The sequence below is a fragment of the Nocardiopsis kunsanensis DSM 44524 genome (assembly GCF_000340965.1).
GTDB lineage: Bacteria > Actinomycetota > Actinomycetes > Streptosporangiales > Streptosporangiaceae > Nocardiopsis > Nocardiopsis kunsanensis.
Map to the genome: position 1 here is coordinate 1 of NZ_ANAY01000043.1, position 46,767 is coordinate 46,767.

37 protein-coding genes are annotated in these 46,767 nt (G+C 67.7%); 17 read left to right on the plus strand and 20 right to left on the minus strand.

Features of this window, described 5'->3' with window-relative positions; all coding sequences use genetic code 11:
* Positions 1-331: 331 nt before the first annotated feature.
* The 3 genes from D456_RS24730 to D456_RS0121100 all read right to left on the minus strand — a co-directional run bounded on the left by D456_RS24730 (position 332) and on the right by D456_RS0121100 (position 8,102).
* On the minus strand, positions 332-1,480 hold the full coding sequence (locus D456_RS24730) for an IS4 family transposase (RefSeq protein ID WP_017578161.1): 1,149 nt from the start codon (positions 1,478-1,480) through the stop codon (positions 332-334).
* A 105-nt stretch (positions 1,481-1,585) separates the two neighbouring features.
* A complete protein-coding gene (locus D456_RS26710) occupies positions 1,586-2,260 on the minus strand; it encodes a hypothetical protein (RefSeq protein WP_160166745.1) in 675 nt (224 codons plus the stop codon).
* A complete protein-coding gene (locus D456_RS0121100; protein WP_020480255.1) occupies positions 2,253-8,102 on the minus strand; it encodes a beta strand repeat-containing protein in 5,850 nt (1,949 codons plus the stop codon). Before D456_RS0121100 ends, D456_RS26710 begins: the two co-directional genes overlap by 8 nt.
* A gap of 284 nt (positions 8,103-8,386) precedes the next feature.
* Here D456_RS0121100 and D456_RS24735 point away from each other — a divergent pair, with 284 nt between their 5' ends.
* The 4 genes from D456_RS24735 to D456_RS26715 all read left to right on the plus strand — a co-directional run bounded on the left by D456_RS24735 (position 8,387) and on the right by D456_RS26715 (position 12,007).
* Positions 8,387-10,093: a hypothetical protein gene (locus D456_RS24735; RefSeq protein ID WP_152442642.1), complete on the plus strand. Its 1,707-nt coding sequence runs from the start codon at positions 8,387-8,389 to the stop codon at positions 10,091-10,093.
* Between the two features lie 433 nt (positions 10,094-10,526).
* Positions 10,527-10,706 carry a hypothetical protein gene (locus D456_RS27220; protein ID WP_017578163.1) on the plus strand — a complete coding sequence of 60 codons (180 nt, stop codon included), beginning with the start codon at positions 10,527-10,529 and terminating at the stop codon, positions 10,704-10,706.
* Positions 10,707-10,737: 31 nt separating this feature from the next.
* Positions 10,738-11,376 carry a hypothetical protein gene (locus D456_RS0121115; RefSeq protein ID WP_017578164.1) on the plus strand — a complete coding sequence of 213 codons (639 nt, stop codon included), beginning with the start codon at positions 10,738-10,740 and terminating at the stop codon, positions 11,374-11,376.
* Positions 11,377-11,425: 49 nt separating this feature from the next.
* Positions 11,426-12,007 (plus strand): hypothetical protein, encoded by a 582-nt coding sequence (locus D456_RS26715; protein WP_152442643.1) that lies wholly within the window; start codon positions 11,426-11,428, stop codon positions 12,005-12,007.
* 54 nt (positions 12,008-12,061) lie between these two features.
* Here D456_RS26715 and D456_RS27650 read toward each other — a convergent pair whose 3' ends face one another.
* The 4 genes from D456_RS27650 to D456_RS0121140 form a co-directional block, all read right to left on the minus strand.
* Positions 12,062-12,424, minus strand: coding sequence for a hypothetical protein (locus D456_RS27650; RefSeq protein WP_017578165.1), 363 nt, complete (start codon positions 12,422-12,424; stop codon positions 12,062-12,064).
* A gap of 924 nt (positions 12,425-13,348) precedes the next feature.
* Positions 13,349-14,860 (minus strand): PQQ-binding-like beta-propeller repeat protein, encoded by a 1,512-nt coding sequence (locus D456_RS0121130; protein ID WP_017578167.1) that lies wholly within the window; start codon positions 14,858-14,860, stop codon positions 13,349-13,351.
* Between the two features lie 128 nt (positions 14,861-14,988).
* Positions 14,989-15,609, minus strand: a complete 621-nt coding sequence (locus D456_RS0121135) for a YigZ family protein (protein WP_017578168.1) — start codon at positions 15,607-15,609, stop codon at positions 14,989-14,991.
* A gap of 116 nt (positions 15,610-15,725) precedes the next feature.
* Positions 15,726-17,318, minus strand: coding sequence for an SLC13 family permease (locus D456_RS0121140; RefSeq protein WP_017578169.1), 1,593 nt, complete (start codon positions 17,316-17,318; stop codon positions 15,726-15,728).
* A gap of 264 nt (positions 17,319-17,582) precedes the next feature.
* On the opposite strand from D456_RS0121140, the gene D456_RS0121145 reads away from it, so the two are divergent.
* Positions 17,583-18,197: a superoxide dismutase family protein gene (locus D456_RS0121145; protein WP_017578170.1), complete on the plus strand. Its 615-nt coding sequence runs from the start codon at positions 17,583-17,585 to the stop codon at positions 18,195-18,197.
* 81 nt (positions 18,198-18,278) lie between these two features.
* Here D456_RS0121145 and D456_RS0121150 read toward each other — a convergent pair whose 3' ends face one another.
* Both D456_RS0121150 and D456_RS0121155 read right to left on the minus strand, forming a co-directional pair.
* Positions 18,279-19,019: a YidC/Oxa1 family membrane protein insertase gene (locus D456_RS0121150; RefSeq protein WP_017578171.1), complete on the minus strand. Its 741-nt coding sequence runs from the start codon at positions 19,017-19,019 to the stop codon at positions 18,279-18,281.
* Positions 19,020-19,240: 221 nt separating this feature from the next.
* On the minus strand, positions 19,241-19,540 hold the full coding sequence (locus D456_RS0121155) for a DUF6412 domain-containing protein (RefSeq protein ID WP_017578172.1): 300 nt from the start codon (positions 19,538-19,540) through the stop codon (positions 19,241-19,243).
* A 233-nt stretch (positions 19,541-19,773) separates the two neighbouring features.
* Here D456_RS0121155 and D456_RS0121160 point away from each other — a divergent pair, with 233 nt between their 5' ends.
* Positions 19,774-20,088 (plus strand): hypothetical protein, encoded by a 315-nt coding sequence (locus tag D456_RS0121160; protein ID WP_026116090.1) that lies wholly within the window; start codon positions 19,774-19,776, stop codon positions 20,086-20,088.
* Positions 20,089-20,181: 93 nt separating this feature from the next.
* Here the strand turns inward: D456_RS0121160 and D456_RS0121165 are convergent, their stop codons facing one another.
* Entirely contained in the window at positions 20,182-21,783 is a 1,602-nt protein-coding gene (locus D456_RS0121165) for an N-acyl-D-amino-acid deacylase family protein (RefSeq protein ID WP_017578174.1), read from the minus strand.
* A gap of 140 nt (positions 21,784-21,923) precedes the next feature.
* On the opposite strand from D456_RS0121165, the gene D456_RS0121170 reads away from it, so the two are divergent.
* Both D456_RS0121170 and D456_RS0121175 read left to right on the plus strand, forming a co-directional pair.
* On the plus strand, positions 21,924-22,304 hold the full coding sequence (locus D456_RS0121170; RefSeq protein WP_017578175.1) for a RidA family protein: 381 nt from the start codon (positions 21,924-21,926) through the stop codon (positions 22,302-22,304).
* Positions 22,305-22,496: 192 nt separating this feature from the next.
* Positions 22,497-22,826: a hypothetical protein gene (locus D456_RS0121175; protein ID WP_017578176.1), complete on the plus strand. Its 330-nt coding sequence runs from the start codon at positions 22,497-22,499 to the stop codon at positions 22,824-22,826.
* 37 nt (positions 22,827-22,863) lie between these two features.
* Here D456_RS0121175 and D456_RS0121180 read toward each other — a convergent pair whose 3' ends face one another.
* The 3 genes from D456_RS0121180 to D456_RS0121190 form a co-directional block, all read right to left on the minus strand.
* Positions 22,864-23,469 (minus strand): TetR/AcrR family transcriptional regulator, encoded by a 606-nt coding sequence (locus tag D456_RS0121180; protein ID WP_040699835.1) that lies wholly within the window; start codon positions 23,467-23,469, stop codon positions 22,864-22,866.
* A gap of 189 nt (positions 23,470-23,658) precedes the next feature.
* On the minus strand, positions 23,659-24,108 hold the full coding sequence (locus D456_RS0121185) for a GNAT family N-acetyltransferase (protein WP_017578178.1): 450 nt from the start codon (positions 24,106-24,108) through the stop codon (positions 23,659-23,661).
* A gap of 315 nt (positions 24,109-24,423) precedes the next feature.
* On the minus strand, positions 24,424-25,710 hold the full coding sequence (locus D456_RS0121190; protein WP_017578179.1) for an ATP synthase F0 subunit B: 1,287 nt from the start codon (positions 25,708-25,710) through the stop codon (positions 24,424-24,426).
* A 406-nt stretch (positions 25,711-26,116) separates the two neighbouring features.
* On the opposite strand from D456_RS0121190, the gene D456_RS0121195 reads away from it, so the two are divergent.
* From D456_RS0121195 to D456_RS0121205, 3 genes are all read left to right on the plus strand, one after another.
* A complete protein-coding gene (locus D456_RS0121195; protein ID WP_017578180.1) occupies positions 26,117-26,665 on the plus strand; it encodes a gamma carbonic anhydrase family protein in 549 nt (182 codons plus the stop codon).
* A 203-nt stretch (positions 26,666-26,868) separates the two neighbouring features.
* Positions 26,869-27,108: a hypothetical protein gene (locus D456_RS0121200; protein WP_239643895.1), complete on the plus strand. Its 240-nt coding sequence runs from the start codon at positions 26,869-26,871 to the stop codon at positions 27,106-27,108.
* Positions 27,109-27,213: 105 nt separating this feature from the next.
* The gene (locus tag D456_RS0121205; protein WP_017578182.1) at positions 27,214-27,945 is read left to right on the plus strand and encodes a hypothetical protein; all 732 of its coding nucleotides are present in this window, start codon (positions 27,214-27,216) and stop codon (positions 27,943-27,945) included.
* Positions 27,946-28,042: 97 nt separating this feature from the next.
* On the opposite strand, the gene D456_RS0121210 is transcribed toward D456_RS0121205, so the two are convergent.
* The 4 genes from D456_RS0121210 to D456_RS0121225 are packed head-to-tail and all read right to left on the minus strand — an operon-like array spanning position 28,043 to position 32,435.
* Positions 28,043-29,284, minus strand: coding sequence for a sensor histidine kinase (locus D456_RS0121210; protein ID WP_017578183.1), 1,242 nt, complete (start codon positions 29,282-29,284; stop codon positions 28,043-28,045).
* Positions 29,281-30,519 carry a sensor histidine kinase gene (locus D456_RS0121215; RefSeq protein ID WP_017578184.1) on the minus strand — a complete coding sequence of 413 codons (1,239 nt, stop codon included), beginning with the start codon at positions 30,517-30,519 and terminating at the stop codon, positions 29,281-29,283. The genes D456_RS0121210 and D456_RS0121215 overlap by 4 nt, the downstream gene beginning before the upstream one ends.
* A gap of 31 nt (positions 30,520-30,550) precedes the next feature.
* Entirely contained in the window at positions 30,551-31,393 is an 843-nt protein-coding gene (locus D456_RS0121220; RefSeq protein ID WP_017578185.1) for an ABC transporter permease, read from the minus strand.
* Between the two features lie 43 nt (positions 31,394-31,436).
* Positions 31,437-32,435 (minus strand): ABC transporter ATP-binding protein, encoded by a 999-nt coding sequence (locus D456_RS0121225; protein ID WP_017578186.1) that lies wholly within the window; start codon positions 32,433-32,435, stop codon positions 31,437-31,439.
* A gap of 360 nt (positions 32,436-32,795) precedes the next feature.
* On the opposite strand from D456_RS0121225, the gene D456_RS0121230 reads away from it, so the two are divergent.
* Positions 32,796-33,671: a hypothetical protein gene (locus tag D456_RS0121230; protein ID WP_026116091.1), complete on the plus strand. Its 876-nt coding sequence runs from the start codon at positions 32,796-32,798 to the stop codon at positions 33,669-33,671.
* A gap of 111 nt (positions 33,672-33,782) precedes the next feature.
* Here D456_RS0121230 and D456_RS0121235 read toward each other — a convergent pair whose 3' ends face one another.
* Positions 33,783-36,002, minus strand: a complete 2,220-nt coding sequence (locus D456_RS0121235; RefSeq protein WP_017578188.1) for a (Fe-S)-binding protein — start codon at positions 36,000-36,002, stop codon at positions 33,783-33,785.
* Between the two features lie 595 nt (positions 36,003-36,597).
* Here D456_RS0121235 and dnaK point away from each other — a divergent pair.
* The 5 genes from dnaK to clpB all read left to right on the plus strand — a co-directional run bounded on the left by dnaK (position 36,598) and on the right by clpB (position 43,760).
* Complete coding sequence (gene dnaK, locus D456_RS0121240) at positions 36,598-38,451, plus strand: molecular chaperone DnaK (protein WP_017578189.1); 1,854 nt, start codon at positions 36,598-36,600, stop codon at positions 38,449-38,451.
* 37 nt (positions 38,452-38,488) lie between these two features.
* Complete coding sequence (gene grpE / locus D456_RS0121245; RefSeq protein ID WP_017578190.1) at positions 38,489-39,256, plus strand: nucleotide exchange factor GrpE; 768 nt, start codon at positions 38,489-38,491, stop codon at positions 39,254-39,256.
* 125 nt (positions 39,257-39,381) lie between these two features.
* Positions 39,382-40,551: a molecular chaperone DnaJ gene (dnaJ, locus tag D456_RS0121250; RefSeq protein WP_017578191.1), complete on the plus strand. Its 1,170-nt coding sequence runs from the start codon at positions 39,382-39,384 to the stop codon at positions 40,549-40,551.
* Positions 40,548-41,045, plus strand: coding sequence for a heat shock protein transcriptional repressor HspR (locus D456_RS0121255; protein WP_017578192.1), 498 nt, complete (start codon positions 40,548-40,550; stop codon positions 41,043-41,045). Before dnaJ ends, D456_RS0121255 begins: the two co-directional genes overlap by 4 nt.
* 96 nt (positions 41,046-41,141) lie before the next feature.
* Positions 41,142-43,760 carry an ATP-dependent chaperone ClpB gene (gene clpB / locus D456_RS0121260; protein WP_017578193.1) on the plus strand — a complete coding sequence of 873 codons (2,619 nt, stop codon included), beginning with the start codon at positions 41,142-41,144 and terminating at the stop codon, positions 43,758-43,760.
* 121 nt (positions 43,761-43,881) lie between these two features.
* On the opposite strand, the gene D456_RS0121265 is transcribed toward clpB, so the two are convergent.
* Positions 43,882-45,186, minus strand: coding sequence for an MFS transporter (locus D456_RS0121265; RefSeq protein ID WP_017578194.1), 1,305 nt, complete (start codon positions 45,184-45,186; stop codon positions 43,882-43,884).
* 354 nt (positions 45,187-45,540) lie between these two features.
* Positions 45,541-46,701 (minus strand): NB-ARC domain-containing protein, encoded by a 1,161-nt coding sequence (locus tag D456_RS0121270; RefSeq protein WP_017578195.1) that lies wholly within the window; start codon positions 46,699-46,701, stop codon positions 45,541-45,543.
* Positions 46,702-46,767: the final 66 nt, after the last annotated feature.

The window sequence follows — 46,767 nt, forward strand, 5'->3', positions numbered from 1 at the left end:
GATCGCTCGTGCCGTGCTCGTTCTTCAGCTCCGAGAAACAGGATGAAAAAGGCTCACTGGCACTGTCGTCGAAATTATCTCGCATGGCCTGGTGGCCAAGCTCCCCCGTGTATCAACACCGCGTCTTTAGTGTGTTCGGGCTGGTGGCAGCTTGAGACAGTGGATGATGATGGTGTGGACGAAGGCGGCCGTCGCCGGCTCGGTGTCCTTACGTGCCTTGAAACGGTGGTTGGCCCTACGCCGCTTGCGGGGCGCACTCCTTCCCGGTCTGGCCCGCACCCGAGACCGGGTGAGTTCAACGACCGCGCGTACCCGCATCCATGCCAGATCCTCAGCGGGAAAAAGCCGCGTCGGTCCAGGACACCGAGCGGCGAACCAAACTGGTAGCGGCCTTGAAACTGACCGCGTCCCCGGGTGGGAGCCCAGCATCGAGCACCACATGGTCGACCACGTCGCTGATGCCCTGGTACAGGCACATCAGTCCCCAGAACTCAGCGAGCACGCCTTCTGGCGAAGTCGAGCGGAAGACGACTTCCGTACCCCCGCGCAGGTCGGTCTTGACCTCGTCGTAGATCGTCTCGCACGTCCAGCGTTGCCGGTACAGCGCCGGAAAGTCCTCGATCGGGTAGCGCACATGGTCGAGCAGGCTGGTGATCAGCGTGATCGTCTCCCCGACGCTCTCCTGGCCGATACGGATGTCGGTGCTGGTCACCGAGTACTCGATGACCCGGACCGGGATCGAGCGTAGGCAGGGCTTGTTCAGATGGGCGATCCAGGACCCGTCGGGCAGGACGTGCTTGATTTTGAGCGGGAACTGGGCCCCGGCCCGCATGATGACCTGGGCACCGGTGGAGTGGATGTGCCCGAAGAGGTCGTAGCCGCAGAACCCGCGATCGCAGATGGCGACCTGCCCGGGGCCGAGTTGGTCGGTCCTCTTCAGGGCCAGGGCCTTCTCGGACTCGTTGTAGGCGCCAACGGTGGCCCCGATCAGGCGGCGGGTCGCGATCTCGCAGGCGGCGACGAACCGGGCCTGGGGCAAGGCCCCACCGGAGGGCCTGGTGAAATAGCCGCGGTTGGCGCCGGTGTCGGGCAGGTCGAGTGTGGCCCCGTCGATAGCGACCGGAGCCAGGCCCTGCCAGGTCGCACCTGTGCCGGGTTCGGCGACCGGCTCGATCGAGGAATGGAAGAGGTCTTCCATGACCTGCCAGCCAATGCGTTTGCGGGCCTTGGTGATCGAGGAGGAGTTGGCCACCTCGCTCATCCACTCGGTGGCAGGACCTCGCCAGGAGGCCACCCGCAGCGCATCGGTCATCTGTTTGAGGACCTCCACATAGCCCGATCCGCGCCACAGCCACATCGCGATCGTGAAGTAGACCATCACGTCCGCTGGTAGCTCGCGCCTGCGCTGCTCACGCACTTCGTGCGCCCGGACCAGTTCATCGACCGTCTCCGGCGGAAACGAACCGGTCAGGATTCCCATCGACACCCGATCACTCAACACCAGACCAGGTTAGACCCGCCCGAATACACTAAAGACGCGGTTTTGCAGCCAACCCGGCCGAGACCCAGATTCCGGAACCGTCCCTCAGTCGGGGAGTGGGCGACTCGGAGCCAACTCCTCAGGGTCGACTCCTTTTGAACGCAAGAAACGGTCTACCTTACGCGCCAATATCTCTACACGATCAATGCTTGACTCAATCCTGTAGTAAATATTCCTAAGCTTGCTTGCACTCCTTGTTGATTGAAATTTTTCAATCTCACGGATTTTTTCTTCACCTCGCAAGTTGAGCTTTAGTATAGTGAATCTGTTTATCTCGAACTCCTTTCTCTCGTGCCCCCCAAGAAACCCCAGGGCACCGGCTTCATCGTAGCGATCGAGAATTATATCACGACGCCTGGATTCATAATCGGACAGGACTTTCTCTGCCGCCAACACCATAGCTTGCGCATGTGGCAATTTCCCCGCCTTGGGGTCTTGAATTTTTCTAATTGCGATTATTGTTATCAAACTCCAAGCGACCCACAATGCCACTAAAAATGGCCTTGGTCCTTTCTCTTCCGGCCTAAATTCAACAGGCAAAAATGGCACCGCCCCGCTGTCGAGAGCATAAGTCACCGAAAACCAAAATGCAATGACCAGAAAAAATATCACCGCGCTCCATGGCGTGCGATAATAGAATGGCCGCAGCAGGGATGGATTGCCAGTTTTGCTCACACTGCCCCATGAAATAAAAGGCACCCCCTTAAAGAAATTAATCATCACTATTTTTTTCAATTTCCTCAGGAGTCTCGTCCGTTTCTTCTGTCAAGTCATCCCATCCAGCATCAAATGTATCTCGCATGGACTGATGCCCCAGTTCCGCTGTAAATCTCCATGGAACCTGCCCGAAGCCTGCTTCTGGAAGGAATCTTGTTCTCACGTACACGTGTTCACTCGCCCCCTTCGGTGCAGCTGTCAGGATCTGAGCAAGGCCATTCTGAAGTTGCCCTTCTCCCAGGAAGTCCGGTCCTTCTTCATCGCTTGCTAGCCACCGAATTCCATGAAGGCCCATTCCACCAATAACATTTGCCCCAGCCTTTCCCATTTCAAGAACGACGTCCTTCATCACCCCCTCCAGCAAGTCGTGGCTCTTCTCTCTGACCTTCTCCATGGCTTCAGTGTCGCCGGTTCTTCGGGCTTCGCGCCAGTCCGCCCACAACTGCTCCACCCTGTCGGGTGTTCGTTCCGTGGTCGACATCGTCGCCTCGCGCCGATCGGTCACCTCTCGTAGGTTCCCGTCCTGGCTCAACCGGATCTGGCCCTCAGCCGGCACACGGTTGTTGTCCGTGCTCACCTGGCCATTGGCGTCGATGCCCATGCCCCAGCTCTCGGCGACCCCGTTCTCGGACCCACCCTTGGGTTTGACCACGAGGCTCTCCACCGCACCGTCCTGGTGGATACGCGTGTCCTGGCGCCCCCGGGGGCCGTCCGCACCCGGCACCGTCCGGATGTCCACGTCCCCCTTCGCGCCCTCCTTGATCGTGGTCGTGGGCTCGCCCGGCCCCGGCCTGAGCGTGGTGAAGGGGACCCCGTTGCGGTTGACGTCCACCTGGTCCGAACCGCGGTTGACCCGGATCCGCCCGTCACCACCGACACGGACCTCGACATCACCCGCTCGGAACCACTGGCCGTCTGCGACGGGCTGAGCGCGATTGCCGCCATCGCCGGAGCGGTTGCCGGCCGGCTGCTCGAAGACGGTCTGCCCGTCCTCCTTGACCCGCACCGTGCCATCGGCGTCCCGTGTGACCTCGATACCGCTGTCGCCGCCTGGACGGATGGTCAGGTCCCGCCTGCCGTTATCCTGCCTGTTCCCGGACCGTTCCGCAGAACCGTCGGGGGTGCGTTCGAGGCGGAACGAATCGGTCTCCACCACCGTCCCGCCATCGTCGCCCCTGGTGACTGCCACACCTTGGTCGACCAGCTCGACCTTGGTGCCGTTGTCATCGCGAGTAGCACGGAAACTGTCGTGGCTGACCTCGCTCCGGTTACCGGCACTGTCCCGCCTCATGGTCGGGGCATCGACCGTGGCGCTGGACCCGCGCGGCCGATAGACCTGCTCGACCGTGCTGGTGTCCCCCTCCCGCGACAAGCTCGGGTGGGTCCCCCTCGCGTTGGGGTCGTTCACCCCGCCACCGGACTGGTTGATCGGCCCGTTGGCGTCGAAGCTGTGCTGGTTGCCGTCCTGGGTCATGTTCAGAACACCGCCGCCGCCGTGCACGACGTTGCTGTCCGGGTCGGAGGAGTTCTGGACGGTGGTCTGCCCGTCCCGCGCGCTCAGGTTCGCGCCGTTCCAGTCGGCCTCGGCCCCCTCCGGGCTCACTCGGACGCCGTCCCCGCCCTCGGGTCCGACAGTGACATTACCGTCGGCATGGTGCACAGGCTGGCCATCAGTCCTGTGATTGACCTGGATGCTCTCCGGATCCCCGCTACCGTCGAAGGTGACCCTCTGGCTGCGGGAGTCCCCGCCGGGCCGTACAACGCTCCCGCTCTCGCGGAGGTCGATACCGGCACCACTGTCGGGATTCTCGACCCGTGCGCCGTCCCGGTAAGGACTGAACTCGGTGCCCGTGGTCGAGTCGGAGACCACCGTTTCGTTCTTCGGGGAGGTCTGAAGGTTCAGTTCGGCGCCTTCACCCTGGACCCGGGCGCTCGTGTTGCCGTTGGCGTCCACAGCCGCCAGGCTGCCCTTGTCGCTGCCCAGCCCATAAGCCCCGTCACTGCGCGCCTGCGCGCTCCACGACGGACCGCCGTCGAGCGAGTCCGGTCCTCCGGAGACGGCACTGTTGCCATCTCCCACCCGGACCTGGTTCCCGTCACCGGTGTGCAGGTCGACGGATCCGCCGTCGTACACGCGCACCTCACCTCCGGAGGCGGAGTGGTTGACCGTCGAGCCGTCGGAGAACGGGGCAGAGCCGCTGCCCCCGCTGTGGTGCGCGGCCACCGAACCATCACCGGCGTCGGTCGTACGGGCGTTGTTGTACCCGTCGACGGTCGAGACCAGGTTCTGGTCCGAGACGGAAGATCCCTCCCGGGAGCTCTGGACATCGATACCGTCACTGGTCCGCCCGGAGACAGTGCCATCGCCATGGCTCACCACTTGATCGCCACCGGAGCCCATGGTGGTCGTTCCACCCTCCTGGGTGACCGTAAGACGGTTCCCCGCAGCATCAGCCGGAGAGCCGATCGAGCTACCGCCGTTACCGGTGGGTGTAACGCTCCAACCGTCGGCGGTACGCACTTCCCCTCGGTTCCCGGGACTGACACGGGTCCCGTCCGGAGCCGTGTGTGTGGGCGTCCCTGTGCGCGGTGACGGCAGGAGCGCGGGCACCGCGAGAGCCGAGGCGCTCTCCAGAGGAACACCGTCGGGATCGTAGGACCAGGTCCCGCCCTCGCCGTCGGGGATGTCCAAACTTCCGTCGGGGTTCCTGATGAAGTCGGGATGGTTCACGCTGCCGTCCGGTGCCACTCGCGTGCCTCCGGCCGTGACAAGGCCTTCGTTGTTCCGTGCCACCTGAGAACCGGTGCTCTCATGGGTCAGCGTGGTGCCGGTGCCGTCGACGACCGCAGATGTGCCGTTGGCATGCCCCTCGACAGCGCCCCTGTCGTCGGCCCGGAAGGAGGTGGGGTTGTCCGAGGCACTGTTGACGACCTCGACCTCGCCGTTACCGGCCCGGCCGGAGCCACCGCTCCCCGATACAGCTTCTACCTGCCCTTCTTGGGGACGCGTGGTGTGCTGCGTCCCCTCGAAGGAACGGGTCGTGGTCCCGTCCGTGCGGATCTCGGTGGTGCGTTGATTGGTCACGTCCCGGACGGTGGTGGGTCCGTCTCCGTTGGAGAGGTTCGCCGAATCACCGTCCCTGGAGGTCACGGTCGTGTTCTCGCCCCCGTTGGGACGGATCCTCGTGGGAGAACCGTCCGCCGCGGGCTGGTCGACCCGAACGTCCCCGCCACTCAGCTCCGTCCCTTCGGGGGTTCGGTGGGCCTCGACAATGTTTCCGTCACGCGTGGTGTGGATGAGAGAGCCGTCAGTGCCGTTGTACGAGGGACCCTGGCTACCGTCGGTGTTGGTCAGGTCGAAACCGCCGTCACCGTCACGACGGACCGTGATCTGACCCGCATCGTTGGAGACCTCCATCGTCTCCCGGTCAGCACGGACCCGAGGGTCACCACCGTCACCAGGGTTTGCGATGTTGGCCTGGCCCTGACGGGGCATCTCGGCGGAGAACCCGTCGGTGCTGTACCGAGGAACAGGGGAGTCCGGGTTGCTCCGGTCGAACCCGATCTCACCGAACTCGCCTCGGCTCGTGGTGCCGTCGGAGGTGACCTCACTCGTCGTGGTGGACACTTCGTCCACGACGACACGGTTCTCCCGACCATCGGTAACGCTGTTGTCCCCTTGCCCATCACCGATGGGTCGTCTGGTCGGCGGTCCGTCCGGGGTGACCACGCTGCTGCTGTTGCCGTCGCTGGTGACCTCGAACCCGGTACCGCTGTTGACGTCACCGGCGCTGAGGGTCGCATCCACCATGTTGCCGTCCGCGTCGAGGCGGCTGGTGGCGTTCGCACCCGATCCGGTGTCGGTGGACAGGCTCTGGGTGGGCTGGGTGCGCACCCCGGCCTCCGCGCCCTCGCTCTGGTCGTTCTGGCTCTGGTCGGTGGGAGCGTTTCCGTCGGAGGCGCGGTCGCCGGCGGACTGTTCCGTATTCTGGCTGCCAGAGTTCACCCCGTCCGTGTTCTGGGTATCGGGGTTCTGGGGCGGCCCCGCGTCTGGTCCCGTCTCCGTACCGGATCGATCGCCCGTGTCCGTGCCCGAAGACTCCTCACCGTTGAACGAGGATGTGTCGTCCCCACCGACCGGCTCGGTGCTCTCCGCTCCGACGGCCTCCGTGGATTCGGTGTGGGGCACCGACTCGGTGTTTTCCATACCGACCGAAGCCGTGGGCTCGGTACCGGACGTGGGCTCCGTGCCGGAGGAATCCGTGCTCTCTGTCCCGGACAGATCCCCGGTATTCGACTCGGTGGTGTTCACAGCCTCTGTCGTGCTCGGCGGGTTGTGCGAGCTCTCGCCCCCGCCCGCAACCGGATCGACGCCCTCCTGAGGAGAAGCCGTCGACGTGGTGGTCCCGCTGTCCCCGGACGAGGAGAAGTCGGTTGCCCCCACGTTGTCTCCACCGGACGCACTCGAAGATCCGGTGTCCCCCGAACCGAGGGGCTCGATCGTGGTGCTCGTGCCGTCCGTTCCCTCGACCGTGGCGGGCCCGTCCGAGGGGAAGCTCGATTCCACCCCGCCGACGCTGCCATCGGCAGGATCCACGTTGGTGACATCGGGTGAAGCGTCGTTGGCCCCGAGGGGGTTGCTGTTGACGGCGTCCGAGCCGAGCAGCGCCGAACCGTCGCTCTGGAAAGCGGCTTGGAAACCACCGTGGCTGTGTGCGGCACCGACTGCGCCTCCCGGGGCGCCGGTGGCGAAGCCTCCTACAACAGCGTTCACCCAGTCGACCTCACCCTTGTCGGTGTACTCGATGGTCGCGCCTGCCGCTGTGCTGAGAGTTCCTTCCCGGAGGCTGCTCGCAGCGACGTCCAATGCGAGGCTCTGCTTCGGGCTGTTGTTGAATGTGCCGTTGTTGATCGACTGCCGGATCTCGCGCCCCCGGTTGAGGGTGCTGCTGACGCTGGTTCCCAGCGGGCTGTTGCGGATGGAGTTGGCTGCACTGCGCAGACCGCCACTGATCGGGCCGCGGTTCGCAGTGAGGAATCTTCCACCCCGGCCCAGGGCCCCGCCGGCACGGACAAAGGCCGCACCGGGGACGACACCGAGAACATCCAAACCGAGAGTGGCGATGGATTGGATGTTGAACCCGAGTTTGTCCTGGCGGTGCAGACTCGTCGCGCTGACCAAGAGCGCAATGATGCCGAGGGCGATACCGAGACCGGGGATGAAGATGGCCGCGATACCGGCGACCACCATCAGGGCCGCATAGACGAGGGGGTTCTCCTCCGTCCACTCCACGACCTTGTTCCACAGGTCCCAGGCCTTGTCCCAGCCGTTGCGCATGAGCTCGTCGAGCGCGTTGACCGCGGTGTCGACGTCGCCGGACATGGTGGAGAGGACCGTGTTGAGCCGGGTGACGTAGGTCTCCCGGTCGTCGTCCCAGTCGTCCTTGTCCTCCAACGCCTCGTAGGCCGCCTGAGCCTCGGTCAGAACGCTGTAGCTGTCCCGCCGGGCGGTCTCCAACGCCTCGCCCCAGGCCTCGAAGGCGTCGGCGGCTCCTTGGAAGGTCTCCTTCGCGTCCTCCAACAGCCCCGGGAGCTTGCCGACGAGTTCCTGGAGCGCCTCGGCCACCTCACCTTCACCGATCTCCCCGGCCTTGACGGAGCGCAGGTCCACCGCTGCTTCCCCGCAAGCCTCCGCCAGTGTCGAGTACCTGTTCTTCAACAGGATCTGGGACACAGGCCCCCACGGAACGGGGTCCTGTTCACCGTTGGAGGTCGAACCTCCCTCGGGATCGTTGCAGTGGGGGACGAGGATGTCCCAACGCCCGCTTCTGGGGGAATCGGACACGGCTGTGCTCTTCCTGGTCTGGACATCTGCGGCGCCGGAGCCCTGAGTGGCCCGGCGCGCACGGGGGGCAATCGGCTGGGGGAGGGAGCCGAGGGGCAGCACCTTTTTACCCGAGGTGCACCATGGACGTCAGTCCGAGGTGTTACCGAACAAAGTCGATTGAGTGCCCATCTGTTATTGATGCACGGATCGTGGGCTATGTTCCTTAATCTTGGATGGCGGTCTCACGGGTGCGCTGTCACCTGCAGTCCACGAACCAACACTCACGAGTCCGGGGAGGGCCGGTGTCAGGACCAGGGACGACGAGGGCACTCACGCGCGGACGTGTCCGGCTCGGACCGTGGTTGGTGCTCCCGGCGCTACTGCTGTCCCTCTCCCCGGTGGCCCCGGCGCCACAGGCAGCGGCCGAACCGGTCCCGGTCGACCCTTACGAGGACTGCCCCGAGGTCATCTACTACACGGTGCCCGGGGGCGCTGGAGGCCTGTTCGAGATCGCCGAGAACGTTCTGGGCGAGCCCGAACGCGCGGCGGAGATCTATACGCACACCGAGGGGCGCACCCAGCCCGACGGCGGGATGCTCACGAGCGACCAGGAAGTGCGTCCGGGCTGGCACCTCATCATGCCGTGGGACGCGGCAGGGGAGAACGTCCTGAAAGGTCAGGACCCTCTCTGTGTCATCGAGGTGGACGAGGCCTTGGCTCAGGGACAGACGCCCCCGGAACCGGCCGAAGCTCCTCCGAGCCCGGAGCCGACACCTTCACCAGAGGCGAGCGACGGCCCCTCCGACGAGACTTCGGACGGCTCCTCCGGAGGACTCCTGGGCGGACGAGGCTCGAGTAACGCACCCGACATCGACCCCAAGATCCTGGGGATCGGCGCGGGGATCCTGCTCACCCTGACGATCTTCGCCCTGTTCTGGAAACCGATCTTCAAGGGCGTCGCATGGCCGTTCAAGAAGATCGCGGCCCTTCCCTGGCGGCGCCCGAGGCCCCCGCGGTTCGTCCGTTCTCTGCGCCGCCGGAAGCGGCGGGACGCGGCCGGGGACGTCATCGCCGCCGACCCCGGTGCGGAGAAACGGGCCAACATCGCCTACCTGGAGCTGCGGAGCGCCCCTGCAGAGGTCCCGGCGCGGCCGGTCGCCGTGTTCACGGCCGACCGGGAGATCACCGTCATGGTTTCTGCGGACGCCACTCCACCCGCGTCGTCGTGGGAGGTCGTCGAACCAACTCTCTGGCGGCACACGACGAGCCGTTCCGCGACCTCGGCGGTCAGGTTCGACACGACGTCGCGGACCGAGCTGGGCATGGTCAACCGCGGTCTCCTGTTGGGCATCGGGGTCGTCGAGGCGTTCGAACCGGAGGAGGGGCAGCAGCAGCTGCTCTTCGTGGACTTCACTGCTCTGCGCGGCGTCCTGGCCGTGAACGGCCATCGGGAGATGGCGCGCGAGACCGTACGGGTGGTGGCCGAGGCGCTGGGCCGCGCGGGTGTGCGCACCCGTGCACCCGGCAAACCCTTGGACCGGTTGTTCGGTGAGCAGAAGGCACCGGAGTCCGATGACGGGCCCATCCGTGCGTGGTCCGGCGAGGGGCGGCCCAAGTACGCATTGATCCTCGAACGTCCCTTGGAACGCAGTGAGGTCGAGACTCTGGGCCGTATCCCCCAGGACGTCATGGTGGTGGCGCTCGGCCGGGTCTCCGGTGCCCATTGGCAGTGGGAGGCCCATGAGGACGGAACGGTCTCTACTGGACCTTTGGGTGTGAACCCGGTACTGCGTCCGACGCAGGAACAGATGGCCGAACGTGCCGAGAAACTCGCGAAGAAGCGTGGCAAGAAGGCGAGGCCTCGCGAGGACGGACCGGTCACGGAACGGCGTGGGCGCCGTGAGCCGGATCCCCGGGCCCGCCAGAGGCGACCTGACGGAGACCGTGGTCGGCCGGATCCGCGCGACCGTGAGCGTCAGGGGCGGCAGCGTCGGCCCGCGCACCTCTGAACCGGGACCTTTCTCCCATCGGTCGGCCCGCGCTTCGAGTGTCCCCTCCGGCCGGGGCAGAACCACAGCCAGGTACTACAGTTGCGCTTCCGTTTTGCCCTGACCTGATGTTTCCTGGGGTTGCCTGACCAGGTTTGACCACGCTGATCTGGACGTTTGCCGCGCACACGAACGGCCACCGCCCGATGATCGTGTGTGAAGACAACAGGCAACGAGGCGGTGGCCGCAGCCACCAGCGTAGCGGCCCAGCGCTGGCCGCGCCTACTGAACGAGCTCACCGATACCGTCATCGACCCGTATCTGGCCTGGCCCGAGACCCGCGCCACCACCCGCGACGTCATCAGTACCCTACTCGCCCCGCTCACGGCCAAGAACTGCTGGAGCCTGGCCCAACAGGCCCTACCGGATCCAGCGCCTGCTGACCCGGGCCAGTATGGACGAGGAGCCCCTGGCTGCGGCCTTGCGCGGCTACGTCATCGGCCGCCTGCTGCACGAGCTGTTCAAGGTCGAGCACGGCGTGGAGCACGTGTTGGGCTGGTCGGTGTTCAGACGGGCTCACCAAGCCAGGGCCCAGCGTTGCCATTACCGCAGACAGGCAGCGCTGGAATCATGACAAACCGGAAGTGCAACTGTAGTACTGGGGCATGGGCATCGATGCCAATGGCCAGGTGAGCACGGACAACAACCGTGTGCCGAGTGAGGGCCAGATCCGGTTGAGCCAGGACGGGAACCTACGAGAGGTGACCGACCAGCGCGAGGCGACGATGTCGTCCACGGTTCGGGATCTCAATCCGGTGGAGCAGTTGTGGGCGGACTGGCGCGAAGCCCGAAGAACCGGCGACACCGAAGCCATGAACGACCTGAGGGCGCAGCGCCGAGAACTGTTGGAAGACATGGTAGATAATGCCGCTTTTGAGATGACCAAGGCTGGAGCTAATGTTCTTGGTGGGATCGGACTTGAAGGTATCCGATGGCTCTCCAGCGATGAAGAGGATCAAGAGTTTTTGCAGGAAGGGCAAATCCAAAACGGGTTTCTTCAAGTTTTGACAGCTGCCCCGAAGGGGGCGACTGAGCAAGTTTATGTCGGGTCGGATTTCGCTCCAGAAACAGGGGCAGGCCAAATCCCATGGCGGTACGCTTCAGAGTTGGGACACCAGTCCATGCGGGACACATTTGATGATGGGTGGAACGAATTCAACGAAGAAGACGAACCCTTGAGGAAATTGAAGGAAGTGCAAATGATTGACACCAAAAAAATACACGCCGACACCCCCTTGGAGTGACATGAGCCGGCGTAGTGGCACGACTTTACTGCGACCTTACTATTCACGAATGCCGTGGAATATAATCTTTTTTATGCTATTCGTGGGTGTTTGGTTTTCAGGGACTCATGCCATCAGTAGTGGAAACATGCCTGACTTCCTCCTGGATGCAGATTCAGCGCATGAGAACCCGAAACCATTCGTGGTGGTCGTGTGGCTCGCATGGACCTTGATTTCGATAGTCGGAATGAGAAAAATTCAAGACCCCAAGGCGAGGAGATTGCCACATGCGCAATTTATGGTACCAGCCGCGAGGAGCCTCGTCTCTGACTATGAAATGAGGCGCAAGCCTGTAATTTTAGATCGCTATGATAAAGCCGGAGAGATGGGATTCCTTGGCGGCCCTGGAGCGAAGGAATTCGATATTGAACGCTTCAGCATACTAAAGGTAAAGGAAAGAGCTGAAGAGCGAGTTCGAGAAATCGAAAAGTTCCAATCAGTAAGATCCAGCGGAAAGCTTAGGATTATATACTACGGCATTGAGTCGAACATTGACCGAGTCGAATTGTTGGGCATTCGGGTAGATCGTTATCTCAGAGGAAAGGGAACGGCCCCCGAGGAAGTCGCTCCGAGCATTCCCGTCTCCGATTGAGGCCTTCTCCCGTGAGTGCTGCTGCGTTTTCTCCTGGGCTCCAAGCGGTCAGCGTCAGAACCACAGCCAAGGTGCGGGTCGGTCCTCCCCTGTGTCCGGGGCGCGCCACAAGCGCACCGGATCGTAACGCTCCTCGTGGGCGACGTTGCCCGCGTCATCTAAGCGGCGGTCGGTGATCCTGTTGCCGAGAGCGTCGTAGCTCGTTTCGCTCAGCAGGTGATCCGTCCCGTCCCACTCATGCCACGGGCCCACCTGATCGTACGCGTGGTGCAGCATCCCCTGGAGGACGAGCTCACCGGAAGACTCCGATCCCCAGACCGGCCCCTCCTCACGACCATCGAGTACCGAGCGAACGCGGGTACGCCCTCCGTCCTCGGCCGTGGCGAGGAAACCCCAGTACGGCCGGTCACCGTCCACGAACCCTGTTCCGCCTCGTCCCAGTCGATGCGGCGGGAGGTGAGGCCGAACCCGGGTGTTTCCGAGGGGGTTTGGTCACTGAACACCGCCGTGTGAGTTCCGTTCCAGACACGCGGAGACGAATCAGGCTCTTCAGAGACCAGTCGGCCGTCGGCGTCCCACTGCCGGACACTCCCCGAGGGCCCCGGTCGTCGAAAGTTCATCTCACTTCGGAGGTTGCCTTCTCGGTCCCACCGGTAGTTACCGCCGAAGCAGATGTTCCCGTAGAGGTAAGCGCCGAATTCGCGCAGGACGCCGGTGCGCTCATCCACGATGTACTCGGCACCGTTCGTCGTTCCGTTGAGGACGGTCACGACGCCGAACCCCAGTGGAGGATCATAATCGACGCTGTTACCCGGTGAACGGCTCGCTCTCCGAATCCGCGGTGAACTCGTCAGGGAAAACCTGATCATCGAACCATGCCCAGCGCATCCTCAAAGGCGGCTTGACGTACGCCACCCCCGGGGGGCGGCATCCCGGGGCTCCGGATCCCGCCACTCCAGGGCAGAAGGTGCTCGAAACCGCAGGTGGCCACGGCCGAGATCCCGGCATTCCAGAAGCACTCCAGAAGCCTCCCGGTCACGGCGACGTAGTGGTCCAGGCCCAGCCTGTCCGCGGCCTCGAGCTCCACCAGGAGCGACCAGAAGAGAAAGTCGTCCTGCCGGTCCCTGTTTCTCGCACGGTCCTCGCCGTCGCGGATCTCGACGGAGAAGCCCCGGGTCTCCAGAAAATCGTCCTCGATTCGGCCCCAGAAAGAACCCCGAGACCCTCTTGACCAGCCTTTCCTTCGGCTCTCCCGCGACGAAGGTCTTGGCGCGCGGAGCGAACTCAGCACTCACGGGCGTTGGCCCTCCGGGCCGGTCGGCAGGACGAGTCCCCCGAGTCTCAGTCGTCCTCGGGGGACTCGTCCTCGGGGGACTCGTCCTCGGGGGATCCCGAGGCTTCCTCCTCGTCGGTGTCCTCGCCCGGAGGCGGGCCGTGGACGAAGCGCTGGCGGTCCTGGACGAGGATCGCGTGCCCGCTCTCGGTCACGGCCTCCACCCGCACGGAGAGTTCGTCGTCGACCACGTCCATGGTGACGGCGTCCAGCACCAGTTGGGAGCTGTCGGTGTCCCCGCCACGTTGGTCTCCGTAGACGTGACCGTCGTGGGCGAAGGCGGGGGAGATCGCGGTGTCGTCGTCCTCCAGGCCCCAGCGTTCCTTACCCTCGGCGAGGTCGACTGCGATGAAGGAGGCTCCTCCGCTGGCCTGCTGCAGCAGCAGGGTCCCGGTCTCCTCGTCGTAGAGGCTTCCGGTGGCGCCTGCGGTGGCGAAGGGTTCGGCGGCCGGGTTGGTGCCGGGCTCCTGGAGCGTCCACCGGGTCTCGCCGGTGTCGGGGTCGTGCGCCGACAGGACGGAGGGTGCCTCGGGTTGGGCCCAGCGCAACAGGAGCAGGCCCTCGTCGGGGGTGTCCTCGTCCCCGTCCTCTGCGCCGTCCTCGTCCTCGTCGGTGCCGTCGTCCTCGTCGGTCTCCTCGGCGTCCTCGTTCCCGGGGAGGTCGTACTTGCCGAGAATCTGCGGGACGGCGCCTGCGGCGGTATCGGGCAGGTCGAGTTCCTCGTCCCGGCCGGTGACCGACCACAGCTCCTCGCCGGCCTCTTCGGGCTCCAGGGTGTGGGCCTGCAAGGAGGAGTCACCGTCGCTCAGCAGTACCGTGTCGTCCCACGCGGCCACGGGAACGCCCAGAGGCGGTTCGGTGCCCTCGTCCTCGGAGGCCCCTCCGTCCTCGTCCCCGCTTCCCTCGTCGGAGTCCTCCGCGTCTTCCTCGGATTCCTCCTCGGCGGGCTCGAAGTCGTAGCTCCACAGCTCGTCGCCGTCGGTGTCGGAGACGGTGAAGGCCCCTCCGGGCTCCTCGGCGGACCACTCGTCGGGGTGGTCGACGATCCGCCCGTCCAGGTAGACCTCGTCGGCGTCCCCGGCGGACCACACCTTCTCGCCCTCGGGGTCGAGTACGAAGGGCACGTCGTCGGTGTCGGCCATGAGCAGGACGGGGTCGCCGTCGGAGTCGGAGGCGAAGCCGTTGAAGCCCGCCTCGCCCTCCCACAGGGCCTCCCCGGTCGCGGCGTCATGGAGGAGGTGCTGGTCCTCGCCGTCGGAGCTGATGAGGAAGGCGTCCTCGACGGGGCTGATGCGCACTCCCCCGTCGTCGAGCACGGGGTGCACGTCCGCGTCCTCACCGTGCAGGTGGCGCAGGATCTCCCCGTCCAGTCCGGGGGGTACCTGGCCCCGGAACTCGGTCGGTGGCGACGAGGGCTGCTCGTTCCCGTCCTGCGGCTCGGGTGGTTCGGGATCGCCCGTGCAGCCGGTGACCAACAGCACCGCGATGCCACAGGCGAGGGGCACGCGTGAGCTGCGCATGGTCCGTTACTCCCCATGAACGATGACGTATCACGGCAAATCCTAAGCCGGTTACCGGAGGACCGACACACGGCGGCCCCCACTCGTTACCGCCCCTTGATCGGGGGATCCCGTTCACAGCAGGGATTCTAGGGCTCGACCTCCACGACGGTGCTGCCCTTCACCTCGTGGTCGGCTCTGCCCCCGGTGATCTCGGCGAGCCACACCCCGAACCCCTCGAGTTCGTCCTCGGACAGCGCGATCTCGATACGTACGCGTGCTTCGTAGACCACGTCCCGGACGGTGTACGGGGAGTCGCGCAGGTCGCTCTCCAGGCGCCCGCCGAGCACGTAGTCGGCCAGGACCTCCACCACCAGTAGGGTACGCCGTTCCAGGACCCCGAACTCGTCGACGGCGGCCGACACGGAGTTCCCGTAGGCGCGGATGAGCCCGCCGGCCCCGAGTTTGATCCCGCCGAAGTAGCGCGTGACCACGGCGACGGTGTCGGTGAGCTCGCGGTGGCGCAGGACCTCGAGCATGGGCACACCCGCGGTACCGCCGGGCTCGCCGTCGTCGCTGGAGCGCTGTACGTTGCCTTCCTCGCCGAGCACGTAGGCCGTGCAGTTGTGTGCGGCGCTCCAGTGCTCCTTGCGCCGGTCGGCGATGAACGCGCGGGCGGCCTCCTCGCTGTCCACCCGTGCCAGGGCACAGATGAACCGGGACTTCTTGATCTCGGTCTCGTGTTCGCCGCCGCGTCTGATGGTTCGCATGTCGCCTGTTCAACGAGGGTCGTGGTTCCGGCCCACCAGTCTGCCGGATGCCCGCGGCGGCCCGTACCCCCGTGCGCTCCCGTTCCCCGCCCGGGAGCGGACGGGGAACGGGGTGTTCACAGGCCGAAGACCCAGAGCACGGTCGTGTACATGGTGGCGAGCACCAGCAAGAGGGACACGAGGTTGAGCAGGACCCCTCCCTTGACCATCTGTCCGATACGGATGTGGCCGGTACCGAACACGATCGCGTTCGGCGGGGTGGCGACCGGCAGCATGAAGGCCAGGCTCGCGGCGAGCGCGGCCGGCACGACCAGGGTCAGGACCGGCAGGTTCAGGCCCAGGGCCACACCCGCCATGACCGGAACGAAGATCGATGCTGTGGCCGTGTTGCTGGTCAGTTCGGTCAGCAACAGGACGATGCCGGTGACGAGGAGGATACACACCCAGCCGGGGACCTCGCCCAACCCTTCGACCCGCTCACCGATCCACAGGCTCGGGCCGCTGGAGCCGAACTGGGCCGACAGGCTCAACCCGCCGCCGAAGAGCAGGAGTACGCCCCACGGCAGTTTGACGGCCTGTTCCCAGTCGATGGCGCGCACACCGCGGCGTCCGTCGACGGGGACGATGAACAGGACGACGGCCGCTGCGATGGCGATCCCGCCGTCGGTGAAGTTGCCCAACCACGGCAGTGCACCGCCGATGCCCTCGGTCTCAGCCAGGAGCGGGATGAAGATCCAGGCCGCGGCCGTGCAGACGAACACCGCCAGGACGGTCCATTCGCCGCGCGACATGGGGCCGAGGTCGCGCAGTTCCTGACGGATGTGTGAGCGGGCCTCGCCGAGGTCCCGGGTCTCGGGCGGGTAGACGACCTTGGTCAGCAGGATCCAGCACAGGACGAGGAAGACGGCCGCGAGTGGTGCGCCCACGATCATCCACTGTCCGAAACCGATGGTGATGTCGTGTTCCTGTGACAGGTAACCGGCCATGAAGGCGTTGGGCGGTGTCCCGATGAGGGTGGAGACCGAGCCGATCGACGAGGCGTAAGCGATGCCCAGCATGAGTGCGGTCGCGAAGTCGGCGTCGGTGCGGCCGTCCCTGAGCTGGGTGACCAGACCGATGACGGCCAGGCCGATCGGCAGCATCATCATGGCGGTCGCCGTGTTGGAGACCCACATGGTGATGAAAGCGGTGGCGAGCATGAAGCCGCCGATGATGCTGACCGGCCCGGTGCCCACGGCGGCGACGATGGAGAGCGCGACCCGTTTGTGCAGGTTCCATCGCTGCATCGCCAGTGCGATCACGAACCCGCCCATGAACAGGAAGATGATGTCGTTGGCGTAGGGCGCGGTGACGTCGTCGATGGAGGTGCCCTCCAGGACGATGGGGAAGACCGCCAGGGGCAGGAGTGCGGTGGCCGGCAACGGCAGGGCCTCGGTCATCCACCACACGGCCATGACGACGGCGACCGCGGCGACGAGCGAGGCGTTGGCGGACAGATCACCGGTCGGCGCCATGGCCCCGTCGTCGCCCTCGACGGGCAACGGGATCTCGGGCATCGCCGCGAAGGCGGCCAGGCCGAGCACCGGGCCGAGCAGGAGACCGGCGGCCCGGCGCACGACGGTGCTGCGTTCGAGTTCGTTCTCGGCGGCCTCGGTGTGCGCCGGAGCGTCGTCGTTCTCAGACGTGGGGGAATCTGGTGTCTGGCTCACGTCTCACACCCTTCAATGTGACATCCGTTACATAATTCACCCTCGCTTGCATACCGAAACCCCACGCCGGAGTCGGATCCGGGCCGCCCCGCGAAAAGTGCCGAACGTGACCGGTAGCATCCGGAGCGTTGCACCCGAGGCCCCCACACCGGGCACGTGCACCCCCTCGGACCCCCGAGGCAGCCCTTCCGCGCCCACAGTTATCAGGTGAACACCTTGGGTAATATTGCGGACAACCGCCGAGAAGACACCGGGAGTCCCGCTATGCGCACGATCCAGGTCGCCACCGGCCTCGCCCTGACCGCACTGCTCGCCGCCGGGTGCTCGGAGGAAGGACCCGACACCAGCGGTGCCGCCGGCGACGAGGAGTCGGTCGCCGAGCCCACGAGCTCCCCCAGCGTGACCGCAGCGACCTTCTTCCCGCCCGGCGAGGGCGCCGGCGCAGTCACCTACGACGAGACGGCCGTCCCCGAGGGCGCCACCGCCGACGTACAGGTGAGCACCACGGAAGAGGAGAGCGAGGTCCGGTTCACCGCGACCGGGCTGGAAGCCGACCGCGACTTCGGCGCCCACGTACACACCCAGCCCTGCGGGGACGAACCCGACGACTCGGGCCCGCACTACCAGAACGAGGCCGACCCGGCCGCCGACGAGGACAATCCTTCGACCGATCCTGAGTACGCCAACCCCGACAACGAGGTGTGGCTGGACTTCACCACCGACGACAGCGGCAACGGCGACGCCACGGCGACCGTCCCGTGGCAGTTCCGCGAGGGTGAGGCGCAGTCCCTGGTGCTGCACGAGGAGCACACCGCCACCGAGGACGGCGAGGCGGGCCAGGCCGGCGACCGGTTGGGCTGTGTGACCGTGGAGTTCTGATCCACTGGCTCGGAACGGGCCGAGACGCAACCACGGATGCCCGGGACCGCGTGCCCCGGGCACCGTCGTGCCGGAAGGGGATCACGCCCCCGGTCCGGACCGCTCCGGGAGCAACCGGCGCAGCACGAGCCGTTCTCCCAGCGCCCAGGCGGTGGAGACCAACAGGTAGAGCCCGGCAGCCAGGGGCACGAACGCGGCGATCGCCACGGGCACGTAGGACATGTAGGTGAGGATCCCCGGCATCGCGGGCCGCCCCTGGCCGTCCGCGGTGGCGTCGGTCAGCGTCGCCGGGAGCACGACGTAGCTGCGCTGGGCCCATGCCACCAGGGCGAGGAAGGCGATGAGCAGTGCGAAGACCGGTTCCACCGGCATCCCCTGGGCGAGCGGGAGCAGGGAGGACCCGAGTTCGACCCCGCCGAAGGTGTGGGACAGGAGGGGACCTGCGTCCTCGGAAGCGCCCGTGAAGACGCCGTACAGGGCCAGGACCACGGGCATCTGTACGAGCGCGGGCAGGCAGCCGGCGAAGGGTGAGGTTCCGGCCTCGGAATAGACCTTGCGCTGTTCGGCGACCATCTTCTGTGGGTCGTCGCGGTGTCGGGCCCCGATACGTGCCAGTTCGGGGCCGATGCGGGCCCGCACCTTCTCGGCACGTACCTGGGCGATGCCGACAGGGAGCAGCAGCAGGCGCACCCCCATGGTGAGGAGTACGACGGACAGGCCCGCCGCGGCGGCGGGAACGAGGGGGACGAGCAGTGCGGTGAGCGCGGCCAGGGCCGAGGAGACCAGGTCCATGGCGGCCGCGATGGGAGCGAAGCTGTACAAGGGTGATGCCCTTCGTCCGGAACGGATGCGGTGCGCGATGTTCGGACCGCTCGCTCCCGTTCCTCGGGACGCGGGTTCCTCCTGGCCTGTGGCCGAGAACGCACTCTCCCGGGCCAGGTGCGTCCGAGCAGGCGTCCCCGAAGGAAGAGCCCGTCGGAGACCACCGCACGGGTCACCCGGTGAGCAACTGCCCATGAGGGTTCGGCAGGGCCGTACAGAGGTCAGCGAGCGGTCGCGGGGACCGCTCCTGGTGCTCTGGGACGTGGTTTGCCCGCGGCCGCGGGGTTGCACAACGTGACGACCTGCAGGCGTTCGGACCTGCGGAGCATCGCACGCACGGCGTCCGCGGCGGCCTCACCGGTGGTCCAGGGCACCAGGCCCCGCACCAGGTACAGGGCGAGGTAGGAGGCGGCGGCGACAGCCACCAGGGCGAGGCTTCCGGGGGCCAGTGCGGCGACCATGTCGAAGGGCAGGGCCCCCAGGGCCAGGAACTCCATGGCGAGGAGCAGGGTGTAGTACACGTGCCCCTCCTCCCGGGTGCTGCGGCCTTCGACGGGGCCGTGACGGCTTTCGGGGCAGATTTTAGGGGAGACGGGACGCGTTTCCAATGGCACGCTCCCGGAGAAATTGGGCGACACTCCGCCTGAGCTGCGCCTGTTCGCGGTACCCCTGTAGCTAAATGACACGGAGTAACCAACTCCGTGCGCGGCTGGGACCTCCGTGCCTGGACGGCCCGGCAGAAAAGGGGAACCCTGTGCCGATTCGCCCTGCGAACCTCGCCACCATGTCCGCCACCATCGCCGGCGCGATCTCGGGGATGTCGGACAAGGACGACAAGGACACGGTCCGCGTCGTCTTCGAATCAGGATACGAGCAGATCGTCGAGAACGGCGGCTGCCGCCCCCTCGAGACCGGTCAGGGCGGGGTCGTCACGATCGACGGCGACAGCAGTGTGCGGTTCGCCCTGTTCGCGGGGACGAGCTGCCAGACCAGCCGGGCCCTCGCCTCCGGACACGGCTCGGTGAGCTTCGGCGACCCGGTTCTGGCCGGCGCGGTCGTCATCGGCTGAGCACGGCGGCGGGTGCGGGACGCTCGTGGGTCGGGTCCGCTCGGGCCGACCCTCTCGCCGCACCGAGCAGGCGACGACGGTGGTCGCGACCGGTCACGGCCCGTTCCTGCGGACGGAACGCCCCGGGAGCCGGTCGGTACGTCGACCGTTGCGCACGGTGAACTCGCCGCTGAGCAGGACGTGTTCGATCCCCACCGGTGTGCGGCACGGGTCTTCGAAGGTGGCGCGTGCGGCGACCGTGTCCGGATCGAACACGACGAGATCGGCGACGGAACCGACCTGGACGACGCCCCGGTCGTCCAGACCGAGCCGTGCAGCGGGACGCGAGGTCAGGTGGCGTACGCACTCCTCCAGGGTGAGGACACCGAGTTCGCGCACGTAGTGGCCGAGATAGCGGGGGAAGGTCCCCCAACCGCGCGGGTGGGGGCGACCGCCCACGAGGATGCCGTCGCTGCCCCCGGTGTGTGCGCCGTGCCGCATGATCGTGCGGATGTTCTCCTCGTTACCGACCTCGAGCAGGCATCCGCTGCGCAGGCGGTCGGCCACGAGTAGGTCGGCGTAGAGCTCTGCGGGGCGGCGGCCGTGTTCGCGGGCCAGGTCGGCGATCGAGGATCCCACGGCCCAGGAGAGGTGGGGCGCGGTGACCCCGGTGACCACGATGCTCTCCCAGTCCAGGGGGATGCCGTGGTTGCCGTCGGTGCCCTCGTCCTCGATCTCGTGCAGGATGCGGGCACGGATGGCGGGATCACGCAGACGTTTCAGGATCAGTTCGGTGCCTCCGGCCTGTGCCCAGCTCGGCATCGGTGCAGCCAGGCAGGTGGCGCTGGGGCCGTAGGGGTAGCTGTCGAGGGTGACGTCGAGGCCGTACCGAACGGTGGCCTCGTCGATGGCGTCCAGGACTTCGGGGGCCCGCCCCTGGTTCCGGGGGAAGTTCACGTGGCAGTGGGCCAGGTGCAGGGACACCTGGGCGTTGCGGGCCACGTCCAGGCACTCCTGGTAAGCCTCCACGATCCGCGAGCCGTAGTTGCGGTGGTGCGGGCAGTAGTACCCGCCGACCTCACGCACGGGGGCCAGGAGCGCGACGATCTCGTCGTCGGTGGCGTACATGCCCGGTGTGTAGGTCAGACCGCTGGAGAGGCCCTGCGCGCCCTCGGACATGCCTCGGGCGACCATGTCGCGCATGCGGTCGAGTTCGGCACGGGTGGGAGGGCGGTCGGCGCTGCCGACCACGGCCGTGCGGACGTTGCCGTGCGGGACGAGGACGGCGGCGTTGACGGGGGCTCCCTCGTCGACCCGGTCGAGGTAGGCACCGATGCCGCGCCAGTCGCGTTCCAGGTCGGGTGTGCCGTTCCACCCAGCGAGGCATTCGAAGAGTTCGTCCGCGGTGGTGTCGGTGACGGGGGCGTACCCGAGTCCGTCCTGGCCGAGCACCTCCAGGGTGATCCCTTGCGCGACCTTGGCGCTGTGGTCGGGGTCGGCCAGGATCGCGAGGTCGGAATGGGCGTGCATGTCGATGAAACCGGGGGCGACGACGAGCCCGTCGATGTCGACGACGGTTCCGGTGGTGGTGTCGGTCCGGCCTGGTGCGGCGACGTGGGTGATCCGCCCGTTGCGCAGGACGAGGTCGGCGCGGCGGGCGGATGCGCCCGTACCGTCGACGACGAGCCCGCCGGTGAGCACGGTCTCGGACTGCACTGTTCCTCCGTTCGGGCACCGACACGCGGAGAGGTCGGTGTGGCCCAAGGTACGTGTGGAGCACAAAAATTGATAACTTTGTTTCCAGTAATGGTGCCCGGGCGAGCCGGTGCCGACCCCTCCGGAGAAGGAGTTTTCCCATGGCAGAGAAAGCGGTCCGTACCGACCGGGCCCCCGCCCCCGCGGGCGCCTACAGCCAGGGTGTCGTGGCCGGCGGTTTTCTGTTCACGTCCGGTCTCGGGCCCCAGGACCCCGTGGACGGGATCGTCGCTCCCAGCGTCGGAGAGCAGACCGCACAGGTCCTGGCCAATATCTCCGCCGTCCTGGCCGAACACGGCCTGACCCTCGACGACGTCGTCAGGGCGACCGTGCACCTGGAGAGCCTCAAGGCGGACTTCGCGGAGTTCGATGCCGTCTACGAGGAGCATTTCAGTGCCCCCTACCCGGTGCGCACCACGGTGGGCTCCGACCTGGCCGACATCCTCGTGGAGATCGACGTCGTCGCCAAGCTCCGCGCCTGAGCGTCGCGCCGAACGTTCCGAGGCCGTACCAGGGTTCTCTACCCCGGACCGGCCTCTCCCACGCGAATCAGTCTTTTCGGGGGAACTCATCTTCCCCAGAAAGCCTGAAAATATCCAGAACAAAGCATGCGGCCTGGATGTCCAACCTTGTGTTCCCCCGTAACAACGAGCACAGCAGAAGAGGCACGACGCATGATCATCTGGACCGGCTGGGGCATCCTCGTCCCCGTCTTCATGGCCCTCGGAGCCGGTGGAGGCGGACTGCTCACCGAGGAACTCTTCGGTGTCGGCACCGGAGGCAACGGCGCACTGGTCGGGGCTCTACTCGCCGCCGTCGCAATCTTCCTGCTCGGCCGTAAACTCAACAAACCCGAGCAGGGGTATCACCCCAGGACCGGGGAACCCGTCGTGTACCGCAATCGGCACACGTTCTTCTTCGTCCCCATGCAGTACTGGTCGGCCATCATCCCCGTGATCGGCCTGATCGTCACCGTCGTCACCATGATCAAGGGAACCGCGTGACACCAGGTGCGTGAACCCGGGCAGCGGCGTGCACCGCTCAGGTCGCGTCGCTGTCCTCGAAGTCCTTCAAGCACAGCTCCAGCAGGTCCTGGACCCTCCGGGTGATGGTCTCCCGCTCCATCTCGCACAATGCCCCCGCACCCTCGACCAGACGCACGCGGGCGATGCCCAGCAGCACCGAGGACATGAGCAGCGCGTGCGCCCGCCGTTCCGGCCCGCCCAGGTAGACCGCGAGCGGTTCGATCATCGCCGAGGTGATACGCCCCTGGTACACCGAACGCAGGTCGGGGTCACCGGCCGAGTCGTCCAGGGCCCGTTGCAGCGCGGTGCCCTCGCCGTGCAGACGGCTGACGGTGTGCTCGGCCAGACGCCGGGTCAGTTGGTCGTGCGGACCTTCCTCGATGAGCCCCGGGTAGACGCCGTCCTCGCGCAGGAGTTCGGTGAGCAGCCCGCGTTTGGCCCCGAAGTAACGGTTGATGAGCGCGACGTTCACCCCTGCGTGCGCCGCGATCTTGCGTGAGGAGACCGAGCCGTACCCCTCGTTGGTGAAGAGCTCCTTGGCGCTGGCGAGGATCCGTGCACGCGTCGCCTCGCGGCCCCGGGCGGGGCCGGTTCCGCCCCCGGTCTCGTCCGGATGATCCATCTGCACCCCTCGGTGGCCGCGATCTGGCTTCCAGGTCTCCAGGTTGACACCAACAGACGGTGACCGCATACCGGAACCCGTCGAGAGATACCCATACGACAGCCCGCCGCGACTCAGTTGTGCTCTCCGGGGGCCGCCCGGCACGAGGGTTTGTACAGCGGGTCCGACGGCCCGCACACGACCGGTCCCTCAGAGGTAGCGCCGGAACCCTTCGGTGGAGTTGTCGAAACCGAGGGCCTGGTAGAAGGCACGAGCACCACCCCCGGAATCGTGGGAGAGCAGCTCGGCCTTGTAGCACCCGGCCCGGGTGGCGCGGTCGACGGCGTCCTCCATGAGGGCGCGGCCGATACCGACGCCGCGGGCCTCGGGGGCCACGACGAGGTTGTCGACGATCGCCCAGGGTTGTGCGTCGTGGGTGAGGTTGGCGACCACGACGAGGTCGAGGGTACCGATGATCTGGCCGCGCTCCTCGGCCACCAGAACGGTGCGGTCGGGGTCGTTCTCCATCCGGGTCCAGGCACGCACGGCCGCGGACGACATGCGCACCTGTGCGCCCTGCGTATCAGTGGTGTCGCCGAGTTCCCGGAGGAGACGCAGGATCGCTCCGAGGTCGGACCGGATGGCCGCACGAATCATCATGGCTGTCGGCATCGTAGCCGACAGCTGCGACAACAAGGACGGGACCCCACATCACCCCACAAATCACCGCACGCGCAGCGTTTCCTGTGTCCCGGGAGCACGCGGAACCTCGAGAAGCCACGCCCGGCCGCGCCCGTGCACCCCACGAGCCCCGCGCGGAAGGCCGACCTCTCCCCCGGGCCGCTCGACCGGGCACACCCGTGCCGAGGACCTTTCCGAGAGGCTCACCGGAGAATGGGCCGATCACACGCCGGGGTGGGGCCTCTTCGGACCCCACCCCGGCATCGGCCTCACGTCCCTGTGGGAAACCGACGGTTACTCCTTGCGGACCACGCGGACGCCCTCGCCGTCCGTCGGGGGCTGCGGGCCACCCGCCCGCTGATCCGCCGGGGGCGCGGCGGCCTGGGGTCCGGCCGGGGGCGCGGTCTGCGGTCCGGCCGCCTGACGCCCGCCCTCCGGCTGGCGGTAGATGCCGGTCACACCCGAGTCGCCTCTTTCCTGGGCCCCCTGGCCCTGCGGCTCACTGCCCTCCGGGTCCGGACCGTCGAAGCGTGCGCCCTGCGGCGGGCCCGAGGCAGCCTGCGGGCCCTTGGGGTCGCCCTGCTCGCCCTTGTCCTCCTCGGGCTTCTGGGCGGGCTTGATGCGCACAGTGGACTCGTCGGGCTCCTCCGGGACCGGAGACAGCTTCGCCGTGGGTTCCAGGCCCTCCTGCCCGTCCGCGGGCTTGCCGTCCTTCTCCTCAGGGACGGCGGCCTCGGCGGGCTTCTCGGACTCAGCGGACTTCTCGGTCTCGGCCGGCTCGCCGTCCTCCGCGGAGCCGGCGGACACGGCCTCCTCCGCGGGCTTGTCCCGGCCGTGCTCGGACTTCACGGGTTTACCGGACCCGGCCTTCTCTCCGCCCTTCCTGCCCGGGCCCTGCTCGGGCTCGGCCGCCTCGGGCTCCGGCGTGTCCTCACGGGACAGCCCCGTCTCCAGCGCGCCCGCCTGGTCCTCAGCGGCCACCAGGTCGGCCAGGGTGGAGTGCATGTCCTTGAGCCGCCGCAGCGCCTCGGCGTGCGTGGCCGTGAGGGTGGCGAGCCGGCGGTCGGCCGTGTCGTGGATCTTCTTCGCCCGCGCCTCGGCCTCGCTCAACCGGCGGTCGCCGTCCTGCTTGGCCTGGGAACGCAGCTGCTCGGCCTCCTTCTTCGCGCCGGAGACCATACCGTTGGCCTCCTCGCGCGCGGAGGAGACGATGCGCTCCGCGTGCTCCTCGGCCTCCTTGCGGTACTGGGAGACCTCGCCCTTGGCCTTCTTCTCGGCCTCCTCGATCTCGGACTCGACCCGGGAGCGGCGCTCCTTGGCCTCTTCCTCCGCGATACGCAGGATCTCCGCCATGCGCTCGCTGATCTGCTCGTGTTCCGGCTTGGTCTGAGCCTTCTCACGTGCGATCGCGAGGTCTCGCTTGTACTGCTCCAGTTCCTCGTCCATCCGCTGCAGACGCTCGCGGAGGTCCTTGAACTGGTTGTCCATCCGGACGTAGTAGTCGTCGACGTGCGCCTTGTCGTAGCCGCCCTTGCGCACCGTCGGGAACCTGTCTTGCTGCAGTCCGCCACCCGGCAACATATCGCTCATGTGCCCTTCATGTCCTAACACCGTTTCGACTGCACGTCGCAGAAGGTGAGAGTTGCCCCGTACCCAATTGTCCAGGGACCATCCGCGAGGTCCGGCTGTGGGAGCTCCGAAGCCGTAATGTCCCTGATGTCCCCGCGTCCCGCCGGCTCTGTGGGGGGCACAGGCCTCTTCCGGGGCGCCGCGTCATGAGAACCGTCCGCCACGACCAAGGTAGGCACGCTCTGCGACGCTGCGTCAATGTCCCCGAGGGGTACACCGGCGTGCGGCCCCTGGTCACCTTCTTACTAAGGTATGCGCGATCATCCCCGTACGGGGTCCGAGTGGTCAACTTCTCGTTCACCCCACACGTCACGGGAACGACAAAACGCGTCCGCACGACGCTGGAGAGGACCAGGCGATGGGCAAGGACACACATCCCCACCCCGGCGCGCACATCGGCGAGGCCGAGTTCGGCAACCCCGAGATCGACCCCACCGCCTGGGTCGCGCCCGGCGCGGTCGTCGTCGGGCGCGTGCGCCTGGGCGCCCACAGCAGTGTCTGGTACGGGTGCGTACTGCGCGCCGACAGCGAGGACATCGTCGTCGGCGAACGCGTCAACATCCAGGACCAGTGCGGGATGCATTCCGACCCCGGCGAGCCCGCGATCCTGCACGACGGTGTGAGCCTGGGCCACCAGGCAATGGTGCACGGCGCGGTCGTGGAGGAGGGCGCCCTCATCGGTATCGGTGCTACCGTCCTCGGCGGCGCCCGCGTGGGCAAGGGGGCCCTGGTGGCCGCCGGCGCCCTCGTCCCGCCCGGCAAGGTCGTTCCGCCCAACACCCTGTGGGCGGGCGTTCCCGGGAAGGCCGTGCGCGAGCTGAACGAGAACGACCACCTCGTCCTGGAGCACACTCCGACCCATTACGCCGAGCTCGCTCAGCGCCACCGAAGCGTCGCCTGGCGCTGAGGCACGGCCCGGAAGCACTGCCTCCGCAGCGCACTGGTCAACCCGGATGAGGGCCGGCACTGGTCCTCCCGGGTCATGTGCCGAGTGCCCCTGCGGCCTAACCTGGAGGCACCGTGCCCCATGGGTACGGCCCCTCGTCCGTGTCCCGCGCTCTCTGTCCTCGACTCGCGCTCGGCGCCGTCGTCCTCGGGAGGTGAGTGTCCGTGCGGCTCTCCGCCGACGCATACGCGCGTGCCTCCACGGTGCTGCACGACGGTGTCGCCCTGGACGAGATCGAGCTCTACGCCGAGGTTCTCGCGGCCGCCGCCCACACCGACCGCCCTCTCAGCCCGGACGAGCTCGACCGGGCCCTCGGGGTGGGCGAAGACGGCCCGGAACAGTCCTCCGAACATCCCCGACACGGTTTTCTGCCCTTCAACCGTCTTTTCACGAAATCGGCCTGATCCGGCCACCGCCGACCCGCTTGCCGCCACTCCGGACATGGGTATTGCCAATCCGGGACCACGGTCCCGACGAACGGCATCCATCCCCCTGTCAGGAGTCGACCCATGAACGCACGCTCCGACGAGTCGACCCGCCCGGCCGTCCGGCCCGGCGACCGCCCCCGGCACCGCAGTACCGGAGAGCACGACTCCGCCAAGCGCGTCACGTTCACCGTCGCCGCCGTGGCGACCTCCCTGCTCCTCCTGGTCACCGCCGCTGGACTGGGCTGGTTCCTGTTGTCCTCCGACGGCCCCGCCTCGGAACTCACCTCGGGCGTTGAAGAGGCCGAGGACCCCACGGCCGGTTCCGAACCCAGCGACGACTCCCCTGCCCCCGAGGGGGTCCTCTCCGACCCCGGTAGCGGTGTGGCCTACGAGCTGCCCGACGGCGGATGGGAACGTCTCGGTGACGACGAGGTGCCCCAGGGGTACTCCTCCTACGTGGTGCTCGGGTCGGTCGACGATCCCGACGCCTTCATCGTCACCGGGTCCCAACGGTTCGACGGGACGGAGTCCCTGGAGGAGACCGGTCTGCGTCTGGCCTCCGATGCCGTCGGCACGTTCGTCGGCGAAGGCGAGGTGCCCGAGGTCGCGCCCTCCGGCACTGAGGAGGTCGACGGCCACCCCGCGTTCGGCGCTTCGGTCGGTGCCCCCACGGGCGATGGGCCCTACGGCCGGCTCGTGGTGGTGGAGATGGACGCCTCCCACGGTGCGTTCGCCCTGGGGCTCAACACCGACGGCGGGGACGAGGCATCGGCCGACGTCGACACGGCGCTGGACTCCGTCGGCGTTCTCTGACGCCGGCGGACGTCGGGGGGCGTCGACGCCCCCGACGTCCGCCCCGGCCCGGCGTGCCCCACGGATCCGCCGGGCCGGGAATCATCGGCCGCCCGTCTCAGCCGGGCACGACCGCGCGCAGCAGGAACCCGCCGTCCCGGGTGGGGGAGGCCGACAGGCTCCCCCCGACCAGGAAGACGCGCTCACGCAGACCGGCCAGCCCGCTGCCGGGCGGTGCCCCCGTACCGGTGCCCGGGCAGGCACGGTCGTTGGCGACCTCCACGACCAGCGTGCCCGGACCGACCATGGTGTCGCGCGCCCACGTGAAGGTGATGCGGCACTCGGTCGCATCACTGTGGCGCAGCACGTTGGTCCCGCCCTCGCGCACCACCCACGCCGCCAACTCCGCGGCCTCGCGCGAGGGGGTGACCCGGTCGAGGCCGTCGACCAGGACACGGATCCCGCCGGCCGCCAGCACCCCGCGTACGTTCTCGGTCTCCTCGGCCAGGTCGACCTCTCGGTAACCGCGCACCGCCGAACGCACCTGGGCGAGCGATTCCCGGGCCAGGGCCCGCACCTCCGCGATCTCCACGGCCGCGCGTTCGGGGGCCCGTTCGGCCAGACGGGAGGCGAGTTCGGACTTGGTCGCCAACGCGGAGAGGCTGTGGCCGAGCAGGTCGTGCATGTCCCGGGCGAACCGGAGCCGCTCATCGGTGACCGCGAGCCGCGACCGCGCATCCTCTCCGTACACGACCTCGTGGACGGTCTGCCACAGCCAGAGCTCCATGAGCCAGCCGGCGATGACCACACCGCCGAAGAGCAGGGCGCCCACCCAGGCCACCGAGAAAGGCACGAGGTGGGGAGGGTCGGGGACGGTGAGGAGCCCGGCCCAGGGCAGGGCCGCCGCGAGCAGGACGGTCGGTACCGCCTGCCGTATCGGTACCAAGAACGCACACGTGGCGCCCCAGAGCGCGGTCATGTACATGGGCAGGCTCGGTGAGACGGTGATCGCGGTCATCACCACCAGGCAGCCCAGGGACCCCCAGTACCACCATGGAGAAGGGGTTTCTCTGCGTTCCAGCCTCGCCATGCACAGCGGGTACGTCGACACGGCCATCGGCAGGAGCAGTACGAAGGCCACGGACGTGCGCCACGGGGCCCCCGCCACGTGGAGGACCGAGTCCGGGATCCCGAGGAGGACGATGGTCACCTGGAGGACGACGACCGACCACACGGTCATGACACGCATGCTGCGCAGGCGGCGGTCGGCCGGGACCGCGCTCTCCCCGTCCCCTGCTCCCCCGTTCCCGTGCGGGGAGCCTGCGTTCCCGCCCTCGGCGCCTTCGCCGATCTCGTTCACGGAGCCTCCCCACTCACGACGGGCCGGTCCGGTCCTTCCGTGGACCAGGGGACGGTGGCCCGCAGCAGGAACCCGCCGTCCGGGGTGGGCTCGGCCGTCAACGACCCTCCGGACGCCACGAGCCGTTCGGCCAGCCCCGTCAGGCCACTGCCGTTGCGTTGGACACGGCCGCCCCGTGCACGGTCGTTGGCGACCTCCACGACGAGTGCATCGCCCCCTTCCCCTCCGACACGGCTGAAGGTGATGCGGCATTCTGCCGCGTCGCTGTGGCGCAGCACGTTGCTCCCGCCCTCACGCACCACCCGCGCCGCCGACACCGCCGTACCGGTGGGCAGGCCGCTCTCCGGGACCCCGCTGACCTCGGTGCGGGTTCCGTTGGCTGCCAACGCCGTACGCACGGCCTCGACCTCATCGGCCAGGTCGATCTCGCGGTATCCGCGCACCGCCGACCGCACCTGCTGCAACGATCGGCGTGCCAGCCCCTGGACCTGAGCCATCTCGTCCGCCGCGAGGGCCGGGTCGCGTTCCAGGACCTGTTCGGCGAGTTCGGACTTGACCACGAGCGCGGAGAGGCTGTGCCCGAGCAGGTCGTGCATGTCCCGGGAGAAACGCAACCGTTCCTCCGACACCGCCAGGCGGGCGCGGGCGCGCTGTTCGAGGAGTGCTTCGTTGGTCACGTCCCAGAGCCGGACGTAGATGAGTACCGCCCCCGCCAGGAACAACGACCACAGCACCGCGCCGGCCCACACGGACGCGAGAGCGATCGGGGTGACCTCCTGCAAGGCCTGTACCGAGAGTACGGCGCACAGCGCGATGCTCCCCGCGAGCAGGAACCACCCCCTCGAGCGGGGACCGATGAAGGCCGCGATGCCGACCCAACCGCCCAGGACGAAGATACCGAAGAGCGGGGTCATCGACATGGACACCACCACCGCCACCAGAGCCGTCGCGCCCCAGTAGGCCCACGGGGAGGCCTGGCGGGGCTGCCCCAGACGGACCCGCCCGAAGAGCATCCACAACAGCAGGAACGACGCGAGCAGGGCCGCCCCGACCAGCACCGCCGCGATCCAGCGGCGCTCGGGCGGGCCCGCCAGCATGCCCACCACCGTCGACATCACCAGTGGCAGGACCAGCACGCACGACGAGAGGACGATGACCACGCGCACGAAGTGGAGCTTGCGGACCTTGCGGCGTTCGGTGACGACCCCCGTGAGGTCGCGTCGGTCCCGTGCCACCCGTGTTCCTCCCGTCGCCGGCCTACGGGGTTCATCCCTGTCGGGGATCCCACCGGAAGAAGCGTGCCACGACCAGGCTCAGTACGGCGATCCAGCCCACGAGGACGGCCAGGGAGGGCAGGGCCGCGCCCCACAGTCCGAGCACGCTCTGCTCCGTGGCGCCCTCGGGACCACCGAAGACGTCGTAGCCGGAGTAGGCGGCCTGGACGAGTTCACCGGCGGGGAGAGCGGGCAGCAGACCCACGATCGTACGGGCGGTCTCGGGCAGGAACTCCAGGGGCAGGATGCCGCCGCTGGCGAACAGCAGGACCATCATCGGGACCATGGCGGCCATCTGTGCCATCTCGGCGTTGCGCACCAGCGGGGTGACGGCCACCCCCATGAGCGAGAAGACGATGCTGCCGAGCAGGATCGCGGTGACCAGCATGACCGGGTCACGTGGGAACCCTCCTTCCGGCATGGCCATGACCAGGCCGATGACGACGGCCGCCAGGAGCAGGGAGAAGGTGAACACGACCCCGATGACCCCGCCGAAGAGCGCCACACCCGGCACCCCGCTGACCCGCAGCCGTTTGAGGACCAGGGACTCGCGTCGGGCAGTGAACACGTTCGAGGCGTGGCCGAGGCCGATGATGAGGCTGATGACACCGGTCATGCTGAGCATCATCAGCTCGCCCACGCCCAGACCCGCGACGACGGGGTCGCTGGGGAACTGCATGGAGAGGAAGGCGAAGAACAGCGGCAGCGCCAGGTACATCCACGCCGTCTTGTAGCGCGCGAAGAGGGTGATCTCGGTTCGGGTCAGGCGCAGGGTCTGCTTGAGGGGGCTCACCCGGGGGCGGGTCGGTGGCGCGGGTGCGGTGGTCGCGGACATGGTGGCTCCTGTGGTCCGGTGGGCGATTCGGGTGCGGGTTCGGTCAGTCACTCATGAAATCGGCGGCGCCGTCGGCGACCTGGAGGAAGACGTCCTCGAGGGAGGCACCGCGCACCTGGAGGTTGCGCAGGAGCGTTCCGTGCTCCCCTGCCCAGGTGAGGAGGGCCGCGACGGTGTGGTGGGCGCGCTCCTCGACGTCACCGTCCTTGACGGTGTAGGTGGCCCGCAGTTGCCGGTCGCCGTTCTCGACCTCGAGTTCGGCGCCTTCGAGACGGGGCAGGTCGGAGGTGGGCACATCAGCGGGGAGTGTGAACCCGATGCGGTCGCCCCACCCGGCCAGGACCTGCTGGAGGGAGCCCTCCACCCCGACCCGGCCCCGGTGCATGATCGCGAGCCGGTCGGCGAGGCGCTCGGCCTCCTCGAGGTAGTGGGTGGTCAGCAGAACGGCCGTCCCCTCGTCCTTGAGCTGCTGGATGATGCGCCAGGTGTCGATACGGCCCTCGGCGTCCATGCCGGTGGTGGGCTCGTCGAGGTAGATCACCTCGGGACGGGTCAGCAGCGCCAGGCCCAGGTCGAGACGGCGTTTCTGGCCACCGGAGAGCTGGCGGACGTAGGTCTTGGTCTTCTCTGTGAGCCCGACCAGTTCCAGGGTCTCCTCGCAGGTCCTCGGTGTGGAGGCCAGGTCGCGTGCGAGGGTGACGGTCTCCTGGACGGTCAGGTCCTCCATGAGGCCGCTGCCCTGCAGAACAGCGTTGACGCGCTCACGCACTCCCGGTGGGTTGCCGTAGGGGTCCCGGCCGAAGACCCGCACGCTGCCCGAGCTCGGCCGCCGGAAACCTTCCAAGGTTTCGATCGTGGTGGTCTTGCCTGCGCCGTTCGTTCCGAGGAGACCGAAGAGCTCACCGGGGCGGATCTCGAAGGAGATGCCCTTGACCACCTCGAAGTCGCCGTACTTCTGGTGCAGATCCTGCACGACCACCGCCGGTTCGGGTGCGGTGGCCCGGGGGGCTCCGGTGTCCGGAAGGGAGTTCGTCGTCGTCATGGTTCCAGCATCGCCGAGTGCGGCTCCTGGCGGTAGACACCGCTGTCATCGGCTCGGCATGGTGTTCACCCGGCGCGACCCATGACAGATGTCACCTCCGACCCCGAACAGACGGCCCCGGAACCCTCCCTCCCCTCCGGACACAGAAAAGGGAAACTGGCATACTCTCCCGAAACAGATCCCCGCTGAAAGGGGATCTCGGAGAATCCGCACGCATCGGTACTTCCACCGCTACTCTGAATATGCAGGTGAACGAGCAGTGACTCGGCAACGGAACACCTCGCACATCCGTGTGCCCTCACGAGGGATGCAGGCCGATCTCCCCTGTTCCGCCGCGAGTCCCCGGCCGAAAAGGATTCCATGCCGAGCGAAAACCACGAAATGCCGTTGAAGGTGTTCCGGAACGAGCCGGAAACCGTCGTCACGCTTCTCCGTGAAGCAGTGGGGTACCAACTCCCGGACTACACCGAGGCCCTTCTGAGCTCCTCGGAATTCACCGACAGCAAACCCCGGGTCTACACCGGGGACGGGACCGTCCTGCTGCGCAACGGCGCAGACAAGGTACTCGGCGTGGTCGTGGAACAACAGATGAAGTGGGATCCCGAAAAACTCTGGACCTGGCCCGTGTACCTGACCACGGCCCGCTGCCAGTTGAAGTGTCCCTCCGTAGTGCTGGTGCTGTGCCCGAGCGACCAGCTCGCGGATCGGTACTCGGGCCCCATCCACTTGGGCAACACGGGTGACGTCGTCACCCCCTTGGTCGTGGGCCCGAGCAACACGCCGACCGTGGTCGATCCCGAAAAGGCACGCGCGCTTCCGGAGCTGGCCGTCCTTTCCGCCCGTGCCCACGGTGACCACGGGCCTCGGAGCCTCACGGCCCTGACCGAGGCGCTGGACAGCGTCTGCTCCGACCGCCGTGCGTTTTACTATGACTATGTCCTTGGCGGCCTGTGCGAGGCCGCGCGGAAGAACCTGGAGGACCTGATGGCCGTGGGTACCTACGAGTGGCAGAGCGACTTCGCCCGGAAGTACGTCGGTCTCGGCCGGGAGGAAGGCCGGGAGGAGGGCCGGGAGGAAGAGGCCGTCCGTTCCGTCCTGAGCCTGCTCACCGAGCGCGGCATCCCCCTCACCGGCGCAGCCAGGCAACGCATCGAAACCTGCAACGACCTCGACACCCTGCGCACCTGGATCATTCGCTCCGCCACAGCCCGACACGTCGACGACCTCTTCGACTGACACCACCGCCCCGCGCACGACGAAGGGGCCGGGCACCGGCAAGAATGCGGTGCCCGGCCCCTGGGGCCTGCCGCTCACGCGGCCGTGCGGGCGGCTGCGCGAGCGCACGCGTCAGGCTTCGGCGGTCTCCTTCTCGCCGCCGCCCGCGGCCGGGTCCTCACCCTTGACCGAGCGCAGCAGCAGCTGGGACACGTCCACGACCTCGAGCGACTCCGCGGCCTCGCCCGCGGACTTCTTCTCGTTGATCGCGTCGCCGAGCATCACCTGGCAGAACGGGCAGGCGGTGGAGACGGTGTCGGGGTTGGTGGTCAGCGCCTCGTCCACCCGCTCGGTGTTGATGCGCTTGCCGATCCGCTCCTCCATCCACATGCGGGCGCCGCCGGCGCCGCAGCAGAAGCCGCGTTCCTTGTGGCGGTGCATCTCCTGCGTCTTGACGCCGGGGACCTTCGCCATGATGTCGCGCGGAGGCGTGTACACCTTGTTGTGTCGACCCAGGAAGCAGGGGTCGTGGTAGGTGATGTTCTCCTCGACGGAGTCCACCGGGGTCAGCTTGCCCTCGTCCACGAGCTTGGCGAGGAGCTGGCTGTGGTGGATGACCTCGTACGTACCGCCGAGGTCGGGGTACTCGTTGGCGAGTGTGTTGAAGCAGTGCGGGCAGCTGGCCACGATCTTGGTGACCCCGGCGTCGTTGAGCGTCTCCACGTTCTGCTGCGCGAGCATCTGGAAGACGTACTCCATACCGAGGCGGCGGGCCGGATCACCGGTGCACGCCTCCATGCCGCCCATGACCGCGAACTTCACGCCCGCGATGTCGAGGAGTTCCGCAATCGCCTTGGTGGTCTTCTTCGCGCGGTCCTCGAGGGCCCCGGCACAGCCGACCCAGAACAGGTACTCGGTGTCCTCGGGCATCTTCTCGTCGACGACCGTGACCTCGACCGGGTCCTCCTGCTCGGCCAGCTCCTGGACCCAGTCCATGCGCCGTTCCTCGGCCATCCCCCACGGGTTGGCCTTGTTCTCCAGGTTCTTCAGGAGCGTGTTGGCCTCGGAGGGGAAGTTGGACTCGACCATGACCTGGTAACGGCGCATGTCGAGAATGTGGTCGATGTGCTCGATGTCGACCGGGCACTGCTCGACACACGCACCACAGTTGGTGCAGGCCCAGAGCTCGTCGGGGTGGATGACACCGCCTTCCTCCTCGGTGCCCACGAGCGGCTTGTTGAGGAGGGAGAGGACGTCGACCCCGGAGTGGCTCTCGTCGGGCTGTTCGGCGAGGGTCTCCTCGGTGATGCCCTGGAGCAGGTACGGGGCCTTCTCGTAGGCGTGCTGCTGGAGGTCGAGGATGACCTTCTTCGGGGAGAGCGGCTTGCCGGTGTTCCAGGCGGGGCACTGGTCCTGGCAGCGTCCGCACTCGGTGCAGCTGCTGAAGTCGAGCAGGCCCTTCCAGGTGAAGTCCTCGATCTTGCCCGCACCGAACGGGTCCTCGTCGGGGTCGGCCTCCTCGAAGTCGAGGGGCTTCTGGCCGGAGGCGTCCATCATCTGCTTGGCGCCGCCGTGGGCCGGACTGCCGTCCTGGTTGCGCTTGAAGTAGATGTTGACCGGGGCGAGGAAACGGTGCCAGCCCACACCCATGGTCAGCTTCAGGGCCAGGACCACGAAGAACATGTAGCTGATGATCAGCTTGAAGGCGGCCACGGCCGCGATACCGGGCTCGGCGATCGACATCTCGCCGGGCAGCACGGCGCCGAAGGCGTGCGAGACCGGGGTCGCCCAGACCGGGAACGGGAAGGTCTCGGAGGCGGCCTTGAAACCGCGGATCACGAAGACCGAGACGAGGAGGCCGATGATGTAGGCCTCGACGTAGTAGCCGGTCCAGTGCTTCGAGTGCATGAAGCGGGACTTGCGGCCGCGCCGCGCGGGGCTGTTGATGAGCCGGTACGCGGTCAAACCGAGGATGCCGACGAGGCTGGCGCCGGCGATGATCTCGATGGCCAGGCCGTAGATCGTCCAGTCGTGGATGACCGGCAGCGAGAAGTGCGGGTCGAAGACCTCGCCCTGCGCCTCGACCACAGTCAGGACGAGAAGCGGGAACGAGACCATGACGAACCAGTGCGCGATGCCGATCCACGGGCGCTTGAGCATCCGCGTGTGACCGATGGTCTCGATGAGCGTGGTCGTCAACCGTTGTCCGAACGGTCCCTTGCGCTCCGGCTCCACCGGACGGCCGATGCCCACGGTGCGCACGATCTGGCGGATTGCCAGAACGAACGCGGCGAGCGCGACCACGGCGAAGACCGAGGTGATGATGCCCAATGTCAAGTACAGAGGCTGCATCGTCCGTGGCCTCCCATCCTGCTGTCGTCAACCGGTGCGCCACACACCGGAGGCCGGAATCCATGTTACTAGCGAGTAATAGCGGGGCTGTCAACGGACCCTCTCCCGCGCCGCCCGTTCTCCGACCCGGCCGCGGAAACCGAACCGCACTCGCTGCGCGCCAACGTTAGTCAGCATCCGCGCCACAGAATCACGCGGGCCCACCGGAGCGGCTCCATGACACTCCTCCGGCAGCGCGCGCACCGGACCCGGGACGCCCACACTGGGCCCGATCCACGAGCTCCGCACCGCGTGCACGCCGCTCCCGCCCCTCCGCACCGCGGCCGGCGGCGTCGCCGGCCGCCTGCGGCCACGGGGTCCCCTGGCCTCTCCCGGACTCGACCCCGAGACCGGACCCGAGGTTGTCCCGGGGTTGCCCCGGGCTTTTGCCTCCTTCCGCCGCGGCACAGCACAGATCGGGAACAATCCAGGCCGACCGCCCGTTGTCACGGCACAGGAACTACCTTGAGTCACTCCGACTCAACTGATTTGACAACCCTTGCTCGGCGAAGCAAACTTACGTCCGAAGGACTCAACTTTCACGGAGGAGCCAACCATGGCACGTGCGGTCGGAATCGACCTCGGTACGACGAACTCGTGTGTCGCGGTCCTGGAGGGCGGCGAGCCGACGGTCATCACCAACGCCGAGGGCTCGCGCACCACCCCGTCCGTCGTCGCCTTCGCCAAGAACGGCGAGGTGCTCGTGGGTGAGGTGGCCAAGCGCCAGGCCGTCACCAACGTCGACCGGACCATCCGCTCGGTGAAGCGCCACATCGGCACCGACTGGTCCGTCAAGATCGACGACAAGGACTTCAACCCGCAGCAGATCAGCGCCTTCGTGCTGCAGAAGCTCAAGCGGGACGCCGAGTCCTACCTGGGCGAAGAGGTCACCGACGCGGTCATCACCGTCCCGGCCTACTTCAGCGACGCCCAGCGCCAGGCCACCAAGGAGGCCGGCACGATCGCGGGCCTGAACGTCCTGCGCATCATCAACGAGCCGACCTCGGCCGCGCTCGCCTACCACCTGGAGAAGGAGGACGAGGCCACCATCCTGGTCTACGACCTCGGTGGCGGCACCTTCGACGTCTCCCTCCTCGAGGTCGGCGACGGTGTGGTCGAGGTCAAGGCGACCAACGGCGACAACCTCCTCGGCGGTGACGACTGGGACCAGGCCATCGTCGACTGGCTGGTCGAGCGCTTCAAGAACGCCCAGGGCGTCGACCTGTCCAAGGACAAGATGGCCCTGCAGCGTCTGCGCGAGGCCGCGGAGAAGAGCAAGATCGAGCTCTCCAGCTCCAGCGAGACGCAGATCAACCTGCCCTACATCACGGCTTCGTCCGAGGGCCCGCTGCACCTGGACGAGAAGCTCACCCGCGCCGAGTTCCAGCGTCTGACCACCGACCTGGTCGAGCGCACCAAGGCCCCGTTCCAGCAGGTCATCAAGGACGCCGGCATCCAGCTCAGCAACATCGAGCACGTCGTCATGGTGGGTGGCTCCACCCGCATGCCGGCCGTGGCCGACCTGGTCAAGGAGATGACCGGCAAGGAGCCGAACAAGGGCGTCAACCCCGACGAGGTCGTCTCCATCGGTGCCGCGCTGCAGGCCGGTGTGCTCAAGGGCGAGGTCAAGGACGTCCTCCTGCTGGACGTCACCCCGCTGTCCCTGGGCATCGAGACCAAGGGCGGTGTGTTCACCAAGCTCATCGAGCGCAACACCACCATCCCCACCAAGCGCTCCGAGATCTTCAGCACCGCCGAGGACAACCAGCCCTCCGTGCAGATCCAGGTCTTCCAGGGTGAGCGCGAGATCGCCCAGTACAACAAGAAGCTGGGCGTGTTCGACCTCTCCGGTCTGCCGCCGGCGCCGCGCGGCGTCCCGCAGATCGAGGTCACCTTCGACATCGACGCCAACGGCATCGTCAGCGTCACCGCGAAGGACCTCGGCACCGGCAAGGAGCAGTCGGTCACCATCTCCGGTGGTTCGGCGATGTCCAAGGAGGACATCGACAAGATGGTCCAGGAGGCCGAGCAGTACGCGGAGGAGGACCGCAAGCGCCGCGAGGAGGCCGAGGTCCGCAACAACGCCGAGTCGCTCGTCCACCAGACCGAGAAGGTCATCTCCGAGAACGAGGACAAGGTCCCCGACGACGTCCGTTCGGAGACCGAGTCGGCCATCTCCGAGTTGAAGACCGCTCTGGAGGGCACCGACACCGAGACGATCCGCACCGCCAGCGAGAAGGTCGCTCTGGCCAGCCAGAAGATCGGCTCTGCCATCTACAGCCAGGGTGAGCAGGGCGGCGACGCCGCCGGTGCCGACCAGGCCGGTGCCCAGGGTGCCGCCAACGAGGACGCCGACGTCGTGGACGCCGAGATCGTCGACGAGGAAAACGGCAAGGGCAACCAGTCCTGATCCGGGGTCGAGCCGAGAAAGGGAGGGCAGATCCCAGATGGCGCAGTCCGACAAGAACAACTCCGGAACCGGCGACAACGGTGAGGAGACCGAGGGTCCTGTGATCCGGGACAACCGGAGGGTCGACCCGGTGACCGGTGAGATCCGCGAGCCCGATACCGCAGGACAGACCTCCGAGGACCAGGTGTCCGAGGAGGCCGGGGCCGAAGGGGAGTACGTCGCGGAGGAGGACGCCGAAGAGGCGCCCGAGATCCCGGACACCCCCGAGGACCTCGTCTCGGAAGCGATCAACGCGGACGAACGGGTCGTCGATCTCACCAACGACATCAAGAGGGTGCAGGCGGAGTACGCCAACTACCGCAAGCGCGTCGAGCGCGACCGGGTGGCGGTCCGTGAGGCGGCCACCGCCAAGGTGGTCGGGGAGCTCCTGCCCATCCTGGACGACATCGGTCGTGCCCGCGAGCACGATGAGCTCACGGGCGGCTTCAAGGCCGTCGGTGAGTCCCTGGAGGCCACCGCGGCCAAGCTCGGCCTGGAGAAGTACGCCGAGCAGGGCGAGGAGTTCGACCCGAACGTCCACGAGGCACTCACACTGGTGCCGGTCCCCAACATCTCGGTCCAGACGATCATCGAGGTGTTCCAGCCCGGGTACCGCATCGGGGAGAAGGTCCTGCGCCCGGCCCGTGTGGTCGTGGGCGACCCTCAGGAAGAGGCCCCGGAGGGCGACGAGGCAGAGGGATCCGCGGGCACGGAGGGTGAGAACCCCTCCGGCTCCGGGGACGACGAAGCCGACGACAACAAGTAGATGAGGTCTCCCGGCCGGGATTCCACCGTGTTTCCCGGCCGGGGGCCGACCCCGGCCGAGTGGCGGACGGGGGCGACATGGAACCATCGGACGCAACCGGCATCAGCGGGAGAAGGCTTTAGTCGATGAGCACCAAGGACTACCTGGAGAAGGACTACTACAAGGTCCTCGGAGTCTCAAAGACCGCCTCGAAGGACGAGATCAAGCAGTCCTACCGCAAACTGGCCAGGGAGAACCACCCCGACGCCAACGCCGACGATCCTCAGGCCGCGGAACGCTTCAAGGAGATCTCCGAGGCCTACAACGTCCTGTCGGACGAGAAGCGCCGCAAGGAGTACGACGAGGCGCGTTCACTCTTCGGCAGCAGTTACAGCCCCGGCGGCGGGGGCACCGGGCCGGGCGGGTTCGACATGAGCGACCTGTTCGGCACCTCGACCGGGGGCAGCCGCACCGGTGGTGGCGGTGAACGCCTCAGCGACCTGTTCGGGGGCCTGTTCGGCAACCGCAGCCGGACCGGCAGCGCCACACGTAGCCGACGAGGCGCCGACGTCGAGACCGAGACGACACTGAGCTTCCGCGAGGCAGCGGAAGGGGCGACACGCTCCTTCCAGCTGGCCGGCGATGCGCCGTGCGCCACCTGTAAGGGCACCGGCGCCAAGGCCGGGACCGCTCCGCGCATGTGCCCGAAGTGCTCGGGCACCGGGCACGCGAACCAGAACCTGGGGGGGTTCTCCCTCTCGGAGCCGTGCGACGAGTGCCGCGGCAGGGGACTGGTCGTGGACGATCCCTGCCTCACCTGCAACGGCAGCGGTCGCGGCAAGAGCACACGTACGATCCAGACACGGATCCCCGGCGGCGTGTACGACGGGCAGAAGATCCGGCTCAAGGCCAAGGGCGCTCCGGGTGAGAACGGCGGCCCGGCCGGTGATCTCTACGTCGTCGTTCATGTGAAGGAGCACGCGGTGTTCGGCCGGAGCGGCGACAACATCACTCTCACCGTCCCCGTCACCGTTCCGGAGGCCGCGCTGGGCGCGGACGTACGGGTGCCCACCATCAACGGCTTCCCGGTGACCGTGAAGGTCCCGCCGGGTACGCAGAACGGGCGCAAGCTGCGGGTCCGCGGCAAGGGCGCCACCCGCAAGGACGGCACCCCCGGCGACATGATCGTCACGTTCGAGGTCAAGGTGCCGCAGTCACTCAACGGGGACGCGCGCGAGGCCCTCGAGAAGTTCCGCGCCGCGACCTCCGACTACGACCCGCGGGACGGGCTCGAATCGCGGGCGAAGGGTGCGTGAATGACGTGAACGATCCTTCCTTCGGTGCTGACGCACCGGTCTATGTGATCTCGGTGGCGGCCGAGTTGGCCGGGATGCACCCGCAGACACTGCGGCAGTACGACCGACTGGGGATCGTCTCGCCCGGCCGTGCGTCCGGCCGGGGCCGCCGCTACTCCATGCGTGACGTGCAGATGCTGCGTCAGGTGGCGCGTCTGTCGCAGGAGGAAGGCATCAACCTGGCCGGGATCAAGCGGATCCTGGAGCTGGAACGCGAGGTGGAGGAGCTGCGCGAGCACGTCTTCCACCTCGCCAACGAACTGGAGGCGGCGCGCCGCGCGGTGTCCCGCAGGGGGCGTCCGCCGCGGCCGGAGCCCGGCACTTCCCGGGGAGAACTGGTGCGCCGTACTCGTGTGACCATCTTCAACACCGCCGAACAACCCGGGGACGGACCGGGCCGCGGCGAAGGGGCGGACGGCCCTGGAGGGAACCGCCCGGAGGACGACCGGGGCTGACCCCGACAGGAGAGGTCTCCGCCATGGGTGTCATGTGGCGCGGTCGGCCGCGATTCATCACCTCATGTGACCTTATTTGCGAAGGGAGTCCCGCCCATGAACTACAAACTCACCCGGAAGAGCCAGGAGGCTCTGTCTGCGGCGATCCAGCGCGCCACCACCGACGGCAACCCGCAGACCGAACCGGTGCACCTGTTGGCCGCGCTGCTGGAACAGGCCGAGGGGATCACCCGCCCGCTGCTCAAGGAGGTCGGTGCCAACCCCGACGGCCTCAAGGACCGGGCCGACGCGGCCGTGACCGCACTGCCCAAGGCCCAGGGCTCGACGGTGGGTTCACCCAGTGCCTCGCGCCAGCTGACCATCGTCATCAACACCGCGTCCCAGCGCGCCCAGCAGATGGAGGACGAGTACGTCTCCACCGAGCACCTGTTGGTGGGTCTGGCCGCGGACGGCGGTGAGGCCTCCCGCCTGTTGAAGGATGCCGGGGCCACCCCCGACTCGCTCCTGGAGGCCTTCGAGCAGGTGCGCGGCAAGGGCCGGGTGACGTCGGAGAACCCCGAGGACACCTACCAGTCCCTGGAGAAGTTCGGGGTGGACCTGACCGAACGCGCCCGCGAGGGCAAGGTCGACCCGGTGATCGGACGCGACGGGGAGATCCGCCGCGTCGTGCAGGTGCTCAGCCGCCGCACGAAGAACAACCCGGTGCTCATCGGTGAACCCGGTGTCGGCAAGACCGCCGTCGTCGAAGGCCTGGCCCAGCGCATCGTCGCTGGGGACGTGCCGCAGTCGCTTCTCGGCAAGCGCCTGGTGAGCCTGGACCTGTCCGCGATGGTGGCGGGCGCCAAGTACCGGGGTGAGTTCGAGGAGCGGCTCAAGGCGGTCCTGCAGGAGATCAAGGACTCCGAGGGCCAGGTCATCACCTTCATCGACGAGCTGCACACCATGGTCGGTGCCGGCGGCGCCGAGGGTGCCATGGACGCCGGCAACATGCTCAAGCCCATGCTGGCCCGCGGTGAGCTGCGCATGGTCGGCGCGACCACACTCAACGAGTACCGGGAGAAGATCGAGAAGGACGCCGCGCTGGAGCGCCGGTTCCAGCAGGTCATGGTGGGCGAACCCTCCTCCGCCGACACCATCGCGATCCTGCGCGGGCTCAAGGGACGCTACGAGGCGCACCACAAGGTACAGATCGCCGACTCCGCCCTGGTGTCCGCAGCGACCCTGTCCGACCGTTACATCACCGCACGGTTCCTGCCGGACAAGGCCATCGACCTCATCGACGAGGCGGCCTCGCGGCTGCGGATGGAGATCGACTCCAGCCCCGTGGAGATCGACGAGCTCCAGCGCGTCGTCGACCGTCTGAAGATGGAGGAGATGGCGCTGGCCAAGGAGTCGGACCCGGCCAGTGTGCAGCGACTGGAACGGCTGCGCGCCGACCTCGCCGACAGGGAGGAGCGGCTCAACGGGTTGGTCGCCCGGTGGGAGCAGGAGAAGGAGGGCCTCAACAGGGTCGGTGAGCTCAAGGGGCGCCTGGACGATCTGCGTACCCGTGCCGAGCTGGCCGAGCGCGAGGGCAATTTCGGTGAGGCCTCCCGTCTGATGTACGGGGAGATCCCCGAGCTGGAGGATCAGGTCGAGGAGGCCAGCCGGGCCGAGGAGGCCGTGAGCGAACGCGACGGCGACACCATGGTCAAGGAGGAGGTCGGTGCCGACGAGGTCGCCGACGTCGTCTCCTCCTGGACCGGCATCCCCGTCGGGCGGCTCATGGAGGGCGAGACCTCCAAGCTGCTGCGGATGGAGGACGAGCTCGGGCACCGCCTGATCGGCCAGCGCGAGGCCGTCACCGCCGTCTCGGACGCGGTGCGCCGGGCCCGTGCCGGGATCTCCGACCCCGACCGGCCCACCGGCTCGTTCCTGTTCCTGGGGCCGACCGGTGTCGGCAAGACCGAGCTGGCCAAGGCGCTGGCGGAGTTCCTGTTCGACGACGAGCGCGCCATCGTGCGCATCGACATGAGCGAGTACTCCGAGAAGCACTCCGTCTCGCGTCTGGTCGGTGCCCCTCCCGGTTACGTCGGCTACGAGGAGGGCGGACAGCTCACCGAGGCGGTGCGCCGCCGCCCCTACACCGTCGTGCTGCTCGACGAGGTGGAGAAGGCACACCTGGAGGTCTTCGACACCCTGCTGCAGGTGCTCGACGACGGGCGGTTGACCGACGGCCAGGGCCGCCACGTGGACTTCCGGAACACGATCCTGATCCTGACCTCGAACCTGGGATCGCAGTTCCTCGTGGACCGGTCCGTGGAGGAGTCCGCCCGGCGCGACCGGGTCATGGACGTGGTGCGGTCGACCTTCAAGCCGGAGTTCCTGAACCGGCTCGACGACGTGCTCATGTTCGAGGCGTTGTCGACCGCGGACCTCACCCACATCGTCGACCTGCAGATCCAGAAGCTCGGCAAGCGCTTGGGTGACCGGCGCCTGTCCCTGGAGGTGACCGACGCTGCCCGCGAGTGGCTGGCACTGACCGGTTACGACCCCAACTACGGCGCCCGGCCGCTGCGCCGGCTGGTGCAGTCGGCCATCGGTGACCCGCTCGCCAAGGAGCTGCTCTCCGGTGAACTGACCGAGGGCGACGGGGTCGTCGTCGACGTCGACGACGGCAAGGACGGGCTCGTGGTCGCCCGCCGCAAGGCCGAGGAACCCGAGCTCACCTCCTGATCCGCACCGGAACGGTGAACGGGGTCGGGCGCTGTGCACCCGGCCCCGTCGGTGTTCGGCGCCCTCCCCTCCCGTGGTGAAGGCACCGCCGCGGATTTTTTCTGCGCCCCCAGCCCGTGGGTCAGGTGGTGTCCACAGTGCCGCGTTCGACGTCGTCGGCGTGGCGGGTCAGCCGCCGGATCGCGGGGATCGTCGGCAGGAAGGCCGCGAGCACGGCCACGCCGGAGGCGATCGGCACGTAGTACAGCTCGACCCGGCCGAGCAGACCACCCAGGAGCGCGCCGACCGGGGCCAGGCCGGCGCCCGTGATCTGCACGAGCGACATGACCCGTCCCAAGTGGGTCCCGGGCACCACGAGCTGGATCGCCCCGATCATGACGATGTTGGAGACGGTCGAGGCGACCGCGAGTGTGCCGAAGGCCAGGGCGGCGGTGACGGCGCCCGGGGCCAGGCCGAAAGCGAAGTAGCTCGCCGTCATGAGGCTGAAGCAGACCAGCTCGGTGCGGAACCGTCCGAGCCGCTCGACAGCGGTGCCGGCCAGCATCGCCCCCACCAGTGCGCCGGCCGCAACCGACATCAGGAACACCCCGTAGAACGCCTCGGGCACACCGAAGTGCTCCTGCACGATGAGCACCAGCACCCCGCCCTGCGCTACGGAGGCCAGGTTGAGGACGACGTTGAACAGCAGGACCGAGCGCAGGGTGGGGTGTCCCAGCAGGTAGCGCAGGCCCGCGCGGATGTCGGCCATGATCGACGGGCGGTCCTCGCCCTCGTCCGCGTCGGACGGTCCCTCGTGCTCCGTGGCGGGCCGCGCACCCGCGTCGGGCCGCCGCACCGCCAACGGCAGACCCAGCAGCACCAGCGCACCCAGGAAATATGCTCCGGCGTTGACCGCGATCGGCAGCGCGGCCGCGACGACGAACAGGAACCCCGCCAGCGGTGCACCCGCGAAGTCCTCGGTGACCGTCTTGCCGCCCACCAGCCGGCTGTTGGCCCGGTCGAGGGCGTGCGGAGCCAGGGCCGGCAGGATCGCCCGCCCGGCCACGTCGTAGAAGACCTCGCACACCATGACCACGAACATCACGGCGTACAGCGTCCAGATCGTCGCCATACCCGCCGTGACCAGGGCCGCGAGAACCACCAGGGCGCCCGCTCGGACGAGGTTGGCCACCACCAGTACCCGGCCCCGGTCCAGGCGGTCGGCGAGCGCTCCGGCGAACAGGCCCACCAACAGCCACGGCAGGAATCGGGCCACCATGAGCCCCGACACCAGCACGGGGTCGTTGGTCAGGGCCGCGGCCAGCATGGGCAGGGCCAAGAGCATGATGCCGTCGGCCAGGTTGCTGGACAGGCTCCCGGCCCAGAACCGGTTGAAGTCACGGCCCAGAGGCGCACGCCGCTTCCGGGAGGGGGATTCCGTGCTCATGGAGTTCTCCTCACAGGGGGTGGGCCCGGGAGCCGACGCGCGCCCGAGATCCCTGTAACGGTAGGGACGCCTCATCACGGTTCCACCGCGTCCGTGTGGCCACAACCGGACATGGGCCCCGCGCCGACGGCTCGGAACGGGGCCTGGACGAGAGCGGCAGAACGGGAGCCGGGCGACGGGGTGGTGAGCGTGGGCCCGATCCGGACACGGTGCTCGGGTCCCCACGCTGCTCTTCGCCCCGCTGCTGACCGTCACCACCGTGCACAGGGTCCCTGCCCGGTCGCAGCAAGGGCTCCGGCCATGAATCGGCGGGGTGTGCCTGCACCCTTCGGACCGACCCGAGCGGCTGCTTGTTCAGGTCCCCGCCACCGATTCGGCGTCCCGTCCGGTGCGGTCACCATCGAGCAGGTACTGGCGGACGAGGTTGCGCATCCTGTAGCCATCGCCGCCGTCGACCTCCGCCCGGTCCAGGGCGGAGATCTCCACGAGGGATGCCAGGGCCGAAGCCGCCTCGACCCGGTTCACTCCGTCCGGTACGGCCCTGAGCAGGTCGTCGAAGCGGAAGGTGTCCTGGTCCAGTTCCGCGATCTGGGTCAGGAGGAGGCGCTGCTCGATGTCACAGCGTTCCAGCGTCCACTCGAGGCACTCCCGGACATCGAGGTCGCCGGCCCGCAACCGCGAGAGCGGGCTCGTGGACGAACGCAGTTCCTGCAGGACGTCCTCGACCCGGGTGAACCGTTCACGGCCCCTGAGCGCACAGATACGGAGTGCGAGCGGGAGCCCGTCGCAGTAGTCGACGAGTTCCCGGACCGCCTTCTCCCGCGCGGGTTCGCCAGTCCAGAGTTCCGTGAAGTACTCGACGCCCGCGCTGGGTCGCAGGGGGCGGAGCCGGAGCCTTGTGCTTCCTGCGATACCCAGAAGACTGCTGCGGCCGGTGATGATGGCCGCGCAGCCCTCGTAACCGGGTAGGAGCGGCCGGATCTGCTCCTCGTTCTCGACGTTCTCGATCACCAGGAGCACACGCCGTTCGGAGAGTGCGCTGCGTACTGCCCCCGCCAACCGGTCGAGATCCCCCTCGTCGTCGACGGCCAGGGCCGCCGCGAGCGCGAACTCGTGCGGGAGGACCCCACGGGGTTTCCCACCGGCTCCGTGGAAGGCCCGCCACAGGTCCTCGACCCTGCCGTCCCTGGCCAGTTGGCGTCGGCGCCGTTCCAGGCACTGCGAGCACGGGGCCCCGGCCTCGGCGATCGGCCCCACCCGCAGGAGGGGATGTTCGAGGACCACCGGCAGCCCGCGTGCGCCTCCGCGTGCGGCCTGATCGTGCAGGGCGTGTTCCAGCTCCGGGCGCGGGCCGCCGCAGCAGAGGACGATCAGGCCACGGGTGGGCCAGCGCACCGGTGCCCCTACGCCGGAGTCGGCTTCGGTGACCGCGGCCTCCACACCGTGCTCGTGCAGACACCGGGCGGTCTCCTGAGCGATGAGGGCTCCTGAACGCCCGGTGGAGAAGATGCTCACCGGCGGGTCTAGATGAGTAATTCCAAGGGGTGCCGGAGCCAGACATGAGACGAGGGAGTTCAATGC

What these genes read in the sequence shown, in the direction of transcription:
- D456_RS24730 (WP_017578161.1), bottom strand. Translation starts at nt 1,480, where the DNA reads ATGGGAATCCTGACCGGTTCGTTTCCGCCGGAGACGGTCGATGAACTG.
- D456_RS26710 (WP_160166745.1), bottom strand. Translation starts at nt 2,260, where the DNA reads ATGATTAATTTCTTTAAGGGGGTGCCTTTTATTTCATGGGGCAGTGTG.
- D456_RS27220 (WP_017578163.1), top strand. Translation starts at nt 10,527, where the DNA reads ATGGACGAGGAGCCCCTGGCTGCGGCCTTGCGCGGCTACGTCATCGGC.
- D456_RS0121115 (WP_017578164.1), top strand. Translation starts at nt 10,738, where the DNA reads ATGGGCATCGATGCCAATGGCCAGGTGAGCACGGACAACAACCGTGTG.
- D456_RS26715 (WP_152442643.1), top strand. Translation starts at nt 11,426, where the DNA reads ATGCCGTGGAATATAATCTTTTTTATGCTATTCGTGGGTGTTTGGTTT.
- D456_RS0121130 (WP_017578167.1), bottom strand. Translation starts at nt 14,860, where the DNA reads ATGCGCAGCTCACGCGTGCCCCTCGCCTGTGGCATCGCGGTGCTGTTG.
- D456_RS0121135 (WP_017578168.1), bottom strand. Translation starts at nt 15,609, where the DNA reads ATGCGAACCATCAGACGCGGCGGCGAACACGAGACCGAGATCAAGAAG.
- D456_RS0121145 (WP_017578170.1), top strand. Translation starts at nt 17,583, where the DNA reads ATGCGCACGATCCAGGTCGCCACCGGCCTCGCCCTGACCGCACTGCTC.
- D456_RS0121170 (WP_017578175.1), top strand. Translation starts at nt 21,924, where the DNA reads ATGGCAGAGAAAGCGGTCCGTACCGACCGGGCCCCCGCCCCCGCGGGC.
- D456_RS0121175 (WP_017578176.1), top strand. Translation starts at nt 22,497, where the DNA reads ATGATCATCTGGACCGGCTGGGGCATCCTCGTCCCCGTCTTCATGGCC.
- D456_RS0121180 (WP_040699835.1), bottom strand. Translation starts at nt 23,469, where the DNA reads ATGGATCATCCGGACGAGACCGGGGGCGGAACCGGCCCCGCCCGGGGC.
- D456_RS0121185 (WP_017578178.1), bottom strand. Translation starts at nt 24,108, where the DNA reads ATGATGATTCGTGCGGCCATCCGGTCCGACCTCGGAGCGATCCTGCGT.
- D456_RS0121190 (WP_017578179.1), bottom strand. Translation starts at nt 25,710, where the DNA reads ATGTTGCCGGGTGGCGGACTGCAGCAAGACAGGTTCCCGACGGTGCGC.
- D456_RS0121195 (WP_017578180.1), top strand. Translation starts at nt 26,117, where the DNA reads ATGGGCAAGGACACACATCCCCACCCCGGCGCGCACATCGGCGAGGCC.
- D456_RS0121205 (WP_017578182.1), top strand. Translation starts at nt 27,214, where the DNA reads ATGAACGCACGCTCCGACGAGTCGACCCGCCCGGCCGTCCGGCCCGGC.
- D456_RS0121220 (WP_017578185.1), bottom strand. Translation starts at nt 31,393, where the DNA reads ATGTCCGCGACCACCGCACCCGCGCCACCGACCCGCCCCCGGGTGAGC.
- D456_RS0121225 (WP_017578186.1), bottom strand. Translation starts at nt 32,435, where the DNA reads ATGACGACGACGAACTCCCTTCCGGACACCGGAGCCCCCCGGGCCACC.
- D456_RS0121230 (WP_026116091.1), top strand. Translation starts at nt 32,796, where the DNA reads ATGCCGAGCGAAAACCACGAAATGCCGTTGAAGGTGTTCCGGAACGAG.
- D456_RS0121235 (WP_017578188.1), bottom strand. Translation starts at nt 36,002, where the DNA reads ATGCAGCCTCTGTACTTGACATTGGGCATCATCACCTCGGTCTTCGCC.
- dnaK (WP_017578189.1), top strand. Translation starts at nt 36,598, where the DNA reads ATGGCACGTGCGGTCGGAATCGACCTCGGTACGACGAACTCGTGTGTC.
- grpE (WP_017578190.1), top strand. Translation starts at nt 38,489, where the DNA reads ATGGCGCAGTCCGACAAGAACAACTCCGGAACCGGCGACAACGGTGAG.
- dnaJ (WP_017578191.1), top strand. Translation starts at nt 39,382, where the DNA reads ATGAGCACCAAGGACTACCTGGAGAAGGACTACTACAAGGTCCTCGGA.
- clpB (WP_017578193.1), top strand. Translation starts at nt 41,142, where the DNA reads ATGAACTACAAACTCACCCGGAAGAGCCAGGAGGCTCTGTCTGCGGCG.
- D456_RS0121265 (WP_017578194.1), bottom strand. Translation starts at nt 45,186, where the DNA reads ATGAGCACGGAATCCCCCTCCCGGAAGCGGCGTGCGCCTCTGGGCCGT.